53 protein-coding genes and 3 tRNA genes (1 of these 56 only partly in view) are annotated in these 57,671 nt (G+C 42.7%); 27 read left to right on the top strand and 29 right to left on the bottom strand.

Features of this window, described 5'->3' with window-relative positions; all coding sequences use genetic code 11:
- A protein-coding gene (locus J3U75_RS00455) for a hypothetical protein (RefSeq protein ID WP_143558419.1) crosses the window boundary here: on the bottom strand, window positions 1-152 show its 5' portion. 151 nt of this gene lie to the left of the window's left edge; only the first 152 of its 303 coding nucleotides appear in the window; it begins with the start codon at window positions 150-152; the stop codon falls past the left edge of the window.
- A gap of 816 nt (window positions 153-968) precedes the next feature.
- Here J3U75_RS00455 and clpB point away from each other — a divergent pair.
- From clpB to J3U75_RS00440, 3 genes are all read left to right on the top strand, one after another.
- Window positions 969-3,542 carry an ATP-dependent chaperone ClpB gene (gene clpB / locus J3U75_RS00450; RefSeq protein ID WP_267390006.1) on the top strand — a complete coding sequence of 858 codons (2,574 nt, stop codon included), beginning with the start codon at window positions 969-971 and terminating at the stop codon, window positions 3,540-3,542.
- 418 nt (window positions 3,543-3,960) lie between these two features.
- On the top strand, window positions 3,961-5,280 hold the full coding sequence (locus tag J3U75_RS00445) for a serine hydrolase domain-containing protein (protein ID WP_267390005.1): 1,320 nt from the start codon (window positions 3,961-3,963) through the stop codon (window positions 5,278-5,280).
- A gap of 93 nt (window positions 5,281-5,373) precedes the next feature.
- Complete coding sequence (locus tag J3U75_RS00440; RefSeq protein ID WP_100152077.1) at window positions 5,374-5,838, top strand: CYTH domain-containing protein; 465 nt, start codon at window positions 5,374-5,376, stop codon at window positions 5,836-5,838.
- A gap of 51 nt (window positions 5,839-5,889) precedes the next feature.
- On the opposite strand, the gene prmB is transcribed toward J3U75_RS00440, so the two are convergent.
- The 4 genes from prmB to J3U75_RS00420 form a co-directional block, all read right to left on the bottom strand.
- Window positions 5,890-6,795 carry a 50S ribosomal protein L3 N(5)-glutamine methyltransferase gene (gene prmB / locus J3U75_RS00435; protein ID WP_100156429.1) on the bottom strand — a complete coding sequence of 302 codons (906 nt, stop codon included), beginning with the start codon at window positions 6,793-6,795 and terminating at the stop codon, window positions 5,890-5,892.
- A gap of 84 nt (window positions 6,796-6,879) precedes the next feature.
- The gene (locus tag J3U75_RS00430; protein ID WP_267390002.1) at window positions 6,880-7,389 is read right to left on the bottom strand and encodes a type IV secretion protein Rhs; all 510 of its coding nucleotides are present in this window, start codon (window positions 7,387-7,389) and stop codon (window positions 6,880-6,882) included.
- A gap of 1 nt (window position 7,390) precedes the next feature.
- A complete protein-coding gene (locus J3U75_RS00425) occupies window positions 7,391-7,939 on the bottom strand; it encodes a DUF2062 domain-containing protein (RefSeq protein ID WP_267390001.1) in 549 nt (182 codons plus the stop codon).
- Between the two features lie 98 nt (window positions 7,940-8,037).
- Complete coding sequence (locus J3U75_RS00420) at window positions 8,038-8,664, bottom strand: Smr/MutS family protein (protein ID WP_267390000.1); 627 nt, start codon at window positions 8,662-8,664, stop codon at window positions 8,038-8,040.
- A gap of 167 nt (window positions 8,665-8,831) precedes the next feature.
- On the opposite strand from J3U75_RS00420, the gene ubiM reads away from it, so the two are divergent.
- Entirely contained in the window at window positions 8,832-10,046 is a 1,215-nt protein-coding gene (gene ubiM / locus J3U75_RS00415) for a 5-demethoxyubiquinol-8 5-hydroxylase UbiM (protein ID WP_100156427.1), read from the top strand.
- A gap of 75 nt (window positions 10,047-10,121) precedes the next feature.
- Here ubiM and pyrF read toward each other — a convergent pair whose 3' ends face one another.
- The 3 genes from pyrF to J3U75_RS00400 all read right to left on the bottom strand — a co-directional run bounded on the left by pyrF (window position 10,122) and on the right by J3U75_RS00400 (window position 12,517).
- Window positions 10,122-10,850, bottom strand: coding sequence for an orotidine-5'-phosphate decarboxylase (gene pyrF, locus J3U75_RS00410; RefSeq protein WP_267389999.1), 729 nt, complete (start codon window positions 10,848-10,850; stop codon window positions 10,122-10,124).
- A 139-nt stretch (window positions 10,851-10,989) separates the two neighbouring features.
- On the bottom strand, window positions 10,990-12,174 hold the full coding sequence (gene lapB / locus J3U75_RS00405; protein WP_100152083.1) for a lipopolysaccharide assembly protein LapB: 1,185 nt from the start codon (window positions 12,172-12,174) through the stop codon (window positions 10,990-10,992).
- The gene (locus J3U75_RS00400) at window positions 12,167-12,517 is read right to left on the bottom strand and encodes a lipopolysaccharide assembly protein LapA domain-containing protein (protein ID WP_100156424.1); all 351 of its coding nucleotides are present in this window, start codon (window positions 12,515-12,517) and stop codon (window positions 12,167-12,169) included. Before J3U75_RS00400 ends, lapB begins: the two co-directional genes overlap by 8 nt.
- Window positions 12,518-12,845: 328 nt before the next feature.
- Between J3U75_RS00400 and J3U75_RS00395 the strand changes: the two genes are divergently transcribed.
- The 6 genes from J3U75_RS00395 (at window position 12,846) to J3U75_RS00370 (ending at window position 17,956) form a co-directional block, all read left to right on the top strand.
- Window positions 12,846-13,769, top strand: coding sequence for a branched-chain amino acid transaminase (locus J3U75_RS00395; RefSeq protein ID WP_100152085.1), 924 nt, complete (start codon window positions 12,846-12,848; stop codon window positions 13,767-13,769).
- An 88-nt stretch (window positions 13,770-13,857) separates the two neighbouring features.
- Window positions 13,858-14,049, top strand: coding sequence for a zinc-finger domain-containing protein (locus J3U75_RS00390; RefSeq protein ID WP_100141495.1), 192 nt, complete (start codon window positions 13,858-13,860; stop codon window positions 14,047-14,049).
- 108 nt (window positions 14,050-14,157) lie between these two features.
- Window positions 14,158-15,114, top strand: a complete 957-nt coding sequence (trxB, locus tag J3U75_RS00385) for a thioredoxin-disulfide reductase (protein ID WP_267389998.1) — start codon at window positions 14,158-14,160, stop codon at window positions 15,112-15,114.
- 149 nt (window positions 15,115-15,263) lie between these two features.
- Entirely contained in the window at window positions 15,264-16,076 is an 813-nt protein-coding gene (fabI, locus tag J3U75_RS00380; protein WP_100141497.1) for an enoyl-ACP reductase FabI, read from the top strand.
- Between the two features lie 154 nt (window positions 16,077-16,230).
- Window positions 16,231-16,680, top strand: coding sequence for a large conductance mechanosensitive channel protein MscL (gene mscL / locus J3U75_RS00375; RefSeq protein ID WP_100141568.1), 450 nt, complete (start codon window positions 16,231-16,233; stop codon window positions 16,678-16,680).
- A 214-nt stretch (window positions 16,681-16,894) separates the two neighbouring features.
- Window positions 16,895-17,956 (top strand): hypothetical protein, encoded by a 1,062-nt coding sequence (locus J3U75_RS00370; RefSeq protein WP_267389997.1) that lies wholly within the window; start codon window positions 16,895-16,897, stop codon window positions 17,954-17,956.
- A gap of 54 nt (window positions 17,957-18,010) precedes the next feature.
- Here the strand turns inward: J3U75_RS00370 and J3U75_RS00365 are convergent, their stop codons facing one another.
- Window positions 18,011-18,697: a glutathione S-transferase family protein gene (locus tag J3U75_RS00365; protein WP_267389996.1), complete on the bottom strand. Its 687-nt coding sequence runs from the start codon at window positions 18,695-18,697 to the stop codon at window positions 18,011-18,013.
- A 178-nt stretch (window positions 18,698-18,875) separates the two neighbouring features.
- Between J3U75_RS00365 and J3U75_RS00360 the strand changes: the two genes are divergently transcribed.
- The 3 genes from J3U75_RS00360 to J3U75_RS00350 all read left to right on the top strand — a co-directional run bounded on the left by J3U75_RS00360 (window position 18,876) and on the right by J3U75_RS00350 (window position 21,323).
- Entirely contained in the window at window positions 18,876-19,724 is an 849-nt protein-coding gene (locus J3U75_RS00360) for a 23S rRNA (adenine(2030)-N(6))-methyltransferase RlmJ (protein WP_100141500.1), read from the top strand.
- 73 nt (window positions 19,725-19,797) lie between these two features.
- Window positions 19,798-20,778: a class 1 fructose-bisphosphatase gene (locus J3U75_RS00355; RefSeq protein ID WP_267389995.1), complete on the top strand. Its 981-nt coding sequence runs from the start codon at window positions 19,798-19,800 to the stop codon at window positions 20,776-20,778.
- A 53-nt stretch (window positions 20,779-20,831) separates the two neighbouring features.
- Complete coding sequence (locus J3U75_RS00350) at window positions 20,832-21,323, top strand: peptidylprolyl isomerase (protein ID WP_267389994.1); 492 nt, start codon at window positions 20,832-20,834, stop codon at window positions 21,321-21,323.
- Between the two features lie 134 nt (window positions 21,324-21,457).
- Here the strand turns inward: J3U75_RS00350 and J3U75_RS00345 are convergent, their stop codons facing one another.
- The 5 genes from J3U75_RS00345 to J3U75_RS00330 all read right to left on the bottom strand — a co-directional run bounded on the left by J3U75_RS00345 (window position 21,458) and on the right by J3U75_RS00330 (window position 27,975).
- Entirely contained in the window at window positions 21,458-21,955 is a 498-nt protein-coding gene (locus J3U75_RS00345; protein WP_267390016.1) for a prokaryotic membrane lipolipid attachment site family protein, read from the bottom strand.
- A gap of 346 nt (window positions 21,956-22,301) precedes the next feature.
- Window positions 22,302-22,520 carry a DUF2867 domain-containing protein gene (locus J3U75_RS11360; RefSeq protein WP_416384685.1) on the bottom strand — a complete coding sequence of 73 codons (219 nt, stop codon included), beginning with the start codon at window positions 22,518-22,520 and terminating at the stop codon, window positions 22,302-22,304.
- Window positions 22,521-22,960: 440 nt separating this feature from the next.
- The gene (cysK, locus tag J3U75_RS00340; protein WP_267389993.1) at window positions 22,961-23,893 is read right to left on the bottom strand and encodes a cysteine synthase A; all 933 of its coding nucleotides are present in this window, start codon (window positions 23,891-23,893) and stop codon (window positions 22,961-22,963) included.
- Window positions 23,894-24,226: 333 nt separating this feature from the next.
- The gene (gene acnB, locus J3U75_RS00335) at window positions 24,227-26,812 is read right to left on the bottom strand and encodes a bifunctional aconitate hydratase 2/2-methylisocitrate dehydratase (RefSeq protein ID WP_267389992.1); all 2,586 of its coding nucleotides are present in this window, start codon (window positions 26,810-26,812) and stop codon (window positions 24,227-24,229) included.
- A 260-nt stretch (window positions 26,813-27,072) separates the two neighbouring features.
- The gene (locus J3U75_RS00330; protein WP_267389991.1) at window positions 27,073-27,975 is read right to left on the bottom strand and encodes a M48 family metallopeptidase; all 903 of its coding nucleotides are present in this window, start codon (window positions 27,973-27,975) and stop codon (window positions 27,073-27,075) included.
- 367 nt (window positions 27,976-28,342) lie between these two features.
- On the opposite strand from J3U75_RS00330, the gene trkA reads away from it, so the two are divergent.
- The 4 genes from trkA to J3U75_RS00310 all read left to right on the top strand — a co-directional run bounded on the left by trkA (window position 28,343) and on the right by J3U75_RS00310 (window position 33,824).
- Entirely contained in the window at window positions 28,343-29,740 is a 1,398-nt protein-coding gene (trkA, locus tag J3U75_RS00325; protein ID WP_267389990.1) for a Trk system potassium transporter TrkA, read from the top strand.
- 10 nt (window positions 29,741-29,750) lie between these two features.
- On the top strand, window positions 29,751-31,256 hold the full coding sequence (locus J3U75_RS00320; protein WP_267389989.1) for a TrkH family potassium uptake protein: 1,506 nt from the start codon (window positions 29,751-29,753) through the stop codon (window positions 31,254-31,256).
- Between the two features lie 32 nt (window positions 31,257-31,288).
- Complete coding sequence (locus J3U75_RS00315; protein WP_323811341.1) at window positions 31,289-33,172, top strand: lytic transglycosylase domain-containing protein; 1,884 nt, start codon at window positions 31,289-31,291, stop codon at window positions 33,170-33,172.
- Between the two features lie 109 nt (window positions 33,173-33,281).
- The gene (locus tag J3U75_RS00310; RefSeq protein WP_267389988.1) at window positions 33,282-33,824 is read left to right on the top strand and encodes an isochorismatase family protein; all 543 of its coding nucleotides are present in this window, start codon (window positions 33,282-33,284) and stop codon (window positions 33,822-33,824) included.
- A gap of 176 nt (window positions 33,825-34,000) precedes the next feature.
- Here the strand turns inward: J3U75_RS00310 and J3U75_RS00305 are convergent, their stop codons facing one another.
- A complete protein-coding gene (locus J3U75_RS00305) occupies window positions 34,001-34,471 on the bottom strand; it encodes a universal stress protein (protein ID WP_267389987.1) in 471 nt (156 codons plus the stop codon).
- Window positions 34,472-34,573: 102 nt separating this feature from the next.
- Between J3U75_RS00305 and J3U75_RS00300 the strand changes: the two genes are divergently transcribed.
- The 5 genes from J3U75_RS00300 (at window position 34,574) to J3U75_RS00280 (ending at window position 38,990) form a co-directional block, all read left to right on the top strand.
- Entirely contained in the window at window positions 34,574-35,350 is a 777-nt protein-coding gene (locus J3U75_RS00300; protein ID WP_267390014.1) for a tRNA threonylcarbamoyladenosine dehydratase, read from the top strand.
- Window positions 35,351-35,358: 8 nt separating this feature from the next.
- A complete protein-coding gene (locus J3U75_RS00295; RefSeq protein WP_267389986.1) occupies window positions 35,359-36,165 on the top strand; it encodes a segregation and condensation protein A in 807 nt (268 codons plus the stop codon).
- Between the two features lie 83 nt (window positions 36,166-36,248).
- Window positions 36,249-37,160 (top strand): PaaI family thioesterase, encoded by a 912-nt coding sequence (locus J3U75_RS00290; RefSeq protein WP_267389985.1) that lies wholly within the window; start codon window positions 36,249-36,251, stop codon window positions 37,158-37,160.
- An 83-nt stretch (window positions 37,161-37,243) separates the two neighbouring features.
- Window positions 37,244-38,473: a nicotinate phosphoribosyltransferase gene (gene pncB / locus J3U75_RS00285; protein ID WP_100141515.1), complete on the top strand. Its 1,230-nt coding sequence runs from the start codon at window positions 37,244-37,246 to the stop codon at window positions 38,471-38,473.
- A 106-nt stretch (window positions 38,474-38,579) separates the two neighbouring features.
- Complete coding sequence (locus J3U75_RS00280) at window positions 38,580-38,990, top strand: RNA-binding S4 domain-containing protein (RefSeq protein ID WP_267389984.1); 411 nt, start codon at window positions 38,580-38,582, stop codon at window positions 38,988-38,990.
- A 46-nt stretch (window positions 38,991-39,036) separates the two neighbouring features.
- Here the strand turns inward: J3U75_RS00280 and J3U75_RS00275 are convergent, their stop codons facing one another.
- From J3U75_RS00275 to J3U75_RS00225, 11 genes are all read right to left on the bottom strand, one after another.
- Entirely contained in the window at window positions 39,037-39,597 is a 561-nt protein-coding gene (locus J3U75_RS00275) for a TIR domain-containing protein (RefSeq protein WP_267389982.1), read from the bottom strand.
- 175 nt (window positions 39,598-39,772) lie between these two features.
- Window positions 39,773-41,185 carry a dihydrolipoyl dehydrogenase gene (lpdA, locus tag J3U75_RS00270; RefSeq protein ID WP_267389981.1) on the bottom strand — a complete coding sequence of 471 codons (1,413 nt, stop codon included), beginning with the start codon at window positions 41,183-41,185 and terminating at the stop codon, window positions 39,773-39,775.
- A 147-nt stretch (window positions 41,186-41,332) separates the two neighbouring features.
- A complete protein-coding gene (gene odhB, locus J3U75_RS00265) occupies window positions 41,333-42,553 on the bottom strand; it encodes a 2-oxoglutarate dehydrogenase complex dihydrolipoyllysine-residue succinyltransferase (RefSeq protein WP_267389980.1) in 1,221 nt (406 codons plus the stop codon).
- Between the two features lie 66 nt (window positions 42,554-42,619).
- Complete coding sequence (locus J3U75_RS00260; protein WP_267389979.1) at window positions 42,620-45,442, bottom strand: 2-oxoglutarate dehydrogenase E1 component; 2,823 nt, start codon at window positions 45,440-45,442, stop codon at window positions 42,620-42,622.
- A 197-nt stretch (window positions 45,443-45,639) separates the two neighbouring features.
- On the bottom strand, window positions 45,640-46,923 hold the full coding sequence (gltA, locus tag J3U75_RS00255; protein WP_100141520.1) for a citrate synthase: 1,284 nt from the start codon (window positions 46,921-46,923) through the stop codon (window positions 45,640-45,642).
- Window positions 46,924-46,996: 73 nt separating this feature from the next.
- On the bottom strand, window positions 46,997-47,254 hold the full coding sequence (locus tag J3U75_RS00250) for a succinate dehydrogenase assembly factor 2 (protein WP_100152102.1): 258 nt from the start codon (window positions 47,252-47,254) through the stop codon (window positions 46,997-46,999).
- Window positions 47,254-47,958, bottom strand: coding sequence for a succinate dehydrogenase iron-sulfur subunit (locus J3U75_RS00245; protein WP_100152103.1), 705 nt, complete (start codon window positions 47,956-47,958; stop codon window positions 47,254-47,256). The genes J3U75_RS00250 and J3U75_RS00245 overlap by 1 nt, the downstream gene beginning before the upstream one ends.
- A 12-nt stretch (window positions 47,959-47,970) precedes the next feature.
- Window positions 47,971-49,740 (bottom strand): succinate dehydrogenase flavoprotein subunit, encoded by a 1,770-nt coding sequence (gene sdhA, locus J3U75_RS00240; protein ID WP_100141523.1) that lies wholly within the window; start codon window positions 49,738-49,740, stop codon window positions 47,971-47,973.
- Window positions 49,741-49,742: 2 nt separating this feature from the next.
- A complete protein-coding gene (sdhD, locus tag J3U75_RS00235; protein WP_267389978.1) occupies window positions 49,743-50,090 on the bottom strand; it encodes a succinate dehydrogenase, hydrophobic membrane anchor protein in 348 nt (115 codons plus the stop codon).
- Complete coding sequence (gene sdhC, locus J3U75_RS00230) at window positions 50,087-50,467, bottom strand: succinate dehydrogenase, cytochrome b556 subunit (protein ID WP_100152105.1); 381 nt, start codon at window positions 50,465-50,467, stop codon at window positions 50,087-50,089. Before sdhC ends, sdhD begins: the two co-directional genes overlap by 4 nt.
- Before the next feature lie 139 nt (window positions 50,468-50,606).
- Window positions 50,607-51,374, bottom strand: a complete 768-nt coding sequence (locus J3U75_RS00225; RefSeq protein ID WP_267389977.1) for a GntR family transcriptional regulator — start codon at window positions 51,372-51,374, stop codon at window positions 50,607-50,609.
- A gap of 223 nt (window positions 51,375-51,597) precedes the next feature.
- Here J3U75_RS00225 and J3U75_RS00220 point away from each other — a divergent pair, with 223 nt between their 5' ends.
- Window positions 51,598-52,575, top strand: coding sequence for a malate dehydrogenase (locus tag J3U75_RS00220; protein ID WP_267389975.1), 978 nt, complete (start codon window positions 51,598-51,600; stop codon window positions 52,573-52,575).
- Between the two features lie 58 nt (window positions 52,576-52,633).
- On the opposite strand, the gene J3U75_RS11355 is transcribed toward J3U75_RS00220, so the two are convergent.
- Window positions 52,634-52,810 (bottom strand): protein MIGRI, encoded by a 177-nt coding sequence (locus J3U75_RS11355; protein WP_416384666.1) that lies wholly within the window; start codon window positions 52,808-52,810, stop codon window positions 52,634-52,636.
- An 80-nt stretch (window positions 52,811-52,890) separates the two neighbouring features.
- On the opposite strand from J3U75_RS11355, the gene metX reads away from it, so the two are divergent.
- The 4 genes from metX to J3U75_RS00200 all read left to right on the top strand — a co-directional run bounded on the left by metX (window position 52,891) and on the right by J3U75_RS00200 (window position 57,000).
- The gene (gene metX / locus J3U75_RS00215) at window positions 52,891-54,030 is read left to right on the top strand and encodes a homoserine O-succinyltransferase MetX (RefSeq protein WP_267389974.1); all 1,140 of its coding nucleotides are present in this window, start codon (window positions 52,891-52,893) and stop codon (window positions 54,028-54,030) included.
- Window positions 54,027-54,623, top strand: coding sequence for a methionine biosynthesis protein MetW (gene metW, locus J3U75_RS00210; RefSeq protein ID WP_100141529.1), 597 nt, complete (start codon window positions 54,027-54,029; stop codon window positions 54,621-54,623). Before metX ends, metW begins: the two co-directional genes overlap by 4 nt.
- A 272-nt stretch (window positions 54,624-54,895) precedes the next feature.
- Complete coding sequence (argS, locus tag J3U75_RS00205) at window positions 54,896-56,617, top strand: arginine--tRNA ligase (RefSeq protein ID WP_267389973.1); 1,722 nt, start codon at window positions 54,896-54,898, stop codon at window positions 56,615-56,617.
- A gap of 298 nt (window positions 56,618-56,915) precedes the next feature.
- Window positions 56,916-57,000: transfer RNA gene (locus tag J3U75_RS00200), tRNA-Leu, on the top strand.
- Between the two features lie 466 nt (window positions 57,001-57,466).
- Here J3U75_RS00200 and J3U75_RS00195 read toward each other — a convergent pair.
- Window positions 57,467-57,542 (bottom strand) — tRNA-Val (locus tag J3U75_RS00195).
- 26 nt (window positions 57,543-57,568) lie between these two features.
- Window positions 57,569-57,645 (bottom strand) — tRNA-Asp (locus J3U75_RS00190).
- Window positions 57,646-57,671: the final 26 nt, after the last annotated feature.

The raw sequence follows: 57,671 nt of genomic DNA, 5'->3' as shown, positions 1-57,671 counted from the left end.
GTAACACTGCCTGACTGAACTTGCTGCTGAAACTCCATTTTGCGTGCTTTCTTATCAAGCATGGAAATGTGAATTTCAGTATCGTATATGCTCTTCAGCTCCAGCAGCTTTTGATATGTGGCAATTAATTCTTTATTTTCAGGAGTGCGCATGATTTGCCCTTCAAGAAATTCACGGCACTTATTAAATTCTTCGGTTCTCATGGCTGTCTTATTTTGATATTCATAATAATAATTAATTTTACACCATTTAATCTTTTAAGCGTTGGAAAAATGAGTATATGACAAATTTATGCTCAAGTTGTATTGAAGCTACAAGTCAAATCTATAGTGGCATTGAATTAATTGGATGTATCTATTGATATTTATGTTTCAAAATAAGAAATTGATTTGTTGTTGCTGAATAGTTTGTATATTGAATGGTTTTTCTGCTTAAATTTTAAGCACCTTAAAATTGGATTGATTCATCTTGTTTTTTTTAAGTTATCCACAGATATACTCACAAATTTTGTGAAATTCTAGTCAGGCATCTGCCCTAACAGCATAAAATAGATTTAGCATATAAATATTCTTTACAATATGATTTATATCAATTTTTATATTTTTATGATGTAGCACAAACTTTGCTTATTTTTTAAATTTTGCGCGTTATTAAAGAAAGAGGCATGTCTGATTATGCTTTGAATTTGGATACAGTTTTGGTTCTGAAATCGGGGAGATGATGTTTATAAAATCAATTGTTTCATACCATTATGATATGAAAACAATCGATCAATGAAACATAGAGATAATTCAATGCTGTTTAGGTTTGAGGAAATGGCCAATCTAGGCTGTTAATAACATTTCTATTTATTAAATTTATAAATCAGTAAGTTATAAATTAGATTCTATTTCAGCCATTTTAGGTCTTGACATTAATTTTCTAATACCAATATATCTATTAATTAAAATTTTAATAAAGGAAATCTGATGCGATTCGATAAGCTTACAGCAAAGTTTCAGCAGGCATTGCAGGATGCTCAGAGCATTGCTTTGGGTCAGGATGCCGGATATCTTGAGGCTGTTTTTGTATTGAAAGCCTTGCTTGATGATGTGGATAGTGGCAGCGCTGCAATATTGACACAGGCTGGGGCCAATCTGGCACAAGTGAAACAGCAAGTTGAAACCACTATTAATGGTTTACCTAAGGTATCTGGTCAGGGCGGAGAAATTCTGCCGAGTACCGAGTTACAGCACATTTTGAACTTGATGGATAAGGCAGCTACCAAGCGCAATGATGCGTATATCGCCAGTGAATTATTTCTGCTAGCTGCGGTACAGGAAAATGGGCAATGTGGCCGTATTTTGAAACAAGCAGGCGCTACTGAAGATAAATTGAATATGGCTATTGATGCCGTACGTGGGGGAGCGAGTGTGGATAATCCTAATGCAGAAGACCAACGTGAAGCACTGAAAAAATATACAACTGATTTAACGGAAAAAGCCCGTGCCGGCAAACTGGATCCTGTAATCGGACGAGACGATGAAATCCGGCGCACTATTTTGGTGCTGGAACGGCGTACCAAAAATAATCCGGTACTGATTGGTGAACCGGGTGTGGGTAAAACTGCTATCGTTGAGGGCTTGGCTCAGCGGATAGTCAATAATGAAGTACCAGACTCTCTACGCAATAAACGGCTGCTGATGCTGGATTTGGCGAGTTTGATTGCCGGTGCTAAATTTCGAGGAGAATTTGAAGAACGGCTTAAAGCTGTATTGAACGATTTGGCTAAAGATGAAGGCAATACGATTATTTTTATAGATGAAATTCATACTCTGGTTGGTGCTGGTAAGGCTGATGGAGCCATGGATGCAGGTAATATGCTCAAGCCAGCGTTGGCGCGTGGAGAATTGCATTGTATTGGTGCAACTACTTTGGATGAATACCGCCAGTACATTGAAAAAGATCCAGCCTTGGAACGGCGTTTTCAGAAGGTGCTGGTGAAAGAGCCTACGGTTGAAGATACTATTGCAATTTTGCGTGGCTTGCAGGAACGGTATGAAATTTATCATGGTGTGGAAATTACCGATCCGGCTATTGTGGCCGCAGCAGAATTGTCTAACCGCTATATTACTGACCGCTTTCTACCCGATAAGGCAATTGACCTAGTTGATGAAGCTGCTTCACTGATTAAGGTGGAAAGCCAGTCTATGCCGGAAAGCATGGATAAGCTGAAACGGCGAGAAATTCAGCTAGAAATTGAGCGCGCATCTTTGGTGAAGGAAGATGACGAAGCCAGTAAAAAACGTCTGGCTTTATTGGATGAAGAATTGGATAACGTTAAGCGTGAATTTGCCAATCTGGATGAAATTTGGAAAGCCGAGCGTGCTAAAGCCCAAGGCAGTGTAACCATTAAAGAACAGATTGATCATCTTAAAGTTCGTATGGATGCACTAAAACGTGAGGGCAAATGGGAGGACGTGGCCAAGCTGCAATATGAGGAATTGCCACGACTTGAAGCTCAGTTACAGGCAGCAGACAGCGGTCAGCATGATACACAGCCAAACAAACTGTTACGCACTAAAGTTGGCTCGGAAGAAATCGCAGAAATTGTATCGCGTATGACAGGTATCCCTGTATCGAAAATGATGGCTGGTGAACGTGAAAAACTACTGAAAATCGAAGAAGTATTGCATGAACGTGTGGTAGGTCAGGATGAAGCTGTTAGAGCTGTAGCTGATGCAATTCGCCGCTCACGTTCTGGTCTGGCTGATCCTAATAAACCTTACGGCAGCTTTTTATTCCTTGGACCTACCGGTGTAGGTAAAACAGAGCTATGCAAAACACTGGCTAGCTTCCTGTTTGACAGTGAAACTCATCTTATTCGTGTAGACATGTCGGAATACATGGAGAAACACTCTGTAGCACGCCTAATTGGTGCGCCTCCCGGCTATGTTGGTTATGAAGAAGGCGGCTTCCTGACCGAGCAGGTACGACGTAATCCTTATAGTGTTGTGTTACTGGATGAAGTAGAAAAAGCCCATCCAGATGTTTTTAACATTTTGTTACAGGTACTGGATGATGGGCGTTTGACAGACGGACAGGGACGTACTGTCGATTTCAAAAACACGGTAATTGTGATGACATCTAATATTGGTAGTCAGGAAATCCAGAAGATGGTGAGTGATGATTACGAAGCCATTAAAGCAGTCGTAATGGAAGAAGTGAAACAATACTTCCGGCCTGAGCTAATAAACCGTATTGATGAAGTGGTGGTTTTTCATAGTTTGAATCAGTCTAATATCCGTGCAATTGCGAATATTCAGCTCGCAGGGCTGCGCAACCGCTTGGAAAAAATGGATTTGCACTTGCAAGTTGACGATGCTGCTCTGGATGTACTGGCTAAAGTGGGCTTCGACCCTGTATACGGAGCCCGTCCTTTGAAACGCGCTATCCAGACGGAAATTGAAAATCCGCTGGCTAAGGAATTATTAGCTGGTGATTACGCGCCTGACAGTACGATTATGTTAACTGCTCAGGATGGTGTTCTGACATTCGCCTGATTGTTGTAAAAGAAACCTGCTCAAAAGCAGGTTTCTTTTTAATAATGCATAACAATTGTATAAGCATAATTTTTGTATGATCAGAATTCGATTGATGGTTCATGAAATTGTCAGTTTCTAACTACATCTTTTTTATTGACTGATTTCTCATCAATCTTAAAAATAAATTCTCATTAATGTATTCCAATATTTAAACTTTATTCGTTTAAATAATTAAAATTATTAATTTTCAAAATTGTATTTATTAATATCATTCAAAAACTTTGATTTTAATCTCTAATAAGACTACATCCATTAAAATATAATTTATTAACATATTTACAACTCTATTTTAAAAGTAAGATAATGTTATTATCGCTTTTAAATATATTAGCGATGCATTACTTTTTATAGTTGTGATATTTTTTGGGAGATTTATATGCACTCTTCTTTAAAAACAATAAAAATAGCGCTATTAACGTTATGTCTTTCAGCTGCGTTTAACACTCAGGCAAACACAATTCAGAATAATTGCAAAACGCTACATCTGAATAACTGCCCTACACCTGTTGACAAAAAACTGCCAAATGTTAAAAACATGCTGACATGGAATCAGCAGCAGCGTGCAATTGGTTTTCGTAATGATTACCGCTCGTATGCTGGTGATGTGTTTCATGCAGCAGGCGGTAAACCTTTACCACGTGCAACACAAAATCTTAATCAGGTAAGTTATCAACTTCATGGCCAGTCTTATCTGTTGAAAGACTATTTAAAACGCAACAATGTAACCGGTATGATGGTTATAAAAGATGGTAAAGTGGTTTGGGATTATTATGCCAACGGTAATAACCCAACGACTTTATGGACGTCCCGGTCTGTAGGTAAATCGATTGTATCCACTCTAGTGGGTGTGGCTCTTAAAGAAGGTAAAATCAAATCTCTAGATGATAAGGTGGTCAAATATAATCCTGATGTACGTGGTACTGCATGGGAAAACGTTACAATTCGTCAATTGTTGCAACATACTTCAGGCGTCAACTGGAACGAAGACTACACCAATCCTCAATCTGATTTTGCGCAGCTAACCCAATGCGAAGCACATCCCAACACTTATACCTGTGTCAACAATTTAGTTAAAAACCCACAACGTAAAGCCTACGCCAAACCAGGTACAGCTTGGTCTTATTCTTCAGGTGGCGCATGGTTGCTAGGTGATACTCTTGAAAAAGCCACTGGTGAAAATATTGCCAAATATCTTCAGGATAAAATCTGGCAGCCTTTTGGCATGAGTCGTGATGGTGTATGGCATAGTTATGCAGTAGGCAAACATGATGTTGGTGCTCATGGTTTTAATGCCACACTTGAGGATTGGGGTAAATTTGGCCTGTTTGTGATGAATAACGGCAAATTACCGAATGGTCAGCAAATTCTGCCGGCAAACTGGGTAAAAGATGCGCGTAGCTGGAATCAGGCCAAAAATTCAGTAAGCAAGCTACATCCAGAGGGTACTTATGGTTATGAATGGTGGAATAATAGTGTACCGGCTAATGCTGCTGATGTAGCACCCAAAACTGGGCTAAACAGTAAAGATACCATGTGGGCTCTGGGTATTTACGGTCAGATTATAATGGTTAATCAGGCGCAAAAACTGGTTATTGTACAGTGGTCTACATGGCCGAAAGCTGAGCCTTCTATGCTGGAGCAGCCATTGGAAGCTTCACTGATGTTTAATGCCATTGCCAACAAACTGGCTTCTTAACTGCTATTATTAAGCTTAAGACCCCTGCACCAGCAAGCTAAAACACGGTTGCTGGTGTTTTTTCTTGTATATATTAGATGAAAGAAATTGATTGTGGCAAAAGAGATTGAACGTAAATTTCTGGTAAGAGGCAATGGCTGGCGGGGCATGGTACCTGCAAAACATTATTGTCAGGGCTACCTTTCCACCATCAAGGAGCGCACAGTGCGTGTGCGTTGCTGTGGTAATGAAGCATGGCTAACCATTAAAAGTACAACTCAAGGCATTACGCGTACAGAATTTGAATATCCTATACCGCCGGATGAAGCACGATATATGATTCAGCATCTGGCCGAACAACCTATTATTGAAAAATATCGTTATTGCATACCATTGAATGGTCTTGTGTGGGAGATTGATGAATTTCTGGGCGCTAATCAAGGACTGATTGTGGCTGAAGTGGAACTAAACCATGCACAGGACGAAATTATTTTGCCAGAGTGGATTGGCGAGGAGGTATCAGATGATCCACGCTATTACAACAGTAATCTGGTCAGCAAGCCATTTAGCCAATGGTAGAGTAAACTTTTATTGAAGCCAAACTGGCTTAACTGACCATAGATGTGTAGTTTATTCTTCACCCAACAGTTGTTCACGACTTAGCAAGAATACAAAACCATCGCCTCCGCTAGTGGATAGCCATGTAAATGGCAACTCTGGAAATGCCTGCTCAAGTATTTCTCGATTGTGACCAATTTCTACCACTAATACGCCATGAGGATTCAGATAACGAGCAGCCTGCTGAATGATTTGTCTGGTTACATCCAGCCCATCCTCACCACTGCCAAGTGCCAGCTCAGGTTCATGTAAATATTCTTCCGGCAGCTGCTCAACAGACTCTGCATCCACATATGGCGGATTAGAAACTATCAAATCATACGTATTGTCTATACCAGTAAATAAATCTGTATGAATTAAATTAATTCGTTCCTGCAATCCATAGTTTTCTACATTGATTGCGGCTACTTCAAGCGCATCTAGACTGATATCAACAGCATCAATTACCGCATCTGGATAGCAATGCGCCATCTGGATTGCCAGCGCCCCACTACCAGTACACAAATCCAGTGCACTGTGTACCAGCTCGTCATATTCTATCCATAACCGCAGAGGTTCGCCTAATAGTTCGTAAATAAATGAACGTGGCACAATCACACGTTCATCCACATAGAATTCATATTCGCCCTGCCAAGCCTGATTGGTTAGATAAGCTACAGGTATACGCTCACTGATACGGCGCTGTACCAGATGTAGCAAGGTGCCTTTTTCTGTATCCAGTAACCGCGCATCTAAAAAAGGCTCGAGAGTATCCAGCGGCAAATGTAAGGTATGCAAAATCAAATAGGCAGCCTCATCATAGGCACTATTATTTCCATGGCCGAAAAACAGTTTGGCTTCTTCAAACTGACTGACAGTAAAACGTAAAAAATCTCGTACACTATGCAATTGCTGTGCAGCTGCATCAAATACAGACATGAATCACTCCGGCAATAAAATCAAATGCAGATTATATCAGCTTGTGCGGGAATCTTTCGGAGGCTATTCTGGCTTGCTGTACGTTCAGTAATGAGGGAGTAAGCGCTGATTATGCGGATGATTGACAAACGGCTTCAGCAAACGACGGAAATGGAGTAGATGCGAATGCTGTCTACTATCACCGGCCAGTGCCAGAAAATAATCTTGTACCAGTTGTGCCTGCTGCTCCATATTTAGCTGGCCGAAGTATTTAATTTCATTCAAAGGCGGATAACGGTAGGCACGGCGGTGATGATAACCTGCTTTCATTGCTAGGTAGACACCGGCCAATAAAACTGGAAAACCATGCTGGCTCTGCCATACATGTATTAATTCATGAATTAGCCATGCTTGCCGGCTGAAAGAGGTGGCTACAAAATCATCTGTGAAATAAGCAGCTGGAAAATAAATACGATTGCCGCAGGTAATGGCTGCATGCTGATGAAACTGCCACCAAGCTCCGAAAACAATCTTTACTTCTGACCAATTAGCTGCATGACCAAGTAAATTTGTAACCAGACGCAATTCATTATCTGTTAACGAACGCTCTATCATATTAATTCCGGATATTACGGTGTGTTTTTCTGTACGCTACCCAATTCCAACCATTCCAGACCAAAAAATAGCCAAGAGTAGCCAGAATCATCCCTAGTACAGGTACGCCAGCAAGCAAAGGTTTGCCAAATTGTATCACCCATTGCCACAACTCCGAACCCAGATGACCAATGGTTAAAGCCGGCAAGGCAGGCATTTCTACACCCCATTGCCCATACATCAGACCGGCACCTATTTCATAAGCACAGTAATAAAGAGGTACATAAGTTAACGGATTAGTATAGAGTGTAGTTAACAATGCCAGTGGTAAATGTGTACGAACAAGGTAAGCCACAATAAGTGCGGTAAAAAATTGTGTTGGACCTGGCATCAGACCACAAAACATTCCAACAGCCACTGCCGAAGCAGCCCGTTCACGATTAAGCTGCCAAAAATAGGGTCGGTCAAACCAGCGTGCGAATGGCTTAAACCAAGGCGAGGCAAATAATGAAGCTTGTGTCGGCATTTTGTATTTAATCTGCCGTATCCATTTAGCCTTTTTATTACGCATTACATCTCTCGGGACAAGAAAGCTGCATTGTTAAATATTCCTATACAGATCTAACTGAATTGATGAAGTCGGAACCCTTTTTTGTTCATCTGCAAAAATTAATTTTTCTCCAGCATACGATGTTTCTTTTTAACCAAAACATACACAGCACCATCATTGCGCTCATTAGGCTGAGCATAGGCAAGAACTTCGGGATGGGCCATCAACCAGCGCCGTACCAGCGTTTTTAATATCGGCTGATAGTCTTTGGAACCCAGACCACTGCCATGAACAATTTCGCCCACGACACCGTATTGCTGTATATATGCGATAAATTCGTTAAGCACTTCCTGTGCTTCTTCTTGTCTGTAACCATGTAAATCCACATAAGCCACTATCGGCCAATGTCTGGCTTGCAAACGTTTAATATCAGCCATACCACGGCCATTTTTACTAAACACCACAGGTGCACTATCTTCCTGATTTTCACCAATATAAAAATAGCTTTCCGTATCCAGCAGCTCTTCCTGATGCTGACGAGGTTTAATCGGACTAGTGTCACGTGGATGCAGAAACTGATTTCTGGCTTTTAGCGGCACAATATCCTTACCCATCGCTTCACTGAAAGTGATATCTGTTTGACGCTTTGCTGCTTGCTGTGCCCGTTGCTGCTCTTCAGCCTGACGCTGAGCTCTGGCCTGTTTACTCAGTTGTTGCAACTTTTCTTGAAATGAATTTTCAGCCATATCTGTAACCATTCATATCTAAATACCATTTCCATGATTTTAGCAGAGGCGCAAACTCCAAGTTAAGCTTGACCTTTATTAACTTTGTAAGCGTTTTAGATAGGATTCGTGCTGATTTTCAGTTATCCTAGTGCTGTATAAAATATATTCATTCAGGAACAGATTTTATGACGGCAACTAATGTCTCTCCAAGCTCAGGTAAAGAAACTGATGTCATTATTGTCGGTGCCGGTCCGGCAGGATTGAGTCTGGCACGTGCACTGGCACCATCAGGACTATCAATTACCGTAGTAGAAAAGCAAGATTCGGCTACGCTGGCAGAACCACCGTTTGATGGCAGGGAAATTGCCCTGACCCATTACTCAAAGGAACTCATGCAACAGCTGGATATGTGGGACAAAGTACCGGCAAATGAAATTTATCCTTTGCGTGATGCCAAAGTAATCAATGGTTATTCGAATTATCAACTACATTTCGAACAACCCACTATGGCACGCGGTAAACCAGCGAATACTTTAGGTTTCCTAATCAGTAATCATCATATCCGCCGTGCGGCCTATGAAGCTGTCACCCCTTATAAAAACATCAACTTGATTGGTGGACATAGCATTATTGATGTCAGAAATGAAGATAGCAACCACATCGAAGCCACTCTGGATAACGGGCAAACCATAAGCGCCAGATTGCTCATTGCTGCTGATAGCCGCTTTTCAAACACTCGCCGTCAATTAGGTATATCCGCTCAGATTCATGATTTCGGACGTACGGTGATTGTATTCCGCATGCGTCATACCCTGAGCAATCAGCATACTGCTCTGGAATGTTTCCATTATGGCCGTACATTGGCCTTGCTGCCCTTAGAAGAAAATATGACCAACTGCGTGGTCACCATTAATAATGAACGCGCTGGTGAAATTCTAAATATGTCTCCTGCACAACTGGCGGCAGATATTACCAAGCAGCTCAAAGGCAAATTGGGTGACATGCATCTGGTCAGCACTGTGCATCATTACCCGCTTGTTGGCGTTCACGCCAATGCATTCTATGCCCACCGTAGTGCCCTGATTGGTGATGTCGCAGTGGGTATGCATCCGGTTACCGCCCATGGTTTCAATCTAGGGCTGAGTGGAGTTGGTATCCTATCCAAACTAATCATTGAAGCGGTACAGAAAGGTAAAGACATTGGCGGCCAAACCCTATTGGCACAATACCAGCGTCAGCATATGCCGCATACACGGATGCTTTATCATGGCACCAATGCCATGGTGTCGTTGTTCACCAATGACAGCCATCCTGCTCGGCTGATGCGATCTCTGGTATTACGCATCAGCAATAATCTACCACCAGTGAAAAAACTTATCAGCAAACAGCTCACCGGCTGATATACAAATAATATTTTGAAAAAATGCCTGCTGTAATTAATTTATAGCAGGCATAATTACATAAAAATTTCTAAGCTAAATTAGACCCTGATTGATTTGCTGTAACAATGCCGAAGAATGCTCACTTTGAGTAATTGGACGCCCCATAACCAAATAGCTGCTGCCTGCAGCCAAAGCAGCTTTAGGCGTCATGATTCGACGCTGATCGTCTTTGATGTCAGTACTGAGACGAATACCGGGTGTAACCAATAAAAACTCTTGTCCCAGCTGCTGACGCAGTAAAGTGGCTTCCTGTGCAGAGCAAACTACACCATCCATACCCGCTTGACGGCTCAATTCAGCCAAACGAACAACCGCTTCATCAATCGGCAGGTTTATGCCGGTTTCAGCCAGCTCTGACTGGGTTATACTGGTTAAAACTGTTACTGCAATCAATAATGGAGGCTGACTATAATTGCTGACGGCTTCGGCTGCAGCTTCCATCATTCTGCGGCCTCCCGAAGCATGCATGTCTACCATCCATACACCCATATCAGCGGCCACCTTACAGGCAGAAGCAACAGTATTGGGAATGTCGTGATATTTCAAATCCAGAAATATTCGATAGCCTTGCAACACCAATTGTTCCACCAGATACCGTCCGGTAGCGGTAAACAACTCTTTGCCGATTTTGAGTTGACATAAATCTGGTTCCAGCTGCTGCACAAAATCAAGCGTTTTTTCCGCACTGGCAAAATCCAGCGCCACAATAACTGGCTTAGCTGGTTGATTAATCAACGTGGTATCTAGCATTAATGGATTCATACTTTATATAGAAAAAAATTACAAAATAATAAGGACCAGTTAGCTTGTCAGAAGAGGCTTATCAATCTGAATGGTTCTGCTTATAAAAAAGATAACTAAACGCTAAGTCTGCTTAGACCAATCCGTTTCAGCTTGCAAACTATATATCAATGCGGTTTGGCGTAAACGTTTCCCATTTATTGCAGGCTGGGCAATGCCAGAAAAACACTTGTGATTTGAAATGGCAGTGTCGGCAACGATACATCACAGATTTTTGCATCTGCATTCCCACTACCGAACGCATCATATCCACTTCCGCCTTCCATTTCGGGTTTATACTATTCTGCAAAACCCCGAGCAAACGATAAGTTCCCGTGAGTGTAGGTTTGCGCCGTACCAAATCAATCACAATCTCCGTAGCTTTGTCTTCACCATATATAGGTACTGACTTTTCATAAATCACACCGGATAAATCCAACTGAGGAAAGGTCTGGGCAAATCCAATCAAAACTTCAATACCGTCGGCAGCTTTATGTAAACCATCATAAGCATCATACAGCCGCTCACCTACCTGACTCAGATACTCATAATTTTGCTTTTCTATTGCACTATAAGCATCTATCGCGGCCTGATAATTATGTTGTTTCAGCTCTACATCACCCAAAATCATATTCGCACGGCAGCATTTACGGTTTACCGCCAAAGCCTGAAAAATATATTCGCGCGCTTTATTGTATTCCGAATGGTATAAAGCCAGCTGAGCCAGCTCACAATAAAACTGGGCAATTTCAAACTGATATGTCTGATCACCAGTGCTTAACTCTTCAGCAAGTTTAATTGCTTTTTCCCAGTCGCGATCCTGCTGATAGATATTCAGTAGAATTTGTCGTGCCTGCCGAGCCTTACTGCCATCAAGCAAACCAACCAATATTTGTTCTGCACGATCTACTAGTCCGGCCGCCTGATAGTCTTGTCCGAGCTCAAAAGCAACAGTATCTCGTCGTTCTGCGATGGTTTCTGGTAATTCAAGCAAGCTTTGATGCAGAGCAATGGCTTTATCGTTTTCTCCACGCTGGCGATACAGCTTACCTAGTGTCAGATGCAGTTCATATGTACTCTGTCTGGCATCATTCTGCTGATCCACTACTTCAGCAAGCTCACGTACCGCAACCGCACTTTTGTGTTCCGCCAGCGCATCCAAACTTTTGTAAAATCCTTCTGGAATAGCTTTTGCTTGTTTCAGCACAGCACGCATATCAACACGTGCCGCAAACCAACCCATGGCAAAAAATACCGGTAATAGAAAAACCGGCGCCAGCCACATCCAAAAATCATTGCTATCCATGCTGATTATTTACCTTCTGCTCTTCAGAATGATTTTGGCCGTTCACACCAGCATTAGTGGCAATAGTTTCAGTATGGACTGACTGACCGGCAGCTTTTGTTTGCTTATCAATTTTAACCTGCAATTGATTAACCTTACTGCGCAGTCTTAACAGACGACCAAACATAGCAAACACCCCAAACACCGCACCAATAATAAAAAATATCAGCAACAGTACAATCAGTGGTAAATTCAGCATCTGCCCAGGCAGATAATTAAATGTAATCAGTTGTGTATTACTTACAGCCAGTAACAGCAAAGCCAGTAACACCACTATCTTTATTAATGTGTAAATAATCTTCATACCCGTCTACCCCGTAAAGTACTGTTTTCAGAAAAAACAATCATATGCCAGATAACAGCCTGTTTAGCCGAGAAACAACACAGTTTAAACGATTTCACGGCTTTTTAGCAAAAGCAGCCCATGTTTTCAGCATTGGCAAGCAAAACAGGCAGTGTATAATATTTATGTTTACATAAAGTAACAGCAACCACTGGCTAAAGCTAAGACCCTAGGCTGTTGTTACATTGATTCTTGCACTGCCCAAGTCTTAGACCCAGTTTTGCCCTATCCCATGCAGAGCTGAGTTTCGGCCACGCAGCTTAATGTCTTATTTTGGAGAAGTTTTACTATGTCTATGGCCGATCGCGACGGTTTTATCTGGTTTAACGGTAATCTTGTCGACTGGCGAAATGCCCAAACACACGTTTTAACACACACATTACATTATGGCATGGGCGTATTCGAGGGTGTCCGTGCCTACGAAACCTCAAAAGGTGCCGCTATATTCAGATTGCAGGATCACACCAAACGCCTGTTTAATTCCGCTAAAATTACCGGCATGCACCTGCCCTATACACAAGAACAGATTAATCAGGCTCACATTGAGGTAGTAAAGGCCAACAAACTGTCCTCCTGCTATTTCCGCCCTATGGCTTTTTATGGTTCTAACAAACTGGGGGTAGCTCCGGATCAGAATGATGTACAAGTCATAGTAGCAGCTTGGCCATGGGGTGCTTATCTTGGTGAAGAAGGCATGCAGCGTGGTATCCGCGTGCAAATCAGTTCATTTACCAGACATCACCCTAATATCACCATGATTAAAGCCAAGGCAAATGGCAACTACATGAATTCTATTATGGCCAATACCGAAGCCACCCGTAATGGCTACGATGAAGCCATTATGTTAGATGCTAATGGATTTGTAGCAGAAGGTTCAGGTGAGAATGTCTTTATTATCAATGATGGTAAACTTTACACGCCAGCACTGGATGCCGCACTCGATGGCATTACACGTCGTACTGTAATGGCCATTGCTGCAGATATGCAGTTAACGGTAACTGAAAAACGCATTACCCGTGATGAAGTTTATTGTGCCGATGAAGTATTCTTTACTGGTACCGCAGCTGAAGTTACCCCTATCCGTGAAGTTGATGGACGCACAATCGGCTGCGGCGCACGTGGTCCTCTGACAACTGAAATCCAGCAGCGATACTTCGACATCGTTCACGGCAAAAATGCTAAATATGAATCATGGTTAACCTATATTGACTAAAACTCAGCCAGCAGGCCTGAATAAAGGTATTTCCGCCTATCAAGCCTGCTGGATTTTTTTGTCTTATTGCCGATGTAAGGAAAATATAATGAGTCATTCAGCTCCATCTATGATCACCATCACTCCGCATGATTTACCACTGATATGCACCGGACCAGAAAACGAAACTTGGAATGGTCATCCACGCGTATTCTTACCTATTCAGTCAAACAGCAGCATAGAATGCCCATATTGCGGCCAGCATTATCATCTGAATGGGATTGCTGAACAGCACCATTGATAAATAATTATTCTGCATAGTAGTGTCAATATTAATCAACCGCGGGTATTGTGGTACAGTAATTAGTAATTTTTCACTCAAGCATTGCAAGCATAAGAAGGATTTGTCATGACAGAAACCACACACAGCCGTCTGATCATTCTCGGTTCCGGACCTGCCGGCTATACCGCAGCCGTATACGCTGCCCGTGCTGGATTGAATCCTACTCTGATTACCGGTATGGCACAGGGTGGTCAGCTGATGACAACTACAGAAGTTGATAACTGGCCGGCAGATGTGAATGGCGTACAGGGTCCAGAACTGATGGAACGCTTTCTGGCTCACGCTGAACGTTTCGGTACCAAGATAGTTTTCGATCACATTAATCAGGTACAGTTGCAGCAGCGTCCATTTACTCTCACCGGTGATATGGGAACATATAGCTGTGACGCATTAATTATTGCCACCGGTGCATCGGCTAAATATCTCGGCTTACCTAGTGAAGAAGCATTTGCCGGCCGTGGCGTTTCCGCCTGCGCCACCTGTGACGGATTTTTCTATAAAGAACAGGATGTAGCAGTAGTAGGTGGTGGTAATACAGCCATTGAAGAAGCACTCTATTTAGCCAATATCGCCCGTACTGTAACCGTCATTCACAGGCGAGAAAGTTTCCGTGCTGAAAAAATCATGATTGATAAGCTACTTGAACGGGAAAAAGAAGGCAAAATTATTCTGAAACTCAATGCCAATGTAGACGAAATTCTGGGTGACGATTCTGGCGTCAACGCAGTAAGAATCAACTATACAAACAATGAAAGTGAGCTTCTGGCCGTAAACGGCATTTTCATTGCCATCGGTCACCAACCCAATACCCAGATTTTTAAAGGCCAGCTGGATATGGATGCCACCGGATATCTCATTACCAAAGGAGGCAATGAAGGTAATGTGGGTGCTACCAATATTCCAGGTGTATTTGCTGCTGGCGACGTAAAAGATCACATATACCGTCAGGCCATTACCAGCGCCGCTTCCGGCTGTCAGGCAGCTCTGGATGCAGACCATTATCTTTCCGGCTTAAGCAGCTAATATTTTTTTCAGATATTACCGGCCTATCGGCTTAGTAGCCTGCGGCCGGTTTTAAAGTTTCTACTCTATACTAGCATTTCGCCTAAAAGTAAATATTAGTTATAATGCGGGCTTTAAGCTAACACAAATCACGTTCAAGGATAATAAATATGGGCTTTTTGCAAGGCAAAAAAATCCTCATCACAGGTATGATATCGGAACGCTCTATTGCCTATGGTATTGCCAAAGCCTGTCACGAACAGGGTGCGGAACTGGCCTTCACCTATGTCGTAGACAAACTCGAAGAACGGGTACGTAAAATGGCAGCCGGCCTTGGCTCAGAACTGGTATATCGCTGCGATGTACAGAGTGATGATGAAATCAATCAGTTATTTTCTGACCTCGGTCAGAGCTGGTCGCAACTAGACGGACTGGTACATGCCATTGCTTTTGCACCCAAAGAGGCTTTAAACGGTGATTTTCTCGATAGCATTACCCGAGAAGCCTTCATGACAGCCCATGAAGTGTCTGCCTATAGTCTGCCTGCACTGGCCAAAGCGGCACGCCCGTTAATGACTGGTCATAACAGTGCCATTCTGGCGTTGACCTATCTTGGTGCAGTTCGTGCCATTCCTAATTATAACGTAATGGGCATGGCTAAAGCTTCGCTGGAAGCTGGTATCCGCTTTACTGCCGCTTGTCTGGGACAGGAAGGTATCCGCTGTAATGGCATTTCTGCCGGCCCGATTAAAACCCTGGCTGCCTCTGGTATTGCCAATTTCAGTCGCCTGCTGTCCCACGTTTCAGCACAAAACCCAATTCGCCGAAATATTACCATTGAAGAAGTGGGCAATACGGCAGCTTTTCTGTTATCCGATTTAGCTACTGGCATCACTGGAGAAATCACCTATGTTGACGGTGGCTACAGCATCAATGCATTGGGTGTACCGGAAGATCTAGTCAGTACCCACAATAATGCTTGATTAACAAAAGTTTGTTTCAAGCTGCCTGAATTCAGAATCAGGCAGCTTTTATTATTTTTACACTGCATAACGCTTTCCCTGCATGCCGGCTGGTTTAATCGCGCTAATATAAATGTGCAAGTATTTCATTTATAAGCCAACCATGGAGGCAAATATGAAATTTTTAGAACAGTTTAAAGCTTTTTTAATGCGAGGCAATGTCATTGATCTCGCTGTTGGTATGGTAGTCGGTACTGCATTTACCAATATGGTTAAATCATTGGTTGACGATGTAATCATGCCCCCTATTGGCTTACTAATTGGCGGAGTAGATTTTTCCAATTTGTTCTTTACCTTGCGTGATGGTGCCAAAGCCCCCGGCCCTTACGAGACACTGGGTGCCGCTCAGGCAGCCGGAGCCGTGACCATTAATATCGGTTTATTTATTAATACAGTTATTAGCCTGATTATCGTTGGCTTTGCTATTTTTATGGTGGTAAAAGGGATCAATCGTCTGCATAAAAGCCCACCACAGCAAAGCCATACCAAGCAATGTCCTGAATGCTGTACCGAAATTCCGCTTGAAGCAAAACGTTGTCCGAATTGCACTTCTGAGTTAAATTAATTTAAAAGATTAATCAGCATCCAAACCTAGTGTACACTGCACACAATTAATTAATTGATTCATACCCGATATGCAAAAGCTACATAAACCCTGTAGCTTTTTTTGCGCCAAAACCAAATGAGCATATTGCACGCCACAATGACACCAGATTCGCCTTAAATGCTCATGTAAATTGTTTTACCAGAATAAATCAATCAGACCAACAGGAACAACAATGCAGAATCAGCCCACTCCATTTTATAACCCTCTTCTAAGCTATGAAGAAAACTATCAGCAAGGTCCTTTTGGTGCATTCAGTCTGACACCACCATCTATACCAGAGAAAAAGCAGCCAGAAACTTTTTTAAATCTGGAAGTGAATTTGCCTTTCGGTATTCCTGCAGGTCCATTACTGAATGCCAGCTTTATCAAAGCAGCATTTAACTATGGTTTTGATTTATGTGTGTACAAAACCGTACGTAGCCGTGCACATGCCAGCCATCCGTTACCTAATGTATTATCGGTGCACCCTGAGAACCAATTGTCTGCCGGCGTAGATACAGTTTTAGCTGATACCAATTACACCACGCCGTTATCAATTACCAATTCTTTTGGCGTGCCTTCCTTTAATCCTGATATCTGGCAGCCTGATATGGCCGCAGCTGTAAATGCTGCACATAAAGGGCAATTTCTGATTGGCAGTTTTCAAGGCACCGCAGGTAATGAAGCCAGTATCGAAAGAGATTATGCCAAAACTGCCCTTCTTGTAGCAGAAACCGAAGCCCCCATATTAGAGGCCAATTTAAGCTGTCCCAATGAAGGAGTAAACCACTTATTGTGCTTTGATTTTCCTAAGGTCGAACGCATAGCCAAGGAAATCAAAAACGCCGTACCTGATAAACCCCTATTTCTTAAACTTGCTTATTTTGCTAATGATGAAGCTATTTACCCGCTGCTGCACGTATTGGACGGTGTGGTAGATGGTTACAGTACCATCAACACATTGTCAGCCAGGCCGGTAAATGCAGATGGAAAACCAGCATTGGGACAAAACCGACCTACAGGCGGTGTTTGTGGTGATGCTATTCGCTGGGCTGGCCTAGAAATGGTAGAACGTTTGCACAGATTAAGAACCCGACTAAATAATCACTTTGCCATAATCGGCGTAGGTGGTGTCAGCAATGCAGAGCATTATCTGGCTTATCGAGCAGCCGGAGCTGATGCAGTGATGAGTGCAACCGGTGCGATGTGGAACCCTCAATTGGCTTTGCAGATAAAAAGCAGTCTGAATAAATAAATAATTGCCGGTAACTTGATTAAGCTTACCGGCATTTTTATATCAATCCTTATTTCAGCGGCAGATACGATAAGGTTCATCCATGACGACAAAATCTTTTTCTTCAAGAGCTTCAGCAATCCACTCAGCCACCGCTTCGGTAGTACATATAGTTTCTATATAATGTTTCAGAACGTTTGAAACAGGTATCTGATATCCTTTCAATCTCAAGCACATCGGAGCATAAAATGCATCTGCAATGCTAAAATTACCAAACAGATACGAGCTATCAGATTCTGTAAGTAAAGATGATAAATGATTATCTAAAAAATTGATTTCATCTCTGAGTGTTGGAAAATCACGAAGTTTTATCTGCCCGATTTCAGGTAAGACTGCCTCAATATTCATAGCTAAATGCTGGCGTATATGACTATAACCACTGTGCATTTTGGCCGTTACGCTTCTTGCTTTAGCGCGAATTTTATAATTTTGAGGCCATAAAGGAAGTTGAGGATGCCGTTCGGCCAGATATTCGCAGATAGCAAGAGAATCGCTTATCACCAGTTCATTATCTGATAAAATCGGTACCGTACCATAAGGATTCAATGGCAAAATGGTTTTTTTGAACTTTGAATTGGCATCGAAGTTGTCAAAACGAACCATTATTTCAGTAAAATCTATCTGAAAATGTTTCATCACTAGCCAAGGTCGCATAGACCAAGTTGAATAATTTTTATTACCGATATAAAGAGAATAGCTCATCGCTCATGTTTTCCTTATAGAAAAATATTTGTCAAAATAATTAATTTATTTACCCTTTTTTTCTATTATATTAGAACATTTATACCATAAACAATGAAAGCTGAATCTTTCACCCTAATGCATAAATTCGGTACAATAAGAACTCAAATTTATTAGTCTTTACAACAGTCACACGTACATGCTCAGCTATCGTCATGCATTTCACGCCGGTAATCATGCCGACATTCTAAAACATTATTGTCTGATATCAGTTCTAGAATATTTTAAGCTTAAAGACAAAGCATATTGCTATATAGACACCCATGCTGGAGCAGGTCTATACAGCCTGAACAGCAAAGAGGCTCAAAAAGTAGGCGAATACCGTGAGGGAATTAAAAGAATTTTAGATAAAGAAAATCTGGATGCCAGTCTGCAAACTTTCCGTGAAGTAGTTATAGCCAGCCTACCAGATACAGAAAATTATTATTGTGGGTCACCATGGCTTGCTCAGGCAGTGGCTCGTGAACAAGATCGTCTGAGACTGTTTGAATTACATCCAACAGATGCAGAATTATTACGAAGTAATATGCGCAATATAAAATTGCCCAACCGAGCTCAGGTCTTTTGTGATGATGGATTCAAGGGTTTATTGTCAATGCTGCCGCCACCAAGCCGTCGCGCAGTAGTATTAATCGATCCACCCTATGAAGTAAAACATGATTATCAGCAGGTTGTGGATACACTTAAAGCTGCAATAAAAAAATTTTCTAACGGCTGTTATATGGTCTGGTATCCTTGTCTGGGCAGCGCAGAAAGCCAGAAGTTACCTATGAAACTGCAAAAACTAGTTCCAGATAACTTTGTACAAGCAGAACTTCACGTTAAATCCCCGCAGCCAGACGGTTTTGGTATGCATGGCAGTGGAATGTTTATTATTAATCCGCCTTACACCCTGCCTCAGCAATTAGCAGAAGTTTTACCAGCATTAACCCAGCTACTGGCACAGGATAACAGTGCCCATTTTGTTTTACAGTCTCACATTGCCTGAAAATCATCTGCTTATCAGTCAAGCAAACAAGGCTACTGTATAATGGCCTAGAATTTTAAAAGGGAGTATTTGCATGTCCGTTTTACTGTCTGATTATTTGTATCAGCAACAACAAAACTATGCAGTCACACCATTATTACCTGAAGTTATCACCAGCATCAGCAATGCGTGTCTACTCATCAACCGCGAAATCCGCTTAGGTGCACTGGATAATATATTGGGTAGTGCCCATACTGGCAATATTCAGGGCGAAGAGCAGAAAAAGCTAGATGTACTGTCCAACCGGATAATGATTGACACATTGTCTTCCAATCCAGCCATCGCCGGTCTGGCTAGTGAAGAAGAAGATTCCTTTGTCACTGCTAATAGCGATGGTCAATTTCTTGTTCTTTTTGACCCACTTGATGGCAGCTCCAATATTGATGTCAATATTTCCATCGGTACCATTTTTTCGGTGCTGGCAAAACCCACTGGTGCCCTGACTACCGAAAGCTTTTTACAGTGCGGCCGTCAGCAGCTGGCCAGCGGCTATGTTCTGTATGGTCCACAAACCATACTGGTACTGACGCTGAAACATGGCATCGCCATGTTTACCCTGAATGAACAAAACCAGTTTCAACTGACACAGAAAAATCCGCAAATACCAGCTACTACAGCCGAATTTGCTATCAATATGTCCAATCAGCGTCACTGGCAGCCGGCAATGCAGAAATATATAGCCGAACTGCTAGCTGGTAAAACCGGCAACCGCGGTAAAGACTATAATATGCGTTGGGTTGCATCCATGGTAGCGGAAGTGCATCGTATTCTAATGCGTGGCGGTATCTTTACTTACCCGCAGGATAATCGTAATCCTGACAAGTCAGGCAAGCTGAGATTAATGTATGAAGCTAATCCCATGAGTCTGTTAATTGAACAGGCACAGGGTGCGGCCACTGATACTAAACAAAATATTCTTGATATCCAGCCATGTGGACTACACCAGCGAGTTGCTGTCGTACTTGGTAGCAAAGAAGAAGTGGATTACGTCACTGCCATGCATCAAGCAAATTAACCATTGCAGCTAAAAGCTGCAACTTTTTGTTTCACTCCCGTCTGGAGATTTCCATGATTAAATTAACTACCAATTTCGGCGTTATCGGCATCGAATTAGACCATGACAAAGCACCGAAAACCGCAGCCAACTTCGAACGCTATGTACGTGAAGGTTTCTATGATGGCACCATTTTTCACCGTGTAATCGATGGTTTCATGATACAAGGTGGCGGTTTCGACAAAGACATGCAACAAAAACCTACACATGAACCAATTGAGAATGAAGCGAATAATGGCCTGAAAAATGACCAATATACCATCGCTATGGCACGCACCATGCAGCCTCACTCAGCCAGCGCACAATTTTTTATCAATGTAAAAGACAATGACTTCCTGAATCACACCAAACCTGATTTACACGGCTGGGGTTATGCCGTATTCGGTAAAGTGGTTGAAGGACAGGATGTAGTTGATAAAATCAAAAGTGTTAAAACTGGTAATCATGGCGGCCATCAGGATGTACCAGTAGAAAATGTAGTAATTGAAAAAGCTGAAATTGTTTAATCAGCACAACAAAAAAGCAGCCATGACCGGCTGCTTTTTTAATATAGATATGCGTATAAAATTATAGAATTAAAATTTTGAACGCACAAAAATACCCAATCTTTCAACAGACAGGGTATTTTATTTTTACCTATTTATTGTAGCGGTTTCATATTCATTACTTCCATAAGGAAGTTTGTAAAAGCCGGATTGGCTGGTTTAGAACGCATTACCGGCCAACGCTGCTGCCAGCCAGACAAAGCATTCTGTATATAGGCCTTGGATTGTGCAGTATCAATTGTACCCTGCTGACTTTCCACTGCACTACGCAAATAAATGGCAAACATGTCATCGTCTACCATATTATGTCCTACCTGAGCCAAACGAAACTGATCCAGCAATTGTGCGGCCTGCACTTTGGTTATGCTACCCTGTGAAACCTGAAAACTTAAACGGGTAGCCTCATCGCGGATTCTGGCTACATCAGACCAGTGGCTGCTGGCCAGATGATACTCATTATTTACCGCAGTGCCGTCAACTACCTGTACCGGTTTGACTTCTTTATTTGCCTGCTTCGCGGATAAAGGTACATCTATAGATGAACAACCACCTAAAAATGCTGCTATGACACATAATGCTAATGTTTTTTTCATCATTTGTTTACTCAACGTATATTGCTTAAAACAAAAATAAAAGCTAGCTAGCTTGAGCGTGTGGCTGTACATGATATCAGAAAAGAGGGTGCAAGCGACGTCTTTTGCCTCTCCAATGGTAAAGTTCTGAGCATATCCACATGCTGGTCTTTACATTTACATTGTTTATAAACAGATTTAAATAACTGATTTTTTTATAGATTTATAGAATTAAATCACTAAAAATTATGTCTTTTAATTTTATTAATTAATACAATATTTGTTTCATGAATAAACACCATCTATTTCTGATTTATGAATTAAACAAGAACCAACATGTTTTTTATGTATATAACCATTCTCTTTTTTAGGAATGAATATTATCAAATAATTTATAAACAATATGAGGATGGATAATAGAAACAGGTGCCATATATAATTTCCCCCCAAAATTATGAATTTTAACTGAAGTAATGACATATAATTTATTTATATAGTCTTTAGTTTCTATAATACGAATACATAAACGAACATCGAGATAATGATCCCTTATTGTTAATGTAAGCGTATCCTTTTGTTTTTCAATAATTGTGAAAAATGGACTTTACTGCCTATGTCCGGCTCTGTTTCTTCCAATTTATTGAATCTATTAATTGGGTTGATTCCGACTCTTTTTTCCAAAAAATCTCTCATTTTAGAAAACCCTGCCAACCATTTGGGTTGGTGGAAAGTCATCAATCAATTCATAAGCTTCGTAGACAGTGACATTTTTGCATACTTCCAGAGACTGGTAGCTTAAATAATCAATCTTTTCGTCTACTAATGTTATGTTACTCAATAAACCATTGAATCCTTCTAAAGAAAGCTTTTGTTTTTTTCATAAGACAATTAATTTTTTATGCTGCTTTTGTTTCAGAAGTTAGTTAAAAAAATATACTTTTATTTATAATATTTGTATCACAGCTTTAACTGCATAAAAAAAACCGAACCTTTTTTCCGGTTCGGTTGCAATCATAGGGTTAAAACTTAGGCTAAATCTGCGAACAATGGCGTAGAAAGATAGCGTTCACCATAAGAAGGAATCAATACCACAATTAGTTTATTTTTGTTTTCCGGTCTAGCTGCCAGTTGCAAGCCTGCCCATACCGCTGCACCAGATGAAATTCCCACTAAAATACCTTCTTTGGAAGCCATTGCACGAGCAGTATCAAAACAAACATCATTTGGTACCTGAATAATGCCATCATAAACATGGGTATTGAGGATTTTAGGTACAAAACCGGCACCAATGCCCTGTATCGGATGTGGTCCTTTGCAGCCACCAGACAATACGGCAGAAGCTTCAGGTTCTACAGCATATACTTCAACTTCAGGTTTTTTTTCTTTTAAAACTTCGCCTACGCCGGTGATAGTACCACCCGTACCAACACCAGCAACAAAAATATCTACTTTACCATCAGTATCGTGCCAAATTTCCTGTGCAGTAGTTTCACGATGAATTTCTGGATTTGCCGGATTTTCAAACTGCTGGGGCATATAATATTTCTGCGGATCTGAATCCACAAAAGCCTGTGCACGTGCAATCGCGCCTGACATGCCTTCTGCTCCGGGTGTCAATACCAGTTCTGCACCGTATGCACGCAATAGCATGCGCCGCTCCTTACTCATGGTTTCCGGCATAGTGATAATTAATTTATATCCACGTGCGGCACATACCATTGCCAGTCCAATACCGGTATTACCACTGGTTGGTTCCACAATCACCGTATCAGAATGAATTTTACCCGCCTTTTCTGCCGCATCAATCATGCTAGCCGCAATTCTGTCCTTGACACTGTTGCCGGGATTAAAAAATTCCAGTTTAACCACCACTTTGCCCGGTAAACCGGCACTCAGGCGATTGAGTTGTACCAGTGGGGTATTACCAATCAGGTCAGTGATACTAGAGGCGATATTCATTGTCTATCCTTTGTTATGAGAAACTGCATTGATTATCATCATAGATTAAAACCACTATCATCCTAAATAATTTATCAGTGGGTTAATACAATAAATATTTATATAGGCGGTGATAATAGGAATTTCTGCTGAAATATGATTTTATTGTGATTATAACCTTAGAATGAGGTGATTAATTATAGCAGTAAGCCGCTGAATAATTCATATAAATTCTCTGAAGATGGCCAATTCAAGTAGTTCAACCGCCAAAGCTTAAGTTTGTATTTCAATTGTCATTTAAAAAGGACCACCTTTGCGGTAGTCCTTCTATAAGCCACAGATAAAATGCCGGTATTAAGCATCTACCTTAGCTGCTACATCTACATAATCCTGAATTTCATTGAAGTTCATATAGCGATAAATTTCAATGCCTTTATCATTAATAATGGCAATATTTTCGCGGTATTCATCGATGTTCGGGATATGTCCGAGTTTAGAGCAAATTGCCGCCAGTTCTGCTGAGCTCAGATAAACTTGCGTATTCTTACCTAATCGGTTTGGAAAGTTACGAGTCGAAGTGGAAACTACAGTAGAACCTTCACGTGCCTGTGCCTGATTGCCCATACACAAAGAACAGCCTGGCATTTCCATCCGCGCACCTACTCGACCCAAGATACCATAATAGCCTTCATCAGAAAGTTCTTTGGCATCCATTTTGGTCGGAGGAGCCACCCACAGACGTACAGGTAAATCTGTTTTACCGTCTAACAAAGTAGAAGCTGCACGATAATGACCAATATTAGTCATGCAGGAGCCAATAAATACTTCATCAATATGTGTACCTGCTACATCAGACAAAGTTTTTACATCATCAGGGTCGTTCGGGCAGGCTAGAATCGGCTCTTTGATTTCATCCATATTGATATCAATAATGGCAGCATATTCTGCATCCGCATCGGCTTCGAGTAATTTCGGTTCAGCCAACCATTGTTCCATTTTCTGAATACGGCGTTTCAGCGTACGGGCATCCTGATAGCCATCGGCAATCATATTTTTTAAGAGCACTATATTGGATTTCAAATATTCTTCAATCGGCTCTTTATGCAGTTTCACTGTACAGCCGGCAGCAGACCGTTCCGCAGAAGCATCAGTCAGTTCGAATGCTTGCTCTACTTTCAAATCCGGCAAACCTTCAATTTCCAGAATACGACCGGAGAAAATATTCTTCTTACCTGCTTTAGCTACGGTGAGAAGTCCTTCTTTTATAGCCTGCAAAGGAATGGCATTTACCAAATCTCGCAGGGTGATACCCGGCTGCATTTTACCGGAGAAGCGTACCAATACGGATTCAGGCATATCCAATGGCATCACGCCAGTAGCCGCAGCAAATGCTACCAAACCAGATCCAGCAGGAAAAGAAATACCCAGAGGGAAACGTGTGTGTGAATCACCGCCAGTACCCACCATATCTGGCAACAGCATCCGATTTAGCCATGAGTGAATAATTCCGTCACCAGGACGCAAAGCCACACCGCCACGAGAAGACATAAATACTGGCAATTCCTTGTGGGTTTTGACATCCACTGGTTTAGGATAGGCTGCGGTATGACAGAAAGATTGCATCACCAAATCAGCACTAAAGCCAAGACAAGCCAAGTCTTTCAGTTCGTCTCGTGTCATCGGGCCGGTAGTATCCTGCGAACCAACAGTAGTCATTCGTGGTTCACAATAGGTACCCGGACGAATACCCTGTCCTTCCGGCAAGCCGCAAGCACGGCCAACCATTTTTTGTGCCAGACTAAATCCAGCTGTGCTCGGTGCAGGAGCCTGTGGTAAACGAAATACTTCAGAATGTCCCAGACTTAATGCGTCACGAGCTTTTGCAGTCAGACCGCGGCCAATTATCAGATTAATGCGGCCACCGGCCTGTACTTCATCTAGAATAACCAGAGATTTGAGCTCAAATTCGGCGACAGTTTCGCCATTTTTGATAATTTTTCCTTCATAAGGCAGAATATCCACTACATCGCCCATGTCGAGTTTGGATACATCTACTTCAATCGGTAACGCACCTGAATCTTCCTGTGTATTAAAGAAAATTGGCGCAATTTTGCCACCTAAACATACTCCACCAAACCGTTTATTCGGTACATACGGAATATCCTGGCCGGTATGCCAGATTACAGAATTAGTAGCTGATTTACGTGATGAGCCAGTACCTACAACATCACCAACGTAAGCCACCAGATTACCCTTGGCTTTCAACTCAGCTAATTGTTTAATTGGGCCTACTTCACCTGGTTTATCTGGATGTATGCCTTCACGTGGATTTTTAAGCATAGCCAGTGCATGTAGCGGAATATCTGGCCGGCTCCATGCATCCGGTGCCGGTGACAAATCGTCAGTATTGGTTTCACCCACTACTTTGAATACGGTAACAGTGATTTTTTCCGGTACTTTTTCACGAGAAGTAAACCATTCAGCATTAGCCCATGACTCTATTACTTCTTTTGCATACCGGTTACCGGCTCGCATTTTTTCTTCCACGTCGTGGAAAGCATCAAACATCAGCAAAGTATGTTTTAAAGCATTTGCCGCAGTAGCCGCCAACTCTTCATTATCCAGAAACTCAATCAGAGGCTGAACGTTGTAACCACCCAACATGGTACCCAGTAGCTCTACCGCAAACACGGGCGTGATTAATGGACTACTTACGGTTTTCTCCGCAATAGCACCCAGAAAAGATGCTTTGACCTTAGAAGCATCATCTACACCAGGCGGCACTCGATGTGACAGTAAATCAACCAGAAATTTTTCTTCCCCTTTGGGAGGATTTTTTAGTAATTCAACCAACTCTTCTGTTTGCTTCGCTGTTAGCGGCAGAGGCGGAATACCCAGTGCTTCACGTTCAGCGGCGGCTGCGCGGTAGGCTTCTAACATCTTGAACATCCTTAATGTAATGGTTTTTTAAGTTTTTCTTGTAGATTTATTATGCATTACTAATGCAATAATATGAATGATAACCGAAAACAGGGGCGATTGAAACAATTTGTAGTCTGATGTAGTCAATATTAGAAAATGTAAAGATTAAAATAAAAGCAGCCCGTTACAGGCTGCTATACAGTAATAAAAATGAATACCATCATGGTGATTTCATATTGATTACACCATTTTTAATGTTTCAAACTTTCTGAAAAATCTTAGAAACGATTTCTCTTCTTACCACTGGCATTTTTGCGCAAGCTTGAGCCCGCCTGACTATACTGGCTGTGACGGGTAGGATTTTGCAAAGCCGGCTGATTTAGTCTGGCCTGCTCATAAATCGGCATAACTTCCGGCAGCATTTTTTTCAGAGAGCTAATGCGTGCATTATTACTCGGATGGGTAGACAAAAGGCTAGTACCACTATTATTGCCCAAAACCTTATTCATTTTCTCCCATACCGTTATGGCAGCATTGGGGTTATAACCCGCCTGTGCCATTAGCCGCAGACCGCCTGCATCTGCCTGAGATTCCTGATAACGGGAAAAAGGTAAAGTCAGGCCATATTGACTTAGCACATCTTTATACACACTGACATTATCTGCGTTGGCACCGGTTTTAGATTGCACCACAGCACTGCCTACTTCCAATGCCACGCTAGTCAAAATTTGCTGGCCAGCAGCTTTTTTACTGTGCTCCTGCAATGCATGTGTCATCTCATGCCCAATAATCGCAGCAATTTCATCATCGGTTAAATTCAGACGATCAACAATGCCTGTATACACCACCATTTTACCGCCTGGCATGGCAAAAGCATTTGCTTCATCACTACGGATAACATTAAGCTGCCAGTCAAAAGGAACTCCAGTAGTGTTTGCTTGATTGGCGTATGGTACCAGTCGTTGAAATACATTGCGTACCCTTCTGGCAACAGGTGTGTTGGTTTCAATCACCCCTTGTGCTCTAGCCTTACCTATCATCTGAGTATAGCTTTTGGCTGCACTGCTATTTAGAGTTTGGGTGTCATAGCCCATCACATCAGCCACCTGCGCACATCCACTTACAGCTATAAGCATGGCAGCCAGTGCAATTAGTTTAGATTGCCGTTTGATTGAATACATGATTTATCCACGGTAATACAACTGGTTGAAAAAATATCACTTTTTAATGTCTTACATTGAGTAATAAATGTAAAAAATGGTTTTATTATATGGTGTTTATTTAATTTTAAAACCACTCTTATAACATGTACGCATAACAACACTTATGCGTATAAAATACCAACAAAGATAAATGGCTCAGATTATCCATCAAAATTAATAATATTCAGCAAATTATTAGTAACATCCGTCTTTGCAACAGAACAAATATAACAAAATGATTAGAGCCAGCTTTTTTATACTTGTGTCGCGGTTTTACACCAATATTTGCACACGGCACCACAAAGGCTACAATGCTATTGATTACCACAGAGATGATGTAAATTACGTGAAAATCCTTATTTTAGGCTGTGGACAAGTAGGTTCGACCATTGCCAGCAATCTGGCCAGAATGCCCAATAATGATGTCACTATTATTGACGTCAATGAAACTGCTTTACAGAAAATCAATCAGCGACTAGACGTACAAACCATTGTCGGCAACGGCGCGTGGCCGTCTGTCTTGTCTACAGCCGGTGCTCAGGATGCTGACATGATTCTGGCTCTGACCCAAAATGATGAAACCAATATGGCTGCCTGCCGAATTGCTTATGCGCTTTTCAATACGCCAAATCGTATTGCCAGAGTACGCTACAGTGATTTCGTTGAATTTGAAACAGGCAACAATCAATACAAAACCAGTTTAGACTTATTTAACATCACCGAAGCCATTAGCCCTGAACAACTTGTAACTGAACAGATAGTTAATTTGCTACTGCATTCTAGTGCCTTACAAATACTGCGATTTGCCAACGACAAAATCCGTTTACTTGTCATCCGCGCTCAAAATGGTGGTATGCTGATTAATCAACCTATTAGTGCACTGAAACAGCATTTGGAAGAAGGCGTGGATTGCCAAATTTGCGCTATCTACCGCAATAACAGATTGCTGGTTCCCACTGGCAGCACTATCCTGCAGGAAGGTGATGAAGTTTTTGTTTTAACGCCAACTGCTTATTTGGAAAACATTATGCGCGAACTACGTCCAGTTACCAAGCGGACACGTCGCATTATGATTGCCGGTGGTGGCAATATTGGCTACCGCGTGGCTAAACAGCTGGAAGCTAGATTAGATATTAAAATTATCGAACGCAAACAAAATCGTGCAGAATGGCTTGCTGAAAACCTCAACAATTCGCTGGTTCTGGTAGGAAATGCTTCGGATGAAAGCCTACTGGAAAACGAATATATTGATGAAATCGATGTATTTTGTGCACTGACCAACGATGATGAAAATAATATCATGTCGGCCATGTTGGCAAAAAACCTCGGTGCCAAACGCGTGATGGCCATTATCAATCGTTCCAGTTACGTGGATTTATTGCAGGGCAGTGCTATCGATATTGTAATTTCACCGCATCTGATTACTATTGGTTCTATTCTGACTCATGTACATTTGGGCGATATCATGGCAGTGTATCCATTACGCCGCGGTTCGGCAGAAGCCATTGAAGTTGTATTGCACGGTGACCGCCATACTTCTAAACTTATCGGCCGCACCATGTCTCAATTACGTTTGCCCGCGGGGTGTTATTTTGGCGCAGTAGTACGTAATGAAAATATCACTATGTACCATCAGGATACAGTATTAGAAGATGGAGACCATGTAATCTTTTTCGTGGCTCGGCGCAAAGCGGTGCAGGATCTAGAAAAAATGATTCAGGTTAAACTGGGCTTTTTTGCATAGGCAGCATGTTATGAGCCATTTCAGCAACCGCTTTACTGTGCATCATAAGGCATCAGGTTTTGTCAACAAAATTGCGCCCACTGCTCATATTGTGGCCAAAACCGGTTTTTTATTTTCATTATTGCTACTGGCACCGACAGTAGTCTCTTTACTGTACATGGATCATGTGTTTTCAGCATTTGCAGTTACGGCTGCTATTAGCATGAGTGTGTGTGCGCTGACTTGGCTGCTGACGATGCGTTATAACCGTGAACTGCGCCCGCGTGATGGCTATACATTGGTTTTTATGCTATGGATTGGTTTTGCCCTGATCGCCTGCCTACCCTTTTATATTTATTTGCCCGGACTGGGTTTTACTAATGCCTATTTTGAAGCCATTTCCGGTCTCACCACCACCGGTGCCACCATCATCACCAGTCTGGATACACTTGCCCCGTCACTGAATTTCTGGCGTCATATGCTCAACTGGCTGGGCGGTATGGGGATTATTGTGCTGGCCGTAGCCGTCATGCCGATGCTAGGCGTAGGCGGAACTCAATTATTTAAAGCAGAAATACCGGGTGTAAACAAAGACAGCAAAATGGCACCACGTATTTCAGAAACGGCCAAACGCTTATGGAGCGTTTATGTATTATTTACCTTTGTTACATTGCTGGCCTTACGTCTGGCCGGCATGAGCTGGTTTGATGCGGTTTGTCACGCCATGTCTGCTTTTTCCCTTGGTGGTTTCTCTACACACGACAACAGCATTTCCTATTTTAATTCTGTACCGATTGAAATTATTCTTAGCATTGCCACCATACTAGGTGCTATTAATTTCACTAATCATTTTAATGCACTACAAAAAAAATCATTACGTTATTACTGGCGTGATGAAGAAGTACGTGTACTATTATTTGTTTTGTTGTTCAGCATCATTGGCATCAGCTTGTATTTGTGGTGGCACAGTTTTTATTCGCTAGGTGAAGCATTTCGATACACGGCTTTCAATTTAATATCTATCGGGCTGGCAAATGGCTATTCCGATACTGATTTTGCCAAATGGCCATTAATCGCCTCCTTATGGATGTTTTTTCTGGCCAACATACTTTCTAACGGCGGATCAGCCGGCGGTGGTATTAAAACAGTGCGTGCGCTTGTACTCTTTAAATTCAGTTTGCGCGAAATGTTGCTGATGCTGCATCCCAATGCGGTAAGTATGGTTAAAATTAACGGCAGCCATATTCCCGACCGGCGGGCTTTAACAGTGATGGCCTTTGTGTTTGTGTACGTAATCACCATTATATTATTCAGCTTTGCCTTGATGATGAGTGGAATGGATTTTCTGTCTGCCCTGACAGCCTCAATCAGCTGTATCACCAATGCTGGCCCTGGGCTGGGTACTGTGGGTCCAGCCAATAACTTTGCTTTTCTTTCAGACCTTCAGAAGTGGTTATGCATCATCATCATGCTGCTCGGACGTCTGGAAATATTTACCGTCTTTATCTTGTTTACCCCTGCTTACTGGAAAAAATAAAATACAACTTGAGAAAATTTGAAGGAAAAAAATTGATTAAACACTTAAAGATGCTGAAAGCAAAACTGACTAACCAACAGCATCTCATTTCCGGCACTTTGCTGCTTCTTACCGCATGCAGCAACCAGCACGAAGTCGCGCTCCAGCCCATCAACAAAAACAGTGGTCAAGCCATCCTGCCGGGTACGCAAGCCACTGAAGCACCGGACAAAGTCATCAGCAGTTTTCAGCAATATCAAAATGCTCTTAAAGCAGCCAAAAATGGCGATGATATTTTACCGGCTCAGTTTCTGGCTCATCAGCCAGACAGCGCCATGAGCAATAGCATACGCAATAGTTGGTTACAGCAGTTAGGTAAACGTGGCAACTGGACAGTATTCCGCCAGCAATATGATTTTCTGGATAAAAATTTCCGCGATCTGGAAACACGGTGCTATGCCGCACAAGCAGGAATAGATAATGACAATGAGTTATTAGCCAGTTTGAGCATAGAATCCGGCAATCTTCCATTAGGATGCAATCGCTGGCTTGAACAGGCTGCTGCCCGTCAACAAATTAGTGCCCAAAGTGGGTGGCGACGTGTACGCAACCTGTTGGCACTGAATCAAATTACTAATGCACGTAATTTAGCTCAAGCTTTAGGCAGTCCCTTACCAGATCCGTTGGGCAGCAGCACTGGTGGAAGTCAGGGCGCACAAGAAGCTTTACTGTATCAAGTTATCAATAAGGATAATCGCAACAAAGACAGTGCCGCTAGCACCCTAGAGCAACTTTCAGCCAGTCTCACCAAAGAACAAATTGGCTTCGGCTGGGCGCAATTGGGGCTGGCTCAAGCAAATAGTCTCAATTCTGCTAAAGCTCTGAATTATTTTGACCGAGCCACCCCAGCACAGATGAATAACGAAATGTGGGAATGGTATGCTCGCTCAGCACTGCGTCTGCAGCGCTGGCAAAAACTTAATAGCATCATCCTCAGCATGCCAACAGCGCTACAGCAGCAAGTTACATGGCAATATTGGCTGGCTCGCAGTTACCGCTCATTGGGGCAAAATAGTCAGGCGAACGCCATATTCCAAAAAACAGCTCAACGCGGACATAATTTTTATGCGTTGCTAGCTAAAGAAGCTTTGGGCAGCAAAGCCAACACCAGCAGCACTGTGGGCAAAAGCAGCCAGCAAGTTCAGAACAGAATAGCAGCTGACGGTAATATCCACCGTGCGCTGACATTATTTAAAACCGCACAAGCAGAAAATAACTGGCCAATGCGCCGACTGGCTCAGCAAGAATGGCGTTATGCTACACGTAACTTCAACGACGACACCCAAATCGCAGCTGCCACCCTTGCAGAAAACAATGGTTTTTATGAAATGGGAATTTACAGTGCAGATAAAGCGGATAACCTCCTCAACTACGAATTGCGTTATCCGGCGCCATTTAAAGAGCTGGCCGTACCATTTGCTCAAGAAGCCGGTATAGACCCTGCGTGGGTATATGGCTTAATCCGTCAGGAAAGCCGCTTTATGATCGGCGCCCGCTCCAACGTTGGTGCAGCCGGCCTGATGCAAGTGATGCCGGCTACAGCCCGTGACATCGCCAGCCGGCTAGGTATGGATAGTAATGAGCTGTATACCATGCGCGGCAATATCCGTATGGGAACTTGGTATATGGGCAATGTACGCAAACAGTTTGGCGATGAAGTGCTCACCACCACCGGCTACAATGCCGGACCTAGCCGCGCTCGCCGATGGCAGGCAAATACACCTCTGGAAGGGGCCATTTATGCCGAAACTATTCCATTTGACGAAACCCGAACCTACGTCAAAAATGTTATGGCCAATACCACTTATTATGCCAACCTTTTTGGCGAAAAGCGTACCACGCTGACAGAACGTATGGGTACCGTACCGGCACGGTAACCTGCTGACACTTACCAGCCTTGCCAGCCTTAACCCGTACTTACTTTCCGCTACCTACAAATAATGCATAATTATCGTGTAAATTACTCAACCATTGGGAAAGCAAATTATGTTGTTAGACCGCAAACGCTCCGCCGTATTAATGATTGATTTACAGACACGCTTGCTGCCAGCCATCAGCAACACCGATGAACTACTAAACAGCAATGTATGGCTGGCCGAATTGGCAAATGATATGGCCATTCCAACCATCATAAGCGAACACTGTGTCGATAAAATTGGCTCTACCCGTGAAGAAATCATTACCGCTGCGCCGCAGGCTAAAATTGTACAAAAACAAAGCTTTTCCGTATATTCTGCTGGTGTACTTACAGCTGATAATCTGCAAAATGCAAGCCAGATTGTCATATCCGGTATAGAAGCGCATATCTGTGTATTACAAACAGCTCTGGACCTACGTTCGCAAGGATATGAAGTATTTGTTGTAGCCGATGCCGTAGGTTCTCGCCGTCAACGTGATCTGGAGCTGGGTCTGTCTCGCATGCAGTCTAATGGATGCAATATAGTTAGCCGAGAAATGATAGCATTTGAATGGCTAGGTTCAGCCAATAATCCACAATTTCGAGAAATTCACAAAAAATTCATTCGTTAATTTAGTCTGAGTCCTAACATTACCACTGCACCCTTAATAAAAAATGGGTGCAGTTTTATTTTCATCCTCAGCACAATATTACAAAATAAAAAGCCGAATCCGTATCACCCCAGATTCAGCTTCATTTAAAGGATAATATATCCATTCTCAATTTCTGAATAAACCAGCGTTAACCTTTAACCTTCCCCATTAGTATCACTTCGGATAATCAAGAGCGGCAAATTAGTTTCACGCATCACTGTTTCAGCAAAACTACCCATAAGCAAATGCATTAGACCACTGCGGCCATGTGTACCTAAAATAATTAGGTCACTACTTTTTTCGTCAGCATAATCCACCAGCATCTGCGCCATTTCCTTTGCTCCTTTATTAGCTATCAGCAAATGGCGGTGTACTCTGTTCTGCGGCAATTGTTTCAAAGCCTTATTTACCGCATCGTCCAGAACAGTATTCCCTTCAGACAATGCAGCCGCTTCGTAACTTTCATGCTGCAGAAACTCAGGTGCCAGCGCCATATATTCAGTCGGATTGGCCACATTTACCACTGTTAATTCTGCTTCTTCACTTTTAGCCAGTCCAATAGCATGCTCCAGAGCATTTTCTGAAGTATGGCTGCCATCCACCGCCACAAGTAAATGTTTGTACATGAAACTCTCCTTATCGTTTTTGCAATTCGAATCATCAGGCAGATACAGTATAATACCACTACCTGCTAAAAACGGCTTTTTGGATTTTACTACGTGTCGCAGATGTTCCATTCCTCAGTAAATTATCAGCGCCGCTTCGGTGGTATTGCACGATTATACGGCGAAGACTCCTTACAACGATTCGCCTCTGCACATATATGCATTGTTGGTCTCGGTGGCGTTGGCTCATGGGCTGCAGAAGCATTGGCACGCAGTGGTATCGGCTCTCTTACACTGATTGATTTGGACAACGTAGCTGAATCCAACATCAATCGACAGCTACCGGCTTTAATCAGCCTGATTGGCAAGCCAAAAGTAGAAGCACTGGCCGAACGCATTGCCGACATTAATCCCGATTGTCAGGTTAACTGCATTGAAGATTTCGTCGATGTTGACAATATTAGCCAGATATTCAAACAGCCCTTTGATTTTGTTATCGATGCCATTGATCAGGTGCGTGTCAAAGCAGCCATGGCTACTTACTTTATCGCACAGCACCAACCATTTATTGTTTCCGGCGGCGCCGGCGGACAGAAAAATGCTGCCCTAATTCAAAGTGCCGATTTAAGCCGTGTAACTAATGACCGCATGCTGGCCAGTATGCGTTATACCTTGCGCAAACGGCATGGTTTCAGTCGCCAGCCGGCAGACAAGATGTACATACCCTGCATTTATTCGAGCGAAAATATTACTCCGCCACAAGCAGGTAGCTGCCAGACAGAATCAAGCGCTCCACAGGGGCTTTCCTGCGCTGGATATGGTGCTTCCATGGTGGTCACAGCCAGTTTCGGCCTGCGTTGTGCACAGGCGTGTCTTGATCATCTATGCAGACATACCTGAGCTCAAGCATGAATACCGTTAACCCAGCAGAACACACTGTTGCCATTTTATTCGGACAAGCTGTCACTGAAATTCCTCAGGATTTGTTTATCCCACCCGATGCATTACAAGTAGTTTTACAAAGCTTCGAGGGACCGCTGGATTTATTGTTATATTTGATCCGAAAACAAAATATCGACGTTCTCGATATTCCAATGCTCACCATAACCGAACAGTATCTCTCATACATTCAGCAAATGGAGCAGCATGAGCTGGATTTAACGGCTGAATATTTGCTAATGGCAGCGGTACTGATTGAAATCAAAACTCGCCTGCTCCTTCCTGCACCACCGGCCGAGGAAGAAGAAGTTGCTGACCCCCGCGCAGAACTGGTTCGCCGCCTGCTTGCTTATGAACAGATGAAACTGGCCGCAGCCGGAATCGATGCCTTACCTCGTGCTGGACGAGATTTCGGCTGGGCATGGCTACCAGTAGAACTCATTGCCGTCACTCAGCCACCTCAGGTACAGGTGGCTGATTTAACCCGCGCATGGTTAGCGATTCTGGCGCGTTCACAGCACAATCGCAGCCATAATGTAATTAAAGAAACCCTGTCAGTACGTGCCCAGATGAGCATGGTTTTGCGACACCTGCAAACTCGGCAGCAATGTTATTTCACCGAACTTTTCTGCCGTAATGATAGTTTGGCTTTGGTCGTTACCACATTCATTGCACTGCTGGAGCTCGCAAAAGAAGGTTTGGTGTACATTACTCAGCAACAAACAGATGATCCGATATCAATTAGAACTGCCAGTAATGAATCTACTGACAATTAAGCGCCACATCAGAGACCAGTCACATAGTGACAAGTTTATTGAAAAACCCTAATATAAATAAATTTATATATCTGGATAAAGTCATGGCTGTCAACCCTACTATATTTAATACCGCTTTTAATACTTGTCTGGATTTACCTCATTGCCGTTGGCTAAAAATTTATGGTGAATGCACATCCGATGAACCTGTCATCTCTGTTGACTGGAGAGATGAACTACTGGAAAACAAAGAAACCGGCAATATCCATGGAGGTGTTATTACGACGCTAGTAGATATGGCTTCAGCCTGTACACTTGCCGCTCAGTTTGAACGGTTTGAATCTATAGCAACATTAGATATGCGAATCGATTACCTGAAACAACCTGTACCCGGACAAGCTATTCACGCACGTGCACATTGTTACAAAACCGAAGGACAGATCGCCTATATACGCAGCCATTGCTATCAAGAAGATGAAACCCAACCCTTTGCGCTGGGCATGGCTACCTTTGTTCACAGACTAATATCCCTTTCAGAGCTACAGGTAACAGTGAAACAGCTCAAAAAAGAGCGATCCGAATTGAAAAGAGCCACAATTAATCATGACGCAGAATTGAAAAGAAGAGCTTATGAGTTGATGCCCTACAGCAAAGCCATCAATCTAAAAATCGGTACAGATAGCGAAAATAGACGAATATATTGTCTACCTTTTTCTCAAGACTATATAGGTGATTTTATACAGATGGCATTACATGGCGGCTTAATTGGTGGTTTTTTACAAAGCTGTATAAATTTACATGTGATGGAAGAGCTAAATCTTTCTTCACCAGCCCGAATTATTGACTATTCAACTGATTATTTACTGAGTGGCAGGCCTGAGGACAGTTATGCCCGATGTGAGATCATTCATGCAGGTAAGCGCATTTCACAGGTCACCGCAACCATGTGGCAAAGCCGAATTGAAAAGCCTATAGCTTTTGCTCGGGCGCAGATACAAATGCCTGTAGTTGAATAAAAAAAATCAATTGTTTGTCCATTTCAGAAATTTTGTTACACAATTTCTGTAACAGCAATATTTTAGTGAGTTGACCCAGCTTTATGGCTATTGATACCAACCGCCCTCCGATTATCCAGTCTTTACTGGACACGGACCTGTATAAATTCACCATGCTTCAGGTAGTCCTGCACCAGTTTCCACAAGCTACTGGGGTTTATGAATTTCGCTGTCGCAATAACCATGAAACCGCTTACCCGCTTGGGGATATTCTGGAAGAACTTGACTGGGAATTAGATCGTCTATGTCAGATGAAATTCAACGAAGATGAATTACTATATCTGCGGAGCTTACGCTTCATCAAAAGTGATTTTGTCGACTACATGGAGCTGTTTCAGTTAAAACGTCGGTTTATCAGTACCAGTATCGATAACAATCATTATCTTAATATCCGCATAGAAGGCCCGATCATACAGGCCATGTTTTTTGAGATATTTGTTTTGTCGATAGTCAATGAACTTTACTTCCGTCGTCTAGAAACTCCCGAAATAATTGCTGAAGGAAAACGTCGATTAAAAAATAAAGCTGAGCTGATACACCAATATGCTAATGAACAGCAACATTATGGCTCACCTTTTATAGTTTCCGATTTTGGTACCCGCCGGCGCTATCGTTATACATGGCAGAAACATGTGGTAAAAACCCTTCGCGAAGCCGCTCCCAGCGTATTTCGTGGCACCAGCAATGTTCACATAGCCAAAGAATTTGGCCTAATACCTATCGGCACCATGGCGCATGAATTCCTTCAGGCCTTTCAGGCGCTGGATGTACGTTTACGTGATTTCCAAAAAGCGGCTCTCGAAGCATGGGTACACGAATATCGCGGCGATTTAGGTATCGCTTTAACTGATGTAGTCGGCATGGATGCTTTCCTGCGCGATTTCGACCTATACTTTGCAAAGCTGTTTGATGGACTGCGCCATGACAGCGGCGATCCGTATATCTGGGGTGAAAAAGCCTACAACCATTATCGGAAACTACGCATTGACACTCGTACCAAAATGTTAACATTCAGTGATGGGCTCGACTTACAGCGGGCGTGGGATCTATACGTCCATTTTAACAAACGCTTTAAAACCAGCTTCGGTATCGGTACTAACTTCACCTGTGACATGGGATTGACACCATTAAACATCGTATTAAAACTGGTAGAATGCAATGGCCAGTCTGTAGCCAAAATTTCTGATTCACCTGGCAAAACCATGTCTGATAACAGCACATTTCTGGCTTATTTGCGCCAAGTATTCGATATACCAGATATTAACAAATATTAAAAAAATAAAGCCAGTGTATTATTTATGTAGCAACTCAGAAAGAAAAGTTACTTTTTTACCGGCTTTAAATCATTTAAAAAACACACCTATATAGGACACACCAAAAATGAAGAGAAATAACGATGCCAGCACCACCAGCATGCGACTGGACAAATGGCTATGGGCAGCACGTTTTTTTAAAACCCGAGCTCTGGCTCAGAAACACATCGAGCTCGGACGCGTTTTGGTAAACGGAGCCAAAGTGAAGAACAGCAAAAATATTCAGGTAGGCGACAGTATAGACCTGACGCTTAACTCATTGCCCTATAAAATTGAGGTTCAGCAACTCAATCACATGCGCCGACCCGCCTCTGAAGCACGTTTACTCTACAGTGAAGACGAAAGCGTTGCCACCAAACGTGCAGAACTCAAAGCCCTCAAACAGGCCAGCCAGATAAGTGCTGCATATCCCGATGGTCGGCCAACTAAACGAGATCGCAGAGCGCTAGATAAAGTAAAAAGACACTGGGAAGACTGAATATAAATTCAACAGCAGCTCGGATAAAGCAAGTACCCTACTTATCTTACATAGTAAGCATATAATTATTAGGCTTAATGTGGGTATTCCTAACAAAATTACTCTTTTTAAGCGCCTTAGCTACCATTTCTTTATTGAATGGAACATGCAACACCGGCACCTGAGATTTTAACTTTTTAAAAAGCGGTAACTTATTCCAGAAATAGTGAACCTTAAAGTTCATATTATTTTTACCACTAACCAGCATATCTTTCTTTTCGCGTATTTCTGTATAAATCACAATTACCGGTAGCCTCAAACGCCCGATTCCATATTCAAGTTCCTCTTTCAAACTGCGTGACTGAAAAGTATCCTCACTTAATATTAAAATAATATTATCTGCTCGGTTTAAACGCTCTTTAATACGTGGCTTTAACACCCCTTCCCAATCGCTACCGTCGCGTACATCATATTTTTTAGCATGAATATCATCAAACAGAAATTGCTCATCCTGAGTTTTCCACGTTTTCAGCTGATTATAAAAAAAATAGTCTCTTTGTATTAACGCCCCCGCCGCATACTCATTAAATGGTTCATCAACATAAAAAATACTGTAATTACTGGGCATAACATTTCTCCTCAATTATTATCCAGACCATCACCACACATCGCTAAATATTACAGTAAATAGAAACAAAATCCCACTTAAAAAACTTTAAAATACAAACACATATAATCAAATGTAATAATTAAGATAAAAAAACCGCATCCCAGAGGATGCGGTTGATACTTACTTCTAATATTTATTTAATAGAAGAAGCAGCCTCATGCATAGCTTCAGACAAAGTCGGATGGGCATGAACAATACGGGTAATATCCTCACTAGAGGCTTTAAAGTCCATAGCCATTACTGCTTCGGCAATCAGCTCAGAAGCCACCGGCCCAATGATATGCGCACCCAGCACACGATCAGTTTCCGCATCGGCTAGAATCTTAACAAAACCTTTTGCCTGTCCCATACCCAGCGCACGACCATTTGCAGCAAAACTAGACTGACCTTTTTTATACTTCACGCCAGCAGCTTTCAACTGCTCCTCAGTCTGACCAACCCAAGCGATTTCCGGATGAGTATACATCACAGCAGGAATGGTATTCATATCTACAAACGGTTTCTGACCAGCAATACGTTCAGCCACTGCCACACCCTCAGCAGAGGCTTTATGAGCCAGCATCGGGCCTCGTACTACGTCGCCAATCGCCCAAACATTAGGCAGATTAGTACGGCATTCATCGTCCACTACAATAAAACCACGTTCGTCTTTTTGCAGGCCAACACCCTCAGCATTCAGACCATTGGTATTTGGAATACGGCCAATCGCAATAATTAACTTATCAAAAGACTCGGTTTTTTCTTCACCGCCAACAGTATATTTAACCGTCACACTGTTTTCAGCTTTAACAATTTCATTCACCGTTACACCCAGATGAATGTTCAGACCCTGCTCTTTAGTGAAAACCTTAAATGCTTCTTTTGCCACCTGCTGGTCAGCAGCAGCTAAGAAAGTAGGCATTGCTTCCAGAATGGTTACTTCTGAGCCTAGACGATTCCATACAGAACCCATTTCCAGACCAATCACACCGGAACCAATCATACCCAGCTTAGTTGGTACCGCTTCAAGATTCAGCGCACCTTCATTATCCAATACATTAATATTATCAATTTCAGTAATTGGCAGCGGGCGCGGTACAGATCCAGTAGCAACAATCACATGCTTAGCTGTAACCTCCTGTTTGTTACCATTGGCATCTACTTCAATCTGCCATAAACCATCAGCCTGACCAACCAGAGAACCTTTACCAAAAATACTTTCAACTTTGTCTTTTTTGAACAGAAAACCAATACCATTTGTCAGCTTACTAACAATAGCATCTTTACGTTCAATCATTTTTTTTGCATCAAAGCCCTTAACCTGAACATCAATACCATGTTCAGCAAATTCAGATTGCGCGGCATGGTAATTCTCACTGGTCTGCAACAAAGCTTTAGAAGGAATGCAACCTACATTTAGACAAGTACCACCCAGAGCCGGACCATCCCCTTTTTTATTTAAACCAGCATCAATACAGGCAGTTTTAAAACCCAGCTCAGCCGCACGAATGGCTGCAACATAGCCCCCAGGACCAGCACCGATTACCACAACGTCAAATTGAGACATTAAAATTCCTTTCAATCATGAATATTTCTGACTGATAAAATAAAACCGTAATGTGGCACAAACGCCATTTGATTCGGTGTGGCCAGCATTACGGTTTATCTTCATCAAGCTGCCATAATTTGAGAATACGGCAGCCAGCAAATCAAATTACAGTTCCAGCAACAAGCGAGCAGGATCTTCCAGCGCATCCTTAATAGCTACCAGTGTCAACACAGCTTCACGGCCATCAATCAGACGATGGTCATAAGACAGAGCCAGATACATCATCGGACGTACCACTACCTGACCATTTTCTACTACTGCACGTTCTTTGGTTGCATGCATGCCCAAAATAGCAGACTGAGGTGGATTAATAATCGGTGTAGACATCATAGAACCGAATGTTCCACCATTGGTAATACTGAATGTACCACCAGTCAGGTCTTCCAGAGCCAGCTTACCGTCTTTAGCTTTAACTGCATAATCATGAATGGCCTGCTCAATATCAGCAATGCTCATCTGATCTGCATCACGCAAAATAGGCACAACTAAACCACGAGGACTGCCAATAGCAATACCAATATCAAAATAGCCATGATAAACAACATCAGTGCCATCAATAGAAGCATTAACCACAGGGTATTTCTTCAACGCAGCCACTGCAGCTTTAACAAAGAAAGACATAAAGCCCAGTTTAATACCATATTCTTTCTGGAACTGTTCTTTATAACGGTTACGCAAATCCATAACCGGCTTCATATTCACTTCGTTAAATGTAGTCAGAATCGCATTTTCATGCTGAGACTGCAGCAAACGTTCAGCAACACGTGAACGCAGACGAGACATCGGCACGCGCTGTTCTACACGATCACCGGCAGCCACAGGTGTAGCAGCTTTAGTAGTAGCCATGGTCGGAGCAGCAGCCAATGCAGAGGCTGCAGCAGCAACATCTTCTTTTAATACACGACCATCACGACCAGAACCTTGGATCGTAGCAGTATTTACACCTTTTTCCGCAGCCAGCTTAGCAGCTGCAGGCATAGCTACACCAGCCTGAGACTGATTTGCCGGTGCAGCAGAAGCAGAAGTTGCAGCAGCAGGGGCAGATTCCGCAGGGGCAGCAGCGGCTGGCGCAGATGCTTCAGCAGTAGCTGAAGTATCAATTTTGGCCAGTAACTGACCAGCAGTCACAGTAGCACCATCTGCTTCAATAATTTCGACCAACTTACCTGCTTGCTGAGCAGGCAGCTCCAACACAACTTTATCCGTTTCCAGATCAATCAGGTTTTCATCACGCTGTACGAATTCACCCACTTTTTTATTCCAGGTCATCAGAGTGGCTTCAGTCACACTTTCCGGAAGCATGGGAACGGTTACATCAATAATCATGGATTACTCCTAAAAAAGGGCCAAAGGCCACCACACAGGTGGCCGGTTATTCATTACAGATTCGGATTATTTCAATTCCAGAGCATCATCAACCAATTGTTTCAGCTGAGCAACATGTTTGCTCATATAGCCCACAGCTGGAGAGGCGCTGGCAGGACGGCCGGCAAAAATAACTTTCTGCTTGCTGCTGGCAATCGCTTCAATGCGGTGACGGATCTGGAACCATGCACCCTGATTTTTCGGTTCTTCCTGAGCCCACAGAATTTCAGTAGCATTCGGGTAGCGGCTTAGTTCAGCAGCCAGTTGCTCGTAAGGGAAAGGATACAACTGTTCAACACGCACAATCGCGATATCCTTGCCTAAATCACGTTCCATGCGTGCTTTATTGATATCGTAGTACACCTGACCGGCACACAGAATCACACGCTTAACAGTATTTTCATTGCCCTCAACCTGATCACCGATTACCGGTCGGAAAGAATGGCCTTCAGTGAAATCACTGAGCGGACTCATAGACTCATTGAAACGCAACAGACGTTTGGACATGAAAATAACAAGAGGTTTACGATACGGACGCAATACCTGACGACGCAACACATGGAACATCTGCGAAGCTTCAGACGGCATTACCACCTGAATATTTTCTTCAGAACACAATTGCAGCCAGCGTTCCAGACGACCAGAAGAGTGCTCAGGACCTTGTCCATCATAACCGTGCGGTAAAATCACCGTTAGACCACACAGACGACCCCATTTGGTTTCACCTGAAGTGATAAATTGGTCAATGGCAACCTGTGCACCATTGGCAAAATCACCAAACTGACCTTCCCAGATAACTAAACGATCTGGAGCACTGCAAGCAAAACCATATTCATAAGCCAATACAGCTTCTTCATTCAGAATGGAATCAATTACCAAGAAAGAAGCCTGATTATCACTCAAGTTACGCAATGGTACGTAAGCACCAGCATCACTTTTTTCCCGTTTCTGATCATGCAGCACAGCATGGCGATGTGAGAAAGTTCCGCGACCGGAATCTTCACCAGAAATACGTACACCATTACCATTGGTTACTAAGCTTGCATAAGCAAGTGTTTCAGCCATACCCCAATCAACAGGTTGAGTACCCTCTGCCATAGCAACACGGTTAGCCAACATTCTTTTAACAGTATTATGTGGCGTAAAGCCCTCAGGCAGCGCAGTAAATTTAGCAGTAAGACGTTTAATATCGGCCTCAGGAATACCGGTTTCTACCGGATGATTCCAGTGAGTACCAATATATGGTGTCCAGTCTACAGCATGCTTGTGGTTGTAATCAGTCAGCGTGGTCTGTTCTACATGCTCACCTTTATCCAGCGCATCACGATAAGCCTGAATCATTCCATCAGCTACTTCTTTGCTAATCACATTTTCATTTACCAGACGGTCTGAATACAATGCACGGGTACCCGGATGCTGATGAATCTTGTTGTACATCATAGGCTGCGTGAGCATCGGGTCATCACCCTCGTTATGGCCCAGTTTGCGGAAGCAAACGATATCCACAACTACATCTTTGCCGAAAGACTTACGATAATCCATCGCCAGTCCCATTACATAGCTCACTGCTTCAGGATCATCACCGTTTACATGGAAAATCGGCGCATCAACCATTTTAGCCAAATCAGTGCAGTACACGGTAGAACGGGTATCGCGTAAATCAGAAGTCGTAAAACCAATCTGATTATTAATTACAATATGAATCGTGCCACCGGTGGTATAACCACGGGTTTGAGACAGGTTGAAATTAGCCTGATTCACACCCAGACCAATGAACGCAGAATCACCATGAATCAATACCGGTAATACTGCTTTACGACCTGATTCCCCACGGCGTTTCTGACGTGCACGTACAGCACCTTCCACAACCGGATTCACAATTTCCAGATGAGATGGATTAAATGCCAGAGAAACATGCAGCGGTCCATTACCAGTAGCCAAGTCAGATGTGAAGCCCATATGGTATTTCACGTCACCACTTGGTAGCGTCGTAGTATATTTACCTTCAAACTCGCTAAACAAATCGCGAGGTTCTTTGCCTAGGATGTTAACCAGCACGTTCAAACGGCCACGGTGCGCCATACCAATCATGACTTCTTCTACACCCTGACTGCCACAATGCTGCATCAGATAATCCAGCGCAACAATAGTACTTTCTCCACCTTCCAGAGAAAAACGTTTTTGACCCACGTAGCGAGTATGCAGGTAGCGCTCTAGGGTTTCAGCAGCAGTAAGCTGCTTCAGAATACGGCGTTTGTGTTCAGGAGTATAACTACCGGCAGACAAATCTTTTTCTACACGATCTTGCACCCAGTTACGCTCATCTGGACGAGTAATGTGCATAAATTCCACACCAACCGTACCACAATATGTCTGATCCAGTTTATTTATAATTTCAGACAAAGGCAGCTGCTGGCTGCGGGAAAAATCACTGCCAGTATAGAATTTAGTAGACATATCGGCAGCAGTCAGACCGTACTGTGCCGGATCCAGCTCAGCCAGATATTCTTTTGGACGCCGTTTCAACGGATCCAGATTTGCATTACGGCTGCCCAGAATACGATAAGCATTCATCAGATTTAAAACTGATACTTGCTTTTGCAACATATTTAAATCAACACTGCCCTGTGCAGCACCATGCTGTTTAGACAGATTTACAAACGACTCTTGAATCGGTAATTGCGGTATATCTTTGGCAACATAGCCCGGCAAAGCAGCCACTTTGTCAAAATAATCTTTCCAGTATTCATCAACTGAATCTCTATCTTTCAGGTAGCTCTCATATAACTCCTCTATATAAGGAGCATTGGCACCGTATAAATAAGAAAGACTGGTTTTTTCTTCCATCATGGTAAAAACCCTTTTTTACCTTAAACTATAAAACAGGAATATAACTATCCCCTACCAATATTCAACTCGAGAATCGAATGCCGATTCCAGATTACCGCATATCAACATACCGATTCCAGATCACCACGCAAGCACATGGGGATGAAGCATTAGTATGTTTCAGGCAGCTAAAAAGCTGCCTGAATACACCAACTAAATTAGCGTTTATCTACAGGTAGATAATCGCGACGGCCGGCACCAGTATATAACTGCCTTGGACGGCCGATTTTCTGATGTGGGTCAGCAATCATTTCATGCCAGTGTGAAACCCAGCCTACTGTTCGCGCAAGAGCAAACAAAACAGTAAACATCGTTGTAGGAATGCCCAATGCACTCAGAACAATACCAGAGTAAAAGTCTACATTTGGATAAAGCTTGCGTTCAATGAAATAAGGGTCTTCCAATGCGATTTTTTCCAAAGCCATTGCCAGCTTGAATTTAGGACTATCGTGTAAACCCAGCTCATTGAGCACTTCATCACAAGTCTGTTTCATGATTTTGGCTCGAGGATCCATGTTTTTATAAACACGGTGGCCAAAACCCATCAGACGATAACGTTTTTCTTTAACTCCCTGCATAAATTCTTCAACGCGGGATACATCACCAATCTCATCCAGCATTTTCAGTACAGCCTCATTGGCACCGCCATGAGCCGGACCCCACAAACAAGCAATACCTGCTGCAATACAGGCGAAGGGATTGGCTCCAGACGAACCGGCCAAACGTACAGTAGAAGTGGAAGCATTCTGCTCATGATCAGCATGCAGGATAAAAATCCGATCCAAAGCACGTTCTAACACAGGATTAACCACATAATCCTCAGTTGGCTTGGCAAACATCATATGCATGAAATTGCCAGTATAAGACAGACTGTTACGCGGATAATTGAAAGGTAAACCTTTTGAATAGCGATAGCACATGGCCGCCAGTGTCGGAACCTTGGCAATCATACGGTATTCAGCGATCCGACGATGCTCAGGATTGCTGATATCCAGACTATCCTGATAAAACGCCGCCAGTGCACCTACAACCCCCACCATCATTGACATCGGATGAGCATCACGACGAAAACCTCGGAAGAACCAAGTCAACTGCTCATGCACCATGTTATGACGCAACACACCCAGTTCAAATTTCTGTTTTTCGACTGCATTAGGTAATTCACCATAGATAAGCAAATAACAGGTTTCCAAATAATCACTCTGTTCTGCCAGTTGCTCAATGGGATATCCCCGATAATATAACTGCCCCTTTTCACCATCAATGAAGGTGATTTTCGATTCACAGGATGCGGTTGAAGTAAAACCTGGATCAAACATAAACATGTTGGTAGTACCATACAGTTTACGAATATCAACCACATCTGGTCCCAGCGTACCAGATAACACTGGCATTTCAAAAGGCTCTTGCCCCTCGACGTTGAGTATAGCGTTCTTGGTCATCCCTAACTCCTTAATTTTCAATTTTTCTATTTAAATAATCTAAACTTAAATACATTAACAAAAGTAAGGCGTTTCACAACCTCTCAGCCTGTCTGATTTTTTCCAGAACAGGCTCAAATTCAGGGTACGCACATTCTTCCGCTTTATTGATTAATGCCAGAATTTCCGGATCCGGCAAATCCATTAACGCCACAAAAGCTGCCAGCTCACTATCCGACAAATGGTCAAAAACCTGTGTCATGAATCTGCCTAGAATAATATCTAGTTCCAGCAGACCCCTACGAGCTAACCAACGAATGCGGCGTTTGGCATTATCATCAAAGTGTTGCATCAAATTGCTCTTCTTAACATTAAATCTTTAATCTTGCCTATAGCTCGAGTCGGATTAAGGTGTTTCGGACACACATCCACACAATTCATAATCGTATGGCAGCGAAACAAGCGATATGGATCATTAAGATTATCGAGTCGTTCATTAGTACGCGTATCACGAGTATCGGCAATAAAACGATAAGCATTGAGCAGACCAGAGGGACCTACAAACTTATCGGGATTCCACCAAAATGAAGGGCAAGAAGTTGAGCAGCAAGCACAAAGAATACATTCATAAAGACCATCTAGCTCCTTACGCTCAGCCTGTGTTTGCAAGCGTTCACGCGTTGGTGCTGCTGTATCATTAACCAGATAAGGTTTAATAGAATGATATTGATTAAAAAACTGTGTAAAATCAACAATCAAGTCTCGGATCACCGGTAGGGCCGGCAAAGGTTTCAACACAATCGGCTGCTTCAGGCTACGAATATCCGTCAAGCAGGACAATCCGTTTTTACCATTGATATTCATACCATCCGAACCACAGATACCTTCACGGCAGGAGCGACGGAAAGACAGACTATCGTCCTGTGCTTTCAGTTTAATCAGTGCATCTAGCAGTTTGACATCTGTTGGTTCAATTTCAAGTTCATAATCTTTCATGTACGGCTTATCATCCACATCGGGATTATAGCGGTACACCTGGAAGCGGATTTTTTCCATCTTGATAGTTCCTTAGTAAACGCGTTCAGCCGGTTTTATATATTCCACACTCAAAGGTTTAGTGTGTACTGGTTTATATTCCAGATGCTGATCTTCAGCGTAATACAATGTGTGTTTCATCCAATTTTCATCGTCACGTTTAGGGTGATCATCAGAAGCATGAGCACCACGTGATTCTTTACGTGCAGCAGCAGAAACCAGTGTAGCCTGAGCCACTTCAATCAGGTTATCCAGTTCCAGCGCTTCAAGTCGTGCTGTATTCCAAACCTTACTCTTATCGTGAATCTGAGATTTAGCCACACGAGTAGCTATCTCATTGATTTTATCTACGCCTTCTTTTAACAAGGCATCGGTGCGGAATACACCAGCATGCGACTGTACACAACGCTGCAAATCAGTACGAACATCAGACACTTCTTCACCATTCGTCTGATTTTCCAGTCGGCTGAGACGTGCCAAGGTTTTCTCACCGGCATCAGCTGGCAATTCACGATGAGCAACCTGCTGATTAATATACTCAATCATGTGGTCACCGGCCGCTTTACCAAACACCACCAAATCAAGTAAAGAATTAGTACCCAGACGGTTGGCTCCGTGCACAGATGCACACGCACACTCACCTGCAGCATAAAAACCAGGTACAGGAGCTTCCAGATCATCACCTTTGGCCATAACTACCTGACCGTGATAATTAGTCGGAATACCACCCATCATATAATGACAGGTTGGCACCACCGGTATCGGGTCTTTAATCGGATCCACACCGGCAAACTGAATGGAAATTTCGCGAATACCCGGCAATTTTTCCATAATTTTCTGCGCACCTAGGTGGTCCACTTTTAGCAAAACATGATCTTTATTTTTACCGACACCACGGCCTTCATGAATTTCAATAGCCATCGCACGAGACACTACATCGCGGCATGCTAAGTCTTTTACAGTAGGTGCATAGCGTTCCATAAAACGCTCACCTTCACTGTTTAGCAAGATTCCACCTTCACCACGTACGCCTTCAGTAATCAGCACACCAGCACCTGCCAAACCTGTAGGGTGGAACTGCCAAAACTCCATGTCTTCCAATGGAATACCTGCACGAGCTGCAATCCCCAGTCCATCGCCGGTATTCATATAGGCATTAGTAGAGGAAGCATAAATACGACCGGCACCGCCAGTTGCAAAAAGCACAGCCTTAGCATGCAGAATGTAAACTTCACCAGTTTCCATTTCCATGGCAACTACACCAATGACCACACCCTCCGAATCCCGAATCAGATCCAGCGCTGCCCACTCTACAAAGAACTGAGTTTCAGCATGAACATTTTGCTGATACAAAGTATGCAGCATGGCATGGCCAGTACGGTCAGCCACGGCACAAGCACGCTCGACAGCTCTTTTACCAAATTCGGCAGTATGCCCGCCAAAAGGACGCTGATAAATTTTGCCGGATTCAACACGGTCAAATGGCATACCCATGTGTTCCAGCTCTACCACCGCATCAGGTGCACGACGAGTCATGAACTCAATTGCGTCCTGATCACCCAGCCAGTCAGAACCCTTTACGGTATCGTACATGTGCCAGCTCCAGTGGTCTTCCTGCACATTACCCAGCGAGGCGGAAATACCACCCTGAGCAGCAACCGTATGCGAACGAGTTGGGAAAACTTTAGATAGCACCACTGTATTTAAACCTGCTTTAGATAATTGCAGAGCCGCACGAAGCCCTGCACCACCGCCGCCAACAATTACTGCATCAAAACGACGTACCGGCAAACTCTTGGGCATACTCATGCTAACCCCCAAATCACTTTAACAGAATAAATCAGACTGCCTAACAGCCATAAAATAGTAGCCACATGTAAAAACAGGCGTAAACCCGCCGGTTTAATGTAATCCATCCATAAATCACGAATACCAATCCAGGCATGCATCACCAGTGCCAGCACAAATATCTGAGTTACCACGCGCACCCAAGTCAAGCTAAAAAAACAGCGCCAATCCTGATAAGTATGGGGTAAACAGATGATCATGATTAAAAACAGCACTGAATACACCAGCATGATGACAGCGGTGATGCGCTGCATAATCCAGTCGCGCAAGCCATAGTGCGCGCCAGCTAATTTACGGTCTATCATGATAATAAACACGCTCCATAAATAATAACGGTCAATACAATTGCACATACCACCACAGCTTTGGCAGAAGCTCGTGCTGTTTTCAGTTCTGTACCTTTATGTATATCCAGAAGCAGAAAGCGAATACCGGCCAGACTGTGATAAACGTAAGCCAGCAACAGCACAAAAAGAATGCACTTAACCAAAGGATGGTGTACTAATGCCTGATAAGTATTAAACGCAGATTCATGGGACAGCGTACCTGCAAACAGCCACAATAAAACCGGAATACAGATAAACAGTGCCACACCACTGAAACGATGAAAAATAGATACAATACCCGGAATGGGTAATCGTATCTTTTGAATATCCAGATAAACTGGCCTTTCCTTTTGCATCGGTAACTCCTCTTGATTATTAGAAGATTTAACTCAAAACCAGCGACTCACGCCGCCTCAAACCGAAATTTACTGCAATTGACCCAGTTTTTAACAAACCAGTCAAAAAACAACAGATAAATTATTTACAATTCAGTCTTCAAAAATCTGCTGAGCTTTTTAATGAAAGCTGCAAAGCCTGACTTCCGAATTGTAAATAACGCCGGCGCCACTCATACGCTACACCGTCAACACTCTGACTTAGGCGCCCCAGACAAAGTGCAGATGTAACCACATCCGCTTTTAACAGTTTGGCTGTTTCTGCACGCAGCGAAGTCTGCCAGAGCCATTGTTGCGCAGTATCCACCAGAACATCATATTCAATCAACAAAAAAGCATAAAAACTACCGCGGCGACGCACAAAACGTACATTTAAATCCGGTAATAATGCAACAGGTAAATACATTTCATCTACTGCCACCTCTGTATAACCAGTACGCCACAGCAGCATAATTTTCCAAACAGATTCTGACACCTTAATACCCAGCTGCTCAGCCGTTTCTTCATCAGCAGCGGCAACCGCAAGACTCAATACTTCAGCCACAGGCCAGATTTTTTCCAGCCTATCCTTGTGTAAGGCAGGTATTTCCGTAAAAGGAAAACAACCCCAATCCCAGTTTTGCTTAGTAACAAAAGTACCCACCCCTTGCTGGCGCTGCAAAATACCACGCGCCGCCAATTCACTCAGACCCTTACGTATCGTACCCTGACTGACTTTCCACTGCTCTGCCAGATTCCATTCGCTTGGAAGAGGCTGGCCAGGTTTGAAATCGCCATCCACAAGTAGGTGTACTACCCGCTTCATGACAGACTGATATAGAGGAATATGCCTTTTAAGCGGATTAAGTTTGAATCTATTGTACGACATTTCTAACTCAAGTAAACAAAGTCTTATATAAGACATAAGATATCACAAAAATTGCTAAAATATTCTCAAAAAACATCATTCCATTACGTCAATTAATTTAATTTTGAACAAAATTTTGCTATCATACCGACCATAATTTTGTGGTGCAGCATCATCAACCACCTTGTAAAGACAAGAAAAACTATTTGTTGTCGTGTTTATTTATTAATTAAGAGGACAAGTTATGAAAAAACCTGTACGCATTGCCGTAACGGGTGCTACTGGCCAGATTGGTTATGCTCTGCTATTCCGTATCGCCAGCGGCGATATGCTTGGAACCGATACACCGGTTATTCTTCAACTGCTTGATTTGCCACAATCACAGACTGCTGCACAGGGTGTCATGATGGAATTGCAGGATTGTGCATTTCCCCTGCTGGTTGATATGTTTGCAACTCATGATCCGGAAGTAGCATTTAAAGATGCGGATATTGCCATTCTCGTGGGCGCTCGCCCGCGCAGCAAAGGAATGGAACGCAGCGATTTACTTCAAGCAAACGCCGAAATCTTCGCAACTCAGGGTGCGGCGCTAAATAAAGTAGCCAGCCGCAATGTTAAAGTAGTAGTGGTTGGCAATCCAGCCAATACCAATGCTTACATTGCCATGAAATCGGCGCCCGATTTACCCGCTAAAAATTTCACTGCCCTGATGCGTCTGGATCACAATCGCGCACTCAGTCAATTGGCAGAAAAAACGGGTAAGCCAGTAAGTAAAATCAGTAAATTATGCGTTTGGGGCAATCATAGTCCCACCATGTATGCAGATTATCGCTTTGCCACCATTGATAACGAAAATATAGCAGAGATGATTAATGACCAAAGCTGGTATGAGAACGAATTTCTGCCTAAAGTTGGTAAGCGGGGATCAGCAATTATCGAAGCACGTGGCCTTTCCTCTGCAGCTAGTGCGGCCAATGCCATCATTGATCAAATTCATGATTGGGTAATCGGTACTGACGGCGAATGGGTTACTATGGGTGTGCCTTCTGATGGTTCTTATGGCATTCCGGAAGAAATGGTATTTGGCTTCCCGATGACCTGCGAAAATGGTGAGTACACTATCGTCAAAGATTTGCCAATAGATGAATTCAGCCAGCAACGCATTAATCAGACTCTGGCCGAGCTTGAAGAAGAAAAAGCCGAAGTCAGCAATTTAATTTAACATTTCAAACCTGTTTTCGGCCAGCACTAATTGCTGGCCGTTTTATCTTAGCGAAGCTTCAGTCTCCTTTTAGCACATATAACAAGCATATCAGCGCTGCCATACTTAACAATATTATCGCCAGACTGTTCACCCAGTAATTTATTGATTCTCTATTCCGCTTTCTCAGTACGCATCTGTATATCACCACCAAAAACAAAACAATTATCAACAGACGCAGTAATCGTCCAATCATTTACTTTCCAAAACATGTAATTCTGTGCAAACAACGTAAAGTCGTTATAATGCCCATTTTCTATTCTTTTACATATTCTCATGAAAGAAATAGACAGTATAGGCCTTGTCACCCCTCAGAAGCTGTTTTTTGACTGCCCGCTCACCCTGCAGAATGGTAGCGTTTTACCACATTTTGAGCTAATGATAGAAACCTATGGCTGTCTAAATGCAGATAAAAGCAATGCGGTACTGATTTGCCATGCGTTGTCTGGAAATCATCATGTTGCAGGTTACCACAATCGCGATGACAAACATCCCGGCTGGTGGGATAACATGGTTGGTCCTGGCAAACCAGTTGATACCAATCATTTTTTTGTCGTGGGACTGAACAATCTGGGTGGGTGCCATGGCAGCACCGGACCTTTAAGCATCAATCCCACTACCGGACAGGCTTATGGTGCTGAATTTCCAATAGTTACTGTAAAAGATTGGGTGAAAAGCCAAGCTATGCTGGCCGATCGGCTAGGTATCCAGCAATGGGCTGCTATCATGGGTGGCAGTCTAGGTGGAATGCAGGCACTACAATGGGCCATTGATCAACCAAAACGATTACGCCATGCGCTGATTATCGCTTCAGCACCCCGTTTATCTACCCAGAATATTGCTTTCAACGATGTCGCTCGACAAGCCATACTGACTGACCCCGACTTCTGTCAGGGTCACTACGTACAACAACAAAAAATTCCACGTCGTGGTTTGCGCATTGCACGAATGATGGGACACATCACTTACCTTGCTGAAGACGGTTTGGGCAAAAAATTTGGCCGGCAAATGCGTCAGCCAAATTATCAATATGATTACAATGTCGAATTTGAAGTAGAATCATACCTACGTTATCAGGGTGACAAATTCGCCGAAATGTTCGATGCCAATAGTTATTTACTAATGACAAAAGCTCTGGATTATTTCGATCCGGCAAAAGATTTTGATGGCAATTTGGTAGCCGCAGTCTCAACAATTCAAGCTAAAATATTTCTGGCCAGCTTCAGCAGTGACTGGCGTTTTTCACCCAGACGATCACAGGAATTGCTGGACGCATTGGTGGCAGCCAACAAACCTGTACAATATATCGCGCTTAACTCCGTTCACGGCCATGATGCTTTTTTAATGGAAGACAAGGATTATCAGGCCGCCATCCGCATTTACTTCAATAACATAGCTAGCGAACTTACATTATGAACACTTCTACTACGCCATTGCGTGGTGACTTACAACTAATTTTCGACTGGATAACTCCAAATAGCCGTGTTCTGGATTTAGGTTGCGGAGATGGAGAATTGCTGGCTGCACTGGTTAAACACAAAAATTGTCAGGGTTATGGACTGGAAATTGCCACAGACTACGTTCTGGCGGCCATGCAACGTGGTATCAATGTAATACAGGCTGATCTGGAAGCAGGACTGCAACACTTCAATGATAATAGCTTTGATATTATCGTTTTAAGCCAAACCATTCAATCCATGCAGAATACAGAAAAAATTTTACAGGAAATGAAACGTGTAGCACGTGAAGCCATCGTTACTTTTCCCAATTTTGGTTACTGGCGCAACCGTTTGCAAATTGCTTTACGTGGCCACATGCCCGTATCTGAACGCATGCCCTATCAATGGTATAACACACCCAATATACATTGGTGTACTTTACAGGATTTTGACAAGTTATGTGCCAAAAACCATTTAAATGTGCTGCAACGCGCCGTAATGAGTGGCAATAAACGTATCTCATTGTGGCCAAACCTATTAGGTAGTCTAGCTTTTTATCGCGTAGGTTAAAAATAAAAAGAAATAGTAGCTTCTGCTCTAAGCCTTAAAACAATTGCTAGGGTAACCATCATGTACGCTCTTATTTTCAACCCAGAAAACGTCACATCAACCAAAATTCAGCCCCCAGCACACTCATATTCATAACACCAATCTGGGTAAAACTATCATTTATCTCACAATCAGCAGCAATCCAAAAATCACCTTGCCGATAATAGTCTTTGCGGATGCGATTTAAGCGTATTTATGCGAAAATTAGTCATTTTCTTAAGTACTGAATCAACATGAAATTACATCAACAAGTTGCGGCTGAAGTAACAAAAGCTTTCAGCGCAACCGGACTTGCTGAACACCAGATCATTTTACAACCCGCCAAAAACCGTGATTTTGGTGATTATCAAATTAACGGCGTAATGGGTGCTGCCAAAAAAACAAAGCAGAATCCACGTGAACTGGCAAAAAAAGTTGCTGACTCTCTATCAGACAACCCGTTGATAGCCTCCGCCGAGGTTGCCGGTCCCGGCTTCATCAACTTACGATTACGCCCAGAAAAATTGGCTCAGTACATCCAATCAGCTTTACAAAACGAAAATCTGGGGATTGCCCAAAGCAGCACTCCACAAACAGTAGTAATCGATTATTCCTCGCCCAATCTAGCCAAAGAAATGCACGTCGGACACTTGCGATCAAGCATCATAGGCGATAGTCTCAACCGCATACTGTCCTTTCTTGGCCATAAAGTAATCCCGCAAAATCACGTTGGAGACTGGGGCACCCAGTTTGGCATGCTGGTAGCCTATCTGATAGAACAGCAGAAAAACGGCAATGCAGCACTAGAACTAGCTGATTTAGAACAATTCTACCGCAATGCCAAAGTTCGATTTGATGAAGACGAAAACTTTGCCAATACTGCGCGCGAGTATGTCGTAAAACTTCAGAGTGGCGACAAAGAAGTTTTAGCATTATGGCAGCAATTTGTACAAACATCACTGCAGCATGCACAGGCCATATATCAAAAACTAGGACTGAAACTGCAACCTGAAGATGTAACCGGAGAATCCTTTTACAACGATCAGTTGCAATCTACAGTCAACGAATTGCTGGATAAAGGTATCGCCGTAGACAGTGACGGCACCAAAGTTGTTTTTTTGGAAGAATTTAAAAACCAAGATGATGAACCAGCACCTTTTATTATCCAGAAAAAAGATGGCGGCTTTCTGTACGCTAGCACTGATTTAGCTTGCCTGCGCTATCGCATTAATACCTTGCATGGTGACCGATTAATGTATGTAGTTGATGCACGTCAGAGCCTGCATTTCGACGAACTATTTACCGTAGCACGTAAAGCCGGCTGGCTACCCGATAGCGTGCATGCAGAACATGTACCTTTCGGTACTATGATGGGTAAAGATGGTAAGCCGTTCAAAACCCGCAGTGGCGACACCGTAAAATTAATGGATTTAATTCACGAAGCTGTGAATCGCGCTTCCGCCTTAGTAGCTGCTAAAAATCCTAATCTGAGTGCTGACGAAATAGCTCATATCGGAAAGGTAGTTGGCATAGGTGCAGTAAAATACGCAGACTTAAGCAAAAACCGAACCAGTGATTATGTATTCGACTGGGACAGTATGCTGTCACTAGAAGGTAACACTGCCCCTTATTTACAGTATGCCTACACCCGTGTACAAAGCGTCTTCCGTAAAGCGGGCACATGGAATGAACAGTCACCGATTAGCCTCAAAGAACCATTAGAACTTCAGTTGGCTGTAGAACTACTCAAGTTTGAAGATATACTCGATAGCGTGGCAGAAACATCTTTTCCACATTATCTTGCTGCCTATCTGTACCAAATTGCCACCCTATTCAGCCGTTTCTATGAAGCCTGTCCTATTCTTAAAGCAGATGAATCCACGCGCAATAGCCGTTTACAGCTCACCAGCCTGACCGGTAAAACCTTACGACAAGGTCTGGCTTTACTGGGTATTGACACACTGGAAACCATGTAAACCTATTTTCATATGCAGAGAATACAGTACAGTCTGAAGCAAAGTAATTCAGACTGTACTGTATTGAACGACTACATAAATCATATTTGATTAATATCTGTATATGGTATGAAATTCTATTCAACCACAAGTTACTTAAATGAAATCAGTTTATTTCGTCTTTCTAGCAAGGTTTGTCTAGAATATTTTTATTGCCTTTAAACCGAATATTTATCTGTTTGTATATTCTTAATTTATTTTTCTTGGCACGTTTTTCAAACTATCTTATAATAATCGTCTGAATCAAGTTTTGATTTATGCGGATATGGCGAAATTGGTAGACGCACCAGATTTAGGTTCTGGCGCCGAAAGGTGTAAGAGTTCGAGTCTCTTTATCCGCACCACAGATTTAAAAAAAGGTATCTTTATTTAAGATACCTTTTTTTAATACCTCACATTTTCATCATAAATCATATCAACCAGTCTCTGAATCTAGTCCATAATATCTGGTTTTTTCTGAATGCAAACTAACTGAATTCTCTATATACCAATATTTTTATTAACTCTATAAATCTCCAAACAAAAAATTAAATGATCAATTGAAATTTGTTCTCCACCCAAAATTAAGAACAGTTTTCAAATTTTTTATTCTTCACTCGGAGGATATGATATACAGATGTGCTCAAAGCAATTACAAATTTGATCATGCACTGTTTTCAGCAAACCAAACTAAATTATGCAGGATACGTTGAATATTTACCGAATCTAAGTCAAATTGTTTTGCATATATATATTAAGCTGTCGGCACCACTCAGCAAGCTAATAACAAGGCAAATATGAATAAAACTAGAATGATATAAAAGATATGTTTGGTGGGTGATGACGGAGTCGAACCGCCGACATTCTGCTTGTAAGGCAGACGCTCTACCAACTGAGCTAATCACCCAAAAGAAAACAGCTAAATGGGTATANTGGCGCGGCGGACGGGGCTCGAACCCGCGACCCCCGGCGTGACAGGCCGGTACTCTAACCAACTGAGCTACCACCGCGCAAATTTTATGCTAATGCATAAAAT

The organism is Snodgrassella sp. B3088 (genome assembly GCF_026535815.1).
Lineage (GTDB): Bacteria > Pseudomonadota > Gammaproteobacteria > Burkholderiales > Neisseriaceae > Snodgrassella > Snodgrassella alvi_E.
The sequence above is the reverse complement of the archived record's forward strand: the minus strand, read 5'-3'. Positions and strand labels throughout refer to the sequence as shown.

What these genes read in the sequence shown, in the direction of transcription:
- clpB (WP_267390006.1), top strand. Translation starts at nt 969, where the DNA reads ATGCGATTCGATAAGCTTACAGCAAAGTTTCAGCAGGCATTGCAGGAT.
- J3U75_RS00445 (WP_267390005.1), top strand. Translation starts at nt 3,961, where the DNA reads ATGCACTCTTCTTTAAAAACAATAAAAATAGCGCTATTAACGTTATGT.
- prmB (WP_100156429.1), bottom strand. Translation starts at nt 6,795, where the DNA reads ATGTCTGTATTTGATGCAGCTGCACAGCAATTGCATAGTGTACGAGAT.
- J3U75_RS00430 (WP_267390002.1), bottom strand. Translation starts at nt 7,389, where the DNA reads ATGATAGAGCGTTCGTTAACAGATAATGAATTGCGTCTGGTTACAAAT.
- J3U75_RS00425 (WP_267390001.1), bottom strand. Translation starts at nt 7,939, where the DNA reads ATGCGTAATAAAAAGGCTAAATGGATACGGCAGATTAAATACAAAATG.
- J3U75_RS00420 (WP_267390000.1), bottom strand. Translation starts at nt 8,664, where the DNA reads ATGGCTGAAAATTCATTTCAAGAAAAGTTGCAACAACTGAGTAAACAG.
- ubiM (WP_100156427.1), top strand. Translation starts at nt 8,832, where the DNA reads ATGACGGCAACTAATGTCTCTCCAAGCTCAGGTAAAGAAACTGATGTC.
- pyrF (WP_267389999.1), bottom strand. Translation starts at nt 10,850, where the DNA reads ATGAATCCATTAATGCTAGATACCACGTTGATTAATCAACCAGCTAAG.
- lapB (WP_100152083.1), bottom strand. Translation starts at nt 12,174, where the DNA reads ATGGATAGCAATGATTTTTGGATGTGGCTGGCGCCGGTTTTTCTATTA.
- J3U75_RS00400 (WP_100156424.1), bottom strand. Translation starts at nt 12,517, where the DNA reads ATGAAGATTATTTACACATTAATAAAGATAGTGGTGTTACTGGCTTTG.
- J3U75_RS00395 (WP_100152085.1), top strand. Translation starts at nt 12,846, where the DNA reads ATGTCTATGGCCGATCGCGACGGTTTTATCTGGTTTAACGGTAATCTT.
- J3U75_RS00390 (WP_100141495.1), top strand. Translation starts at nt 13,858, where the DNA reads ATGAGTCATTCAGCTCCATCTATGATCACCATCACTCCGCATGATTTA.
- trxB (WP_267389998.1), top strand. Translation starts at nt 14,158, where the DNA reads ATGACAGAAACCACACACAGCCGTCTGATCATTCTCGGTTCCGGACCT.
- fabI (WP_100141497.1), top strand. Translation starts at nt 15,264, where the DNA reads ATGGGCTTTTTGCAAGGCAAAAAAATCCTCATCACAGGTATGATATCG.
- mscL (WP_100141568.1), top strand. Translation starts at nt 16,231, where the DNA reads ATGAAATTTTTAGAACAGTTTAAAGCTTTTTTAATGCGAGGCAATGTC.
- J3U75_RS00370 (WP_267389997.1), top strand. Translation starts at nt 16,895, where the DNA reads ATGCAGAATCAGCCCACTCCATTTTATAACCCTCTTCTAAGCTATGAA.
- J3U75_RS00365 (WP_267389996.1), bottom strand. Translation starts at nt 18,697, where the DNA reads ATGAGCTATTCTCTTTATATCGGTAATAAAAATTATTCAACTTGGTCT.
- J3U75_RS00360 (WP_100141500.1), top strand. Translation starts at nt 18,876, where the DNA reads ATGCTCAGCTATCGTCATGCATTTCACGCCGGTAATCATGCCGACATT.
- J3U75_RS00355 (WP_267389995.1), top strand. Translation starts at nt 19,798, where the DNA reads ATGTCCGTTTTACTGTCTGATTATTTGTATCAGCAACAACAAAACTAT.
- J3U75_RS00350 (WP_267389994.1), top strand. Translation starts at nt 20,832, where the DNA reads ATGATTAAATTAACTACCAATTTCGGCGTTATCGGCATCGAATTAGAC.
- J3U75_RS00345 (WP_267390016.1), bottom strand. Translation starts at nt 21,955, where the DNA reads ATGAAAAAAACATTAGCATTATGTGTCATAGCAGCATTTTTAGGTGGT.
- cysK (WP_267389993.1), bottom strand. Translation starts at nt 23,893, where the DNA reads ATGAATATCGCCTCTAGTATCACTGACCTGATTGGTAATACCCCACTG.
- acnB (WP_267389992.1), bottom strand. Translation starts at nt 26,812, where the DNA reads ATGTTAGAAGCCTACCGCGCAGCCGCCGCTGAACGTGAAGCACTGGGT.
- J3U75_RS00330 (WP_267389991.1), bottom strand. Translation starts at nt 27,975, where the DNA reads ATGTATTCAATCAAACGGCAATCTAAACTAATTGCACTGGCTGCCATG.
- J3U75_RS00320 (WP_267389989.1), top strand. Translation starts at nt 29,751, where the DNA reads ATGAGCCATTTCAGCAACCGCTTTACTGTGCATCATAAGGCATCAGGT.
- J3U75_RS00310 (WP_267389988.1), top strand. Translation starts at nt 33,282, where the DNA reads ATGTTGTTAGACCGCAAACGCTCCGCCGTATTAATGATTGATTTACAG.
- J3U75_RS00305 (WP_267389987.1), bottom strand. Translation starts at nt 34,471, where the DNA reads ATGTACAAACATTTACTTGTGGCGGTGGATGGCAGCCATACTTCAGAA.
- J3U75_RS00300 (WP_267390014.1), top strand. Translation starts at nt 34,574, where the DNA reads ATGTTCCATTCCTCAGTAAATTATCAGCGCCGCTTCGGTGGTATTGCA.
- J3U75_RS00295 (WP_267389986.1), top strand. Translation starts at nt 35,359, where the DNA reads ATGAATACCGTTAACCCAGCAGAACACACTGTTGCCATTTTATTCGGA.
- J3U75_RS00290 (WP_267389985.1), top strand. Translation starts at nt 36,249, where the DNA reads ATGGCTGTCAACCCTACTATATTTAATACCGCTTTTAATACTTGTCTG.
- pncB (WP_100141515.1), top strand. Translation starts at nt 37,244, where the DNA reads ATGGCTATTGATACCAACCGCCCTCCGATTATCCAGTCTTTACTGGAC.
- J3U75_RS00280 (WP_267389984.1), top strand. Translation starts at nt 38,580, where the DNA reads ATGAAGAGAAATAACGATGCCAGCACCACCAGCATGCGACTGGACAAA.
- J3U75_RS00275 (WP_267389982.1), bottom strand. Translation starts at nt 39,597, where the DNA reads ATGCCCAGTAATTACAGTATTTTTTATGTTGATGAACCATTTAATGAG.
- lpdA (WP_267389981.1), bottom strand. Translation starts at nt 41,185, where the DNA reads ATGTCTCAATTTGACGTTGTGGTAATCGGTGCTGGTCCTGGGGGCTAT.
- odhB (WP_267389980.1), bottom strand. Translation starts at nt 42,553, where the DNA reads ATGATTATTGATGTAACCGTTCCCATGCTTCCGGAAAGTGTGACTGAA.
- J3U75_RS00260 (WP_267389979.1), bottom strand. Translation starts at nt 45,442, where the DNA reads ATGATGGAAGAAAAAACCAGTCTTTCTTATTTATACGGTGCCAATGCT.
- gltA (WP_100141520.1), bottom strand. Translation starts at nt 46,923, where the DNA reads ATGACCAAGAACGCTATACTCAACGTCGAGGGGCAAGAGCCTTTTGAA.
- J3U75_RS00250 (WP_100152102.1), bottom strand. Translation starts at nt 47,254, where the DNA reads ATGCAACACTTTGATGATAATGCCAAACGCCGCATTCGTTGGTTAGCT.
- J3U75_RS00245 (WP_100152103.1), bottom strand. Translation starts at nt 47,958, where the DNA reads ATGGAAAAAATCCGCTTCCAGGTGTACCGCTATAATCCCGATGTGGAT.
- sdhA (WP_100141523.1), bottom strand. Translation starts at nt 49,740, where the DNA reads ATGCCCAAGAGTTTGCCGGTACGTCGTTTTGATGCAGTAATTGTTGGC.
- sdhD (WP_267389978.1), bottom strand. Translation starts at nt 50,090, where the DNA reads ATGATAGACCGTAAATTAGCTGGCGCGCACTATGGCTTGCGCGACTGG.
- sdhC (WP_100152105.1), bottom strand. Translation starts at nt 50,467, where the DNA reads ATGCAAAAGGAAAGGCCAGTTTATCTGGATATTCAAAAGATACGATTA.
- J3U75_RS00225 (WP_267389977.1), bottom strand. Translation starts at nt 51,374, where the DNA reads ATGTCGTACAATAGATTCAAACTTAATCCGCTTAAAAGGCATATTCCT.
- J3U75_RS00220 (WP_267389975.1), top strand. Translation starts at nt 51,598, where the DNA reads ATGAAAAAACCTGTACGCATTGCCGTAACGGGTGCTACTGGCCAGATT.
- J3U75_RS11355 (WP_416384666.1), bottom strand. Translation starts at nt 52,810, where the DNA reads ATGATTGGACGATTACTGCGTCTGTTGATAATTGTTTTGTTTTTGGTG.
- metX (WP_267389974.1), top strand. Translation starts at nt 52,891, where the DNA reads ATGAAAGAAATAGACAGTATAGGCCTTGTCACCCCTCAGAAGCTGTTT.
- metW (WP_100141529.1), top strand. Translation starts at nt 54,027, where the DNA reads ATGAACACTTCTACTACGCCATTGCGTGGTGACTTACAACTAATTTTC.
- argS (WP_267389973.1), top strand. Translation starts at nt 54,896, where the DNA reads ATGAAATTACATCAACAAGTTGCGGCTGAAGTAACAAAAGCTTTCAGC.